The 57,235-nt window shown below is 71.2% G+C and carries 49 protein-coding genes and 3 tRNA genes (2 of these 52 cut by a window edge); 24 read left to right on the top strand and 28 right to left on the bottom strand.

The features are described 5' to 3' along the window. The 5 genes from K377_RS20105 to K377_RS20085 all read left to right on the top strand — a co-directional run. Positions 1-851, top strand: the 3' portion of a protein-coding gene (locus tag K377_RS20105) for a 2-aminoethylphosphonate ABC transporter substrate-binding protein (protein WP_111664799.1). Its footprint begins 211 nt before the window's first position; the window shows 851 of its 1,062 coding nt (coding positions 212-1,062); the start codon falls outside the window, past its left edge; it ends in the stop codon at positions 849-851. Between the two features lie 131 nt (positions 852-982). Continuing rightward, entirely contained in the window at positions 983-2,467 is a 1,485-nt protein-coding gene (locus K377_RS20100; protein WP_111664798.1) for an alkaline phosphatase family protein, read from the top strand. Positions 2,468-2,550: 83 nt separating this feature from the next. Further along, positions 2,551-3,330 (top strand): HAD-IIA family hydrolase, encoded by a 780-nt coding sequence (locus tag K377_RS20095; protein WP_111664797.1) that lies wholly within the window; start codon positions 2,551-2,553, stop codon positions 3,328-3,330. Between the two features lie 93 nt (positions 3,331-3,423). Further along, the gene (locus K377_RS20090) at positions 3,424-4,002 is read left to right on the top strand and encodes a hypothetical protein (protein ID WP_111664796.1); all 579 of its coding nucleotides are present in this window, start codon (positions 3,424-3,426) and stop codon (positions 4,000-4,002) included. 7 nt (positions 4,003-4,009) lie between these two features. Further along, positions 4,010-4,678: a class F sortase gene (locus tag K377_RS20085; RefSeq protein WP_111664795.1), complete on the top strand. Its 669-nt coding sequence runs from the start codon at positions 4,010-4,012 to the stop codon at positions 4,676-4,678. A gap of 277 nt (positions 4,679-4,955) precedes the next feature. Here the strand turns inward: K377_RS20085 and K377_RS20080 are convergent, their stop codons facing one another. Then, entirely contained in the window at positions 4,956-5,708 is a 753-nt protein-coding gene (locus K377_RS20080; RefSeq protein WP_111664794.1) for a GAF and ANTAR domain-containing protein, read from the bottom strand. 164 nt (positions 5,709-5,872) lie between these two features. Here K377_RS20080 and K377_RS20075 point away from each other — a divergent pair, with 164 nt between their 5' ends. Beyond that, positions 5,873-6,877 carry a glycoside hydrolase family 6 protein gene (locus tag K377_RS20075; RefSeq protein WP_111664793.1) on the top strand — a complete coding sequence of 335 codons (1,005 nt, stop codon included), beginning with the start codon at positions 5,873-5,875 and terminating at the stop codon, positions 6,875-6,877. A gap of 61 nt (positions 6,878-6,938) precedes the next feature. Here K377_RS20075 and K377_RS20070 read toward each other — a convergent pair whose 3' ends face one another. From K377_RS20070 to K377_RS20060, 3 genes are all read right to left on the bottom strand, one after another. Then, positions 6,939-8,879 carry a kelch motif-containing protein gene (locus tag K377_RS20070; RefSeq protein ID WP_111664792.1) on the bottom strand — a complete coding sequence of 647 codons (1,941 nt, stop codon included), beginning with the start codon at positions 8,877-8,879 and terminating at the stop codon, positions 6,939-6,941. Then, positions 8,876-10,816 (bottom strand): glycosyltransferase family 2 protein, encoded by a 1,941-nt coding sequence (locus K377_RS20065; protein ID WP_111664791.1) that lies wholly within the window; start codon positions 10,814-10,816, stop codon positions 8,876-8,878. The genes K377_RS20070 and K377_RS20065 overlap by 4 nt, the downstream gene beginning before the upstream one ends. Positions 10,817-11,203: 387 nt before the next feature. Next, positions 11,204-11,277 (bottom strand) — tRNA-Lys (locus K377_RS20060). A gap of 207 nt (positions 11,278-11,484) precedes the next feature. Between K377_RS20060 and K377_RS20055 the strand changes: the two genes are divergently transcribed. The 6 genes from K377_RS20055 to K377_RS20025 all read left to right on the top strand — a co-directional run bounded on the left by K377_RS20055 (position 11,485) and on the right by K377_RS20025 (position 17,221). After that, positions 11,485-12,789, top strand: a complete 1,305-nt coding sequence (locus K377_RS20055; protein ID WP_111664790.1) for a peptidoglycan-binding protein — start codon at positions 11,485-11,487, stop codon at positions 12,787-12,789. A 155-nt stretch (positions 12,790-12,944) separates the two neighbouring features. After that, the gene (locus tag K377_RS20045) at positions 12,945-14,066 is read left to right on the top strand and encodes an SPFH domain-containing protein (protein WP_111664789.1); all 1,122 of its coding nucleotides are present in this window, start codon (positions 12,945-12,947) and stop codon (positions 14,064-14,066) included. A gap of 132 nt (positions 14,067-14,198) precedes the next feature. Then, entirely contained in the window at positions 14,199-14,798 is a 600-nt protein-coding gene (locus tag K377_RS20040; RefSeq protein WP_111664788.1) for a lytic polysaccharide monooxygenase, read from the top strand. 116 nt (positions 14,799-14,914) lie between these two features. After that, on the top strand, positions 14,915-15,397 hold the full coding sequence (locus tag K377_RS20035; RefSeq protein ID WP_181512606.1) for a DUF3592 domain-containing protein: 483 nt from the start codon (positions 14,915-14,917) through the stop codon (positions 15,395-15,397). Positions 15,398-15,423: 26 nt separating this feature from the next. Continuing rightward, on the top strand, positions 15,424-17,094 hold the full coding sequence (locus tag K377_RS20030; RefSeq protein WP_111664787.1) for an AMP-binding protein: 1,671 nt from the start codon (positions 15,424-15,426) through the stop codon (positions 17,092-17,094). Positions 17,095-17,147: 53 nt separating this feature from the next. After that, positions 17,148-17,221, top strand: a tRNA-Lys gene (locus K377_RS20025). A 167-nt stretch (positions 17,222-17,388) separates the two neighbouring features. Here the strand turns inward: K377_RS20025 and K377_RS20020 are convergent. The 5 genes from K377_RS20020 to ehuB all read right to left on the bottom strand — a co-directional run bounded on the left by K377_RS20020 (position 17,389) and on the right by ehuB (position 21,450). Beyond that, positions 17,389-18,159: an IclR family transcriptional regulator gene (locus K377_RS20020; protein ID WP_161195065.1), complete on the bottom strand. Its 771-nt coding sequence runs from the start codon at positions 18,157-18,159 to the stop codon at positions 17,389-17,391. 172 nt (positions 18,160-18,331) lie between these two features. Continuing rightward, positions 18,332-19,147, bottom strand: a complete 816-nt coding sequence (ehuA, locus tag K377_RS20015; RefSeq protein WP_111664785.1) for an ectoine/hydroxyectoine ABC transporter ATP-binding protein EhuA — start codon at positions 19,145-19,147, stop codon at positions 18,332-18,334. After that, positions 19,137-19,754, bottom strand: coding sequence for an ectoine/hydroxyectoine ABC transporter permease subunit EhuD (gene ehuD, locus K377_RS20010; RefSeq protein ID WP_111664885.1), 618 nt, complete (start codon positions 19,752-19,754; stop codon positions 19,137-19,139). Before ehuD ends, ehuA begins: the two co-directional genes overlap by 11 nt. A gap of 47 nt (positions 19,755-19,801) precedes the next feature. Beyond that, positions 19,802-20,545, bottom strand: coding sequence for an ectoine/hydroxyectoine ABC transporter permease subunit EhuC (ehuC, locus tag K377_RS20005; RefSeq protein WP_111664784.1), 744 nt, complete (start codon positions 20,543-20,545; stop codon positions 19,802-19,804). After that, on the bottom strand, positions 20,542-21,450 hold the full coding sequence (gene ehuB / locus K377_RS20000; protein ID WP_111664783.1) for an ectoine/hydroxyectoine ABC transporter substrate-binding protein EhuB: 909 nt from the start codon (positions 21,448-21,450) through the stop codon (positions 20,542-20,544). The genes ehuC and ehuB overlap by 4 nt, the downstream gene beginning before the upstream one ends. Before the next feature lie 100 nt (positions 21,451-21,550). Between ehuB and K377_RS19995 the strand changes: the two genes are divergently transcribed. After that, complete coding sequence (locus K377_RS19995) at positions 21,551-22,102, top strand: DUF3830 family protein (protein WP_375605936.1); 552 nt, start codon at positions 21,551-21,553, stop codon at positions 22,100-22,102. A 28-nt stretch (positions 22,103-22,130) separates the two neighbouring features. Here the strand turns inward: K377_RS19995 and K377_RS19990 are convergent, their stop codons facing one another. Beyond that, positions 22,131-23,528 carry an amidase gene (locus K377_RS19990; protein ID WP_111664782.1) on the bottom strand — a complete coding sequence of 466 codons (1,398 nt, stop codon included), beginning with the start codon at positions 23,526-23,528 and terminating at the stop codon, positions 22,131-22,133. A gap of 43 nt (positions 23,529-23,571) precedes the next feature. Next, entirely contained in the window at positions 23,572-24,546 is a 975-nt protein-coding gene (locus K377_RS19985) for a D-2-hydroxyacid dehydrogenase (RefSeq protein ID WP_111664781.1), read from the bottom strand. A 273-nt stretch (positions 24,547-24,819) separates the two neighbouring features. On the opposite strand from K377_RS19985, the gene K377_RS19980 reads away from it, so the two are divergent. From K377_RS19980 to K377_RS19970, 3 genes are all read left to right on the top strand, one after another. Beyond that, a complete protein-coding gene (locus K377_RS19980) occupies positions 24,820-25,635 on the top strand; it encodes an aspartate/glutamate racemase family protein (RefSeq protein WP_111664780.1) in 816 nt (271 codons plus the stop codon). A 3-nt stretch (positions 25,636-25,638) separates the two neighbouring features. After that, positions 25,639-26,370 (top strand): decarboxylase, encoded by a 732-nt coding sequence (locus K377_RS19975; RefSeq protein ID WP_111664779.1) that lies wholly within the window; start codon positions 25,639-25,641, stop codon positions 26,368-26,370. Positions 26,371-26,608: 238 nt separating this feature from the next. Continuing rightward, positions 26,609-27,706, top strand: coding sequence for an LLM class flavin-dependent oxidoreductase (locus K377_RS19970; RefSeq protein ID WP_111664778.1), 1,098 nt, complete (start codon positions 26,609-26,611; stop codon positions 27,704-27,706). Between the two features lie 10 nt (positions 27,707-27,716). Here K377_RS19970 and K377_RS19965 read toward each other — a convergent pair whose 3' ends face one another. After that, a complete protein-coding gene (locus K377_RS19965) occupies positions 27,717-29,534 on the bottom strand; it encodes a bifunctional diguanylate cyclase/phosphodiesterase (RefSeq protein WP_258395086.1) in 1,818 nt (605 codons plus the stop codon). 335 nt (positions 29,535-29,869) lie between these two features. On the opposite strand from K377_RS19965, the gene K377_RS19960 reads away from it, so the two are divergent. Beyond that, positions 29,870-31,129 (top strand): M6 family metalloprotease domain-containing protein, encoded by a 1,260-nt coding sequence (locus tag K377_RS19960; protein ID WP_202455185.1) that lies wholly within the window; start codon positions 29,870-29,872, stop codon positions 31,127-31,129. A gap of 372 nt (positions 31,130-31,501) precedes the next feature. Here K377_RS19960 and K377_RS19955 read toward each other — a convergent pair. The 7 genes from K377_RS19955 to K377_RS19925 form a co-directional block, all read right to left on the bottom strand. After that, positions 31,502-31,575: transfer RNA gene (locus K377_RS19955), tRNA-Lys, on the bottom strand. Next, positions 31,566-32,189, bottom strand: a complete 624-nt coding sequence (locus K377_RS19950; protein WP_111664775.1) for a bifunctional DNA primase/polymerase — start codon at positions 32,187-32,189, stop codon at positions 31,566-31,568. The genes K377_RS19955 and K377_RS19950 overlap by 10 nt, the downstream gene beginning before the upstream one ends. A 121-nt stretch (positions 32,190-32,310) precedes the next feature. Beyond that, positions 32,311-32,661: a hypothetical protein gene (locus tag K377_RS19945; RefSeq protein WP_111664774.1), complete on the bottom strand. Its 351-nt coding sequence runs from the start codon at positions 32,659-32,661 to the stop codon at positions 32,311-32,313. 129 nt (positions 32,662-32,790) lie between these two features. Beyond that, a complete protein-coding gene (locus tag K377_RS19940) occupies positions 32,791-34,161 on the bottom strand; it encodes an AAA domain-containing protein (protein ID WP_111664773.1) in 1,371 nt (456 codons plus the stop codon). Further along, positions 34,158-35,738 carry a hypothetical protein gene (locus K377_RS19935; protein ID WP_111664772.1) on the bottom strand — a complete coding sequence of 527 codons (1,581 nt, stop codon included), beginning with the start codon at positions 35,736-35,738 and terminating at the stop codon, positions 34,158-34,160. Before K377_RS19935 ends, K377_RS19940 begins: the two co-directional genes overlap by 4 nt. Positions 35,739-35,799: 61 nt before the next feature. Then, positions 35,800-36,969 carry a hypothetical protein gene (locus K377_RS19930; RefSeq protein WP_375605935.1) on the bottom strand — a complete coding sequence of 390 codons (1,170 nt, stop codon included), beginning with the start codon at positions 36,967-36,969 and terminating at the stop codon, positions 35,800-35,802. Beyond that, the gene (locus tag K377_RS19925; RefSeq protein WP_111664771.1) at positions 36,884-37,834 is read right to left on the bottom strand and encodes a phosphatase PAP2 family protein; all 951 of its coding nucleotides are present in this window, start codon (positions 37,832-37,834) and stop codon (positions 36,884-36,886) included. Before K377_RS19925 ends, K377_RS19930 begins: the two co-directional genes overlap by 86 nt. 269 nt (positions 37,835-38,103) lie before the next feature. On the opposite strand from K377_RS19925, the gene K377_RS19920 reads away from it, so the two are divergent. Beyond that, entirely contained in the window at positions 38,104-38,697 is a 594-nt protein-coding gene (locus tag K377_RS19920) for a histidine phosphatase family protein (protein ID WP_111664770.1), read from the top strand. Positions 38,698-38,943: 246 nt separating this feature from the next. Here the strand turns inward: K377_RS19920 and K377_RS19915 are convergent, their stop codons facing one another. Continuing rightward, entirely contained in the window at positions 38,944-40,314 is a 1,371-nt protein-coding gene (locus tag K377_RS19915; protein WP_111664769.1) for a tetratricopeptide repeat protein, read from the bottom strand. Positions 40,315-40,615: 301 nt separating this feature from the next. Between K377_RS19915 and K377_RS19910 the strand changes: the two genes are divergently transcribed. After that, positions 40,616-41,044, top strand: a complete 429-nt coding sequence (locus K377_RS19910) for a hypothetical protein (protein WP_111664768.1) — start codon at positions 40,616-40,618, stop codon at positions 41,042-41,044. Positions 41,045-41,077: 33 nt separating this feature from the next. Next, positions 41,078-41,968: a spermidine synthase gene (locus K377_RS19905; RefSeq protein ID WP_111664767.1), complete on the top strand. Its 891-nt coding sequence runs from the start codon at positions 41,078-41,080 to the stop codon at positions 41,966-41,968. 7 nt (positions 41,969-41,975) lie between these two features. Here K377_RS19905 and K377_RS19900 read toward each other — a convergent pair whose 3' ends face one another. Then, entirely contained in the window at positions 41,976-42,518 is a 543-nt protein-coding gene (locus K377_RS19900; RefSeq protein WP_181512609.1) for a hypothetical protein, read from the bottom strand. A 174-nt stretch (positions 42,519-42,692) separates the two neighbouring features. Here K377_RS19900 and K377_RS19895 point away from each other — a divergent pair, with 174 nt between their 5' ends. The 3 genes from K377_RS19895 to K377_RS19885 all read left to right on the top strand — a co-directional run bounded on the left by K377_RS19895 (position 42,693) and on the right by K377_RS19885 (position 46,389). Beyond that, complete coding sequence (locus K377_RS19895; RefSeq protein WP_111664766.1) at positions 42,693-43,397, top strand: response regulator transcription factor; 705 nt, start codon at positions 42,693-42,695, stop codon at positions 43,395-43,397. Further along, complete coding sequence (locus tag K377_RS19890) at positions 43,394-44,794, top strand: HAMP domain-containing sensor histidine kinase (RefSeq protein WP_111664765.1); 1,401 nt, start codon at positions 43,394-43,396, stop codon at positions 44,792-44,794. Before K377_RS19895 ends, K377_RS19890 begins: the two co-directional genes overlap by 4 nt. A gap of 110 nt (positions 44,795-44,904) precedes the next feature. Then, positions 44,905-46,389, top strand: coding sequence for a cellulose binding domain-containing protein (locus K377_RS19885; protein ID WP_111664764.1), 1,485 nt, complete (start codon positions 44,905-44,907; stop codon positions 46,387-46,389). A 94-nt stretch (positions 46,390-46,483) separates the two neighbouring features. On the opposite strand, the gene K377_RS19880 is transcribed toward K377_RS19885, so the two are convergent. The 7 genes from K377_RS19880 to K377_RS19850 form a co-directional block, all read right to left on the bottom strand. Beyond that, positions 46,484-48,133 (bottom strand): bifunctional aspartate transaminase/aspartate 4-decarboxylase, encoded by a 1,650-nt coding sequence (locus tag K377_RS19880; protein ID WP_111664763.1) that lies wholly within the window; start codon positions 48,131-48,133, stop codon positions 46,484-46,486. A 50-nt stretch (positions 48,134-48,183) separates the two neighbouring features. Further along, positions 48,184-49,887, bottom strand: coding sequence for an aspartate-alanine antiporter (gene aspT / locus K377_RS19875; protein ID WP_111664762.1), 1,704 nt, complete (start codon positions 49,885-49,887; stop codon positions 48,184-48,186). A 10-nt stretch (positions 49,888-49,897) separates the two neighbouring features. After that, entirely contained in the window at positions 49,898-51,574 is a 1,677-nt protein-coding gene (gene aspT / locus K377_RS19870) for an aspartate-alanine antiporter (protein ID WP_111664761.1), read from the bottom strand. A 125-nt stretch (positions 51,575-51,699) separates the two neighbouring features. Further along, complete coding sequence (locus tag K377_RS19865) at positions 51,700-53,151, bottom strand: GH1 family beta-glucosidase (RefSeq protein ID WP_111664760.1); 1,452 nt, start codon at positions 53,149-53,151, stop codon at positions 51,700-51,702. A 256-nt stretch (positions 53,152-53,407) separates the two neighbouring features. Next, positions 53,408-54,319: a carbohydrate ABC transporter permease gene (locus K377_RS19860; protein WP_181512605.1), complete on the bottom strand. Its 912-nt coding sequence runs from the start codon at positions 54,317-54,319 to the stop codon at positions 53,408-53,410. Between the two features lie 3 nt (positions 54,320-54,322). After that, positions 54,323-55,324 carry a carbohydrate ABC transporter permease gene (locus K377_RS19855; RefSeq protein ID WP_111664759.1) on the bottom strand — a complete coding sequence of 334 codons (1,002 nt, stop codon included), beginning with the start codon at positions 55,322-55,324 and terminating at the stop codon, positions 54,323-54,325. Between the two features lie 114 nt (positions 55,325-55,438). Then, on the bottom strand, positions 55,439-56,791 hold the full coding sequence (locus K377_RS19850) for an ABC transporter substrate-binding protein (protein ID WP_111664758.1): 1,353 nt from the start codon (positions 56,789-56,791) through the stop codon (positions 55,439-55,441). A 256-nt stretch (positions 56,792-57,047) separates the two neighbouring features. On the opposite strand from K377_RS19850, the gene K377_RS19845 reads away from it, so the two are divergent. Further along, on the top strand, positions 57,048-57,235 hold the 5' portion of the coding sequence (locus tag K377_RS19845) for a LacI family DNA-binding transcriptional regulator (RefSeq protein ID WP_111664757.1). It continues 868 nt past the right edge of the window; the window shows 188 of its 1,056 coding nt (coding positions 1-188); it begins with the start codon at positions 57,048-57,050; its stop codon lies beyond the right edge, outside the window.

Raw genomic sequence — 57,235 nt, 5'->3', positions numbered from 1 at the left:
ACGTCGAGGGCGGCTCCGGCGAGGTCGTCCAGCGCGCCGTGCGCGAGAAGACGAACACGCAGGCCGACGTCCTCGTCACCCTGCCGCCGTTCATCCAGCAGGCCGGCGGCAAGGGCCTGCTCGCCAAGTACGCGCCCGAGGGCTCGGACCAGGTCGACGGCGCGGACAAGGGCGCCGACGGCACCTGGACCTCCGTCGTGAACAACTACTTCGGCTTCATCTACAACAAGAAGGAGCTGAAGTCGGCGCCCACCACGTGGGACGAGCTGCTCGACGGGAAGTTCAAGAACAAGCTCCAGTACTCCACGCCGGGTGTCGCGGGCGACGGCACCGCGGTCGTCGTCAAGGCGATGCACGACTTCGGCGGCAAGCAGCAGGCCATGGACTACCTGAAGAAGCTCCAGGCCAACAACGTCGGCCCGTCCGCCTCCACCGGCAAGCTGGCCCCGAAGGTCGACAAGGGCGAACTCCTCGTCGCCAACGGCGATGTGCAGATGAACTACGCCCAGTCCAAGGACGCGCCGAACCTCGGCATCTGGTTCCCCAAGGCGGACGGCGGCAAGCCGACCTCCTTCGCCCTGCCCTACGCGGCCGGCCTCGTGAAGAACGCCCCGCACACCGCCAACGGCAAGAAGCTCCTGGACTTCATGCTCGCCGCGAAGCAGCAGCAGGAGGTCAGTTCCATCGGCGGCGGCTTCTCCGCCCGCGCCGACGTCAAGGCCACCGACGAGAACGCCATCGCCCTCGCCAAGATCATGGACGGCGTGGAGATCTTCGAGCCGGACTGGAACGACATCGACAAGAACCTGACGGCGTACGTGGACGACTGGAAGTCCGCGACCGGCAGCTGAGCTCATCACGGGGTGACGAATGTCCCTGGGCATTCGCGTCCGTGTCACCAAAAGATAACGGGTCTGGTCCAACACTCCTGTGGAATCAGGGGTGTTGGACCAAGCCATGCCGCCACGTCCCGGAGGACCGCATGTCGCTCACCCGCCGCTCCCTGCTCATCGGCACCGCCACCGCGGCCGCCGCCCTGACCCTGCCCGCCACGGCCTTCGGCGCCGCCAAGACGCCCAAGGTCCTGGTCATCGGCCTCGACGGCACCCTTCTGAGCAGAATCAAGGACGCCGACGCGCCCCGCCTGAAGGCCCTCATGGCGGCCGGCCTCACCGCCCCCAGCTCGATCTACGCCAACCCGCTGGCCCCGACCCTGTCCGGGCCCGGCTGGTCCACGCTGATCACCGGCGTGTGGCCCGACAAGCACAACGTGAAGGACAACAACTTCACCGGTCAGAAGTTCGCCCAGTACCCGGACTTCCTCACCCGCATCGAGACCGCGAAGCCCGCCCTGTCCACGTACGCCGTCTCCTCCTGGGCGCCGCTGACCGACACCGTCTTCTCCTCGAAGGTCGACACCCGCGTCTCCACGCCCAGCGCCGAGTACGACACCGGCACCACCAGCCGCGCCGTCGCCCAGCTGAAGAGCGCCAACCCCGACGCGGTCTTCCTCCAGCTCGACAACGTCGACCACGCGGGCCACAGCTACGGCGCCGCCAGCCAGCAGTACCTGGACGCCATCCACGGCGTCGACGGCCAGGTCGGCCAGATCGTCGACGCCGTGAAGTCCCGTGCCACGTACGCCAGTGAGGACTGGCTGATCATGGTCACCGCCGACCACGGGCACACCGACGCGGGCGGCCACGGCGGCTCCACCTGGCCCGAGCGGCAGACCTTCATGATCGCCGTCGGCGGCACGGTCACCGCCGGGTCCACCCGGTACGACGTGAAGATGCCCGACATCGCGGCCAGCGCCCTCGCCCACCTCGGCGTCGCGCTCGACCCGGCCTGGGGCCTGGACGGCCGCCCGATCCAGCAGCCGAGCCCCGACGACTTCGACAGCCTGCGCGCCAAGCTCACCGGGCCGGTCGACGAGAGCGGCATCGGCACCGGCGTCGTCGGCTTCACCCACACCCCGCCGAGCGGCTGGTCCGTCGACAACTCCACGATGGGCACCGGCGGCGTCACCGAGTGGCGCGGCTGGACCTTCACCACCGACGAGTTCTGGACCAAGGCCGAGCGCGACCAGCAGCGCGAGTCCAACGTCCGGGCCCGCAACGTCTTCGCGGTCGCCGACGGCGACGAGTGGTCCGACAAGACCGTCTCGGGCTCCTTCGACTCCACCCTGATCAGCCCCGCCTACCCGGTCACCGGCGGGCGCGCGGCCACGCTCACGTACACGACCTTCTACCGTCAGGAGTCCCCGCAGAAGGGCGAGGTCCTGGTCTCCTACGGCGGCGCGGCGCCGGTCTCCGTGAAGACGTACACCGCCGACGTCTCCTCCCGCACCGAGACCGTCGCCCTCCAGGTGCCGGCCGGGGCGACCACCGCGCAGGTCCGCTTCCGGTACACCGGCGGCAACAACTGGTTCTGGACCGTGGACGGGGTCAAGATCAGCCAATCCTGATTAGGCTGGGGGCGTCGGCACAGTGTCGTCCCGGCGCCCCGTTCAGCACAGTCGTTTCACCGCGGACCGCAGGAGTGCACCCCATGGCAGAGCGCAAGCCCATCGATTCATGGCTCACCGACATGGACGGGGTGCTCATCCACGAAGGGGTGCCGATCCCCGGCGCCGACTCCTTCATCAAGAAGCTCCGCGACTCCGGCAAGCCCTTCCTGGTGCTGACCAACAACTCGATCTACACCGCCCGCGACCTCCAGGCCCGGCTGACCCGCATGGGCCTGGAGGTCCCGGTCGGCAACATCTGGACGTCCGCGCTCGCCACCGCCAAGTTCCTTGAGTCCCAGCGCCCCGGCGGCACCGCGTACGTGATCGGCGAGGCCGGCCTGACCACGGCCCTGCACGACATCGGCTACGTCCTCACCGACCACGCCCCCGACTACGTGGTCCTCGGCGAGACCCGCACGTACTCCTTCGAGGCCATGACCAAGGCGGTCCGGCTGATTAACGACGGGGCCCGCTTCATCTGCACCAACCCCGACGAGACGGGCCCCTCCACCGAGGGCCCGCTGCCCGCCACCGGCGCCGTCGCCGCCCTCATCACCAAGGCCACCGGCAAGCAGCCCTACTTCGCGGGCAAGCCGAACCCGCTGATGATGCGCACCGGGCTCAACGCGATCGGCGCGCACTCCGAGACCAGCGCCATGATCGGCGACCGGATGGACACCGACGTGCTGGCCGGCCTGGAGGCGGGCATGCAGACCTTCCTCGTACGGACCGGGCTGACCAGCGACGCCGACATCGCGAAGTACCCGTTCACGCCGTCGCACGTCGTCGACTCCATCGCGGACCTCGTCGACCTGGTCTGACCGTCCGATCCCGCCGGACCTCCGTCGCACGGCGGCTCCCGGGATGCGGAATGCCGCCGGGCGCGTGAACCTGCCAGTAACAGGAGGTTCACGATGCGTACAGGTCTGCTCGCTCTCCGTGCCGCAGGCGCGGCCGCCGCTCTCGTGGCGCTGCCGGTCTCCGCGGCCCCGGCCCACGCGGAGGGCGGCGGATCCGTCACCGTCACCCCCTACGGCGTGCCGCCGGGCACCGAGGTCGATCTGCGGGTCTCCGGCTGCGACGGCAGGACCGGCACGGCCACCTCGGCGGCCTTCGTGGGGCCCGCGCGGCTCGGGCCCTCGGCCGACCAGCCGACCCTGTTCGGCGAGGCCCGGGTGAAGTCGGCCGCGGCCCCCGGCACCTACGAGATCCTCGTGGTCTGCCCCGGCCGCGACATCCTCTCCGAGATCAAGGGCAGCGTCCGGGTCCTGCCGGGCGGCCACACACCGCCGCCGAGCCCGACAGCGCCCGTGCACGCCGGGGGCGGCGGCACCGCGGCCCACCCGGCCGCCGCCGCGGACACCGGCCGGGCCGCCGTGGCCACCGAGGGCCCCGGCACCCGGCACGCCGTCATCGGGCTCGTCCTCGCCGCGGTCGCCGCCGTCGCCGTGGCCTTCCGCAGCGTCCGGCGCCGCCGGTCCGCACGGCAGTGAGCCCACGGTGAGCAAGCATCCCGGCGCGGGACGGCTGATCACGGGCATCGCCTGGGCGGTGCTCCTGCTCGGCCTGTGGCTGTGGGGGCGCGGCGCCACCGACGTGTCCCTGTCCGGGCCCGCGACCGGCGACGCCGCCGCCGTCGGGCGCCCCTTCGGGGCCGAGCTGCCCGCCGCGCACAAGCCGGTCAAGGGCGCGAAGCCGCAGCGCGTCGACGTCGCCGCGCTGCGCATCCAGGCGCCCGTCGTGGCCCGCGGCCTCGACGGCGGCGGAGCCGTCGACCCGCCGCCCTACGACCAGGCGGGCGTCGTCGGCTGGTACGGCGGGGGCGCCCGTCCGGGGGAGCGGGGCACGTCCCTCTTCGTCGGCCACGTCGACACCGAGACCAGGCCGGCCGTCTTCTACCACCTCAGCGAGGCGAAGCCCGGCGACACCGTGAAGGTGGTGCGCGACGACGGCTCCATCGCCTCCTTCACCGTCGACGAGGTCGAGGTCTACGACCGCAAGCATTTCGACCCCGCCAGGGCCTACGGCCCGCACGACCCGTCCCGCGCCGAACTGCGCCTGATCACCTGCGGCGGCACCTTCGACAAGGCGTCCCGCACCTACACGGCGAACGTCGTCGTCTCCGCGTATCTGTCGGGCGTCGAGCAGCCCGCGCGTCGGGCCGGCTGACGCACCTGGCCGGCCGGCGGCCCGCTCCCCCCGGAGCCGCCGGCCGGACTGGTCCTCGACCGCGCGCGCAGCGGGCTGCGGGAGTAACCCGGCGCCGGCGCAGGAGGCTCGAAGGAGAAATCTTCCCCTGGGCGGGGAACCTTCCCGGTCCTGAAGGCCGAGGTCTGGGGCCACTGGCACCGACTCTAGGACGGATGGGGCGCACAGGATAGAGGGCGTTTGACGCCAAGTACGAGGATGGTGGCGCTGCGTGGTCGGCGCAGGTGAGAGCCGCTTCTCAGGCAGGTCCGGACCTGTCGGCGCGCAACTGGGTGTCGGTCAGGACGCGGTGCACGACCGCGCGCGCCACCTGGTCGAGCGGGCGCCGGTTCCTGCGCGCGTACTGGCGCAACGTGTCGAACGCGCCGTCCGGAGTCGTGCCCCAGCGCTCCGCGAGCATCCCCTTTGCCTGTTCGATCCGCACACGGCTGGCAAGCGCTTCTCGCAGCTGCCCCGACAACTGCCTGTACTGGGCGTAGGCGCGATGGTTGAGCAGCCCCACGGTGGTTGCGTCGGCAAGGGACTGTGCGATCGCCAACCCGCCCTCCGCGGACGGCGGATGCGGGGTGTAGACGCTGAGCGCGCCGAGCAGCGTCTCGTGCCGGCGCAGCGGCACCGCGTACGCCGCCGCGATCCCGAACCGGCGAGCGGCCGCGGTGAACTCGGGCCAGTGGGCGACGGCCTCCCGCGACGCCAGGTGCACGGCCCGCGCCGCCCGCCCGGACGCCAGGCTGTCGTGCACCGGGCCGGCCTCCTGCTCCCACTCCAGCAGCTCCCGTACGGACTCCGGCTGTTGGGCGCCGTGCACGACCGGGCCGGGCCGGCCGTTCGCCTCCAGCAGCGTCACGCCCGCGCCGCGCGCGCCCAGGAACTCCATGCAGCGGTCGGCCAGGCGGCTCAGGTGCAGGGCGGGGTCGAAGTCACCGATGAGGGTGTCGGCGAACTCCACCAGTGTTGCGGCGAGCCGCAGTTCACGGGACTCCTGCGACATGTGTACCACCTCTTCCGCCCCGCTGGGACAGGCCCCCGACGGCGGGGCGCCTACCCCGCTCCGGCGTGCTGTAACAGCTCTTGGACAAGCACCGTCCGGCCTCGTGACCGCGCGAGGGCGTATGTCACGATTGAGGGCCAGACAGTGCACCCAAGGGGGAGTGGATGTACCGGAAACTGAGGGCCGGAGCGGTCGTCGTGGGGGCGGCGCTGCTCGTGTCCGCGTGTTCCTCCGGAGGCGACAAGAAGGGCGACGACAGCTCGGCCCGTCCGGTCGGGCAGCAGCCGAAGAGCGCCGATCCGTTCTGGGTCAATCCCGACAGCAAGGCCGCCGAGGCCGTGGCCGCCCTGGAGAAGGACGGCAAGGACGACGAAGCGGCGGCGGTCCGCAAGATCGCCGAGCAGCCGAGCGGCGAGTGGATCCTCCCGGAGAACGCCGAGTCGCAGGCGCGTGGCTACACGGAGGCCGCCCAGAAGGCCGACCGGGACGCGCTGCTCGTCATCTACAACATCCCGCACCGCGACTGCGGCAACTACTCGCAGGGCGGCGCCGCGGACGGCGACGCGTACCGGGCGTTCATCGACCAGGTCGCCGCAGGCATCGGCGACCGGCCCGCGACGGTGATCCTGGAGCCGGACGCGGTGCAGCACATGGTGGACAACTGCACGCCGGGCCAGTTCCACGAGGAGCGCTACGACCTGCTCAAGGGCGCGGTCGCGAAGCTCAAGACGCTGAAGGACACCAAGGTCTACCTGGACGCGGGGAATGCGGGCTGGGGCAAGCCCGACCAGATCTTCCAGCCGCTCCAGCGCTCCGGCGTCGACCAGGCCGACGGCTTCTCGGTGAACGTGTCGAACTTCTACTCCACGGAGGACTCCATCCGCTACGGCAAGGAGCTCTCGGCGAAGGTCGGCGGCAAGCCGTTCGTCGTGGACACCAGCCGCAACGGCAACGGGCCGTACACGAGCGGCGATCCGGACGAGCGCTGGTGCAATCCGCCCGGCCGGGCCCTCGGCGAGACCCCGACCACGAAGACCGACGACCCGCTGGTGAAGGCGTACCTGTGGGTGAAGCGGCCGGGCGAGTCCGACGGCACCTGCAAGGGCGGGCCCAAGGCCGGCGCCTGGTGGGGCGCGTACGCGGTGAAGCTGGCCAACGCCGGTTCGTGACCGGACGGACGAAGGGCGCGGGGATCAACTCCCCGCGCCCTTCGGGCTGTTGTCGGCCGACCTACGGCACGTGCACCCACTGCGCCTTGCTGGGCGTGCCCTGATCGTCCGTCACGAACAGCATGTACCAGCCCGATTCGACCAGTGAGCGGCTCTTGGGCACCGTCACCGTGATCGAGTCGCCGGACTTCTTCAGGTCCAGCGCGACCGACGTCTGGTCGACGTCCGTGACGTGCGTGGACGCGCTCGGCCTGATCAGCCGCGCCGTCTTGACGGCCGAGGCGTGGGCCGTGCCGTACGTGGCCGATCCGCCGCGCCTGATGGTCTGCTGACCGCTCTCCAGGGTCGGCCTGGAGTCCCGGTACAGATACGGCGGCGTGTACATCTCCAGGCGCTGCTCGAACACGCCGGGCTTGGTGTCGGCCTTGTCCGCGTAGAGCGAGTCCGAGCCGAAGAACAGCACCCGGCCGTCGGGCAGCAGCAGCGACCCCGAGTGGTAATTGCGGCCCACGGCCGGGTCGGCGACCCGCTTGAAGGAGTTGGCCTTCGTGTCGTAGATCCGGGCCTGGAGGATGTTGGAGTCACCGCGGCCGCGGTAGTCCTGCGAACCGCCCGAGACGAGGATCGAGTCGTCGGGCAGCACCGACGCCTGCGGGTAGCGGGTGCCCTTCTCCAGCGTCGGGCCGTCGGTGAACTCCGGCTTTTTCTTGGTGAGATCGACGATCCGGGTCTTGTTGCTGGACAGCTTGGACTCGCCGACCCCGCCGCCGCCGATCACCATGTACTTCTGGCTCTGCGCGGGCGGCAGCTCGACCGTGTTCGACGTCTCCATCATGTTCGCGTCGGACAGACCGGGGATCTTCTGGAACTTGTTGTCCGTCAGGTCCCAGACGCCGGGCTTGCGGCCGACGTTGTCGGGGCCGTAGCCCGCGTTCGACCCCGAGTAGAAGATCTTGCCGTTCTCCATCTGGAACAGCGCGGGGTAGGTGGGGAACTGGCGGACGTCCTTCGTCAGGTACGTCCACTTCTTCGTCTTCGGGTCGTACACCTCGTTCTTGCCGGGCACCAGCTGCCCGATCTCGTCGAGGCCGGAGACGGAGAGCACCCTGCCGTCCGAGAGCGTGGTCAGCGTGGGGTACCAGCGCGCCTCGTTCATCGGGTCGACCTTGATGTACTTCTCGGCGACCGGGTCGAACTCGTAGGAGTCGCGGATCCCCTGGAAGTCCTTCTTGTCGAGCGCGAGCTTCTGCGCGATGCCGTACACGTTGCGCGCGTCGGCGCCCGAGAGGCCCTGCACCCGGTAGTTGTCCTGGGTACCGGTCTCGTACTGGGTGCCGGAGCGCTGCGCCTCGACGTAGACCCGGCCGAGCCCGGGGTCGTTGCGCTGGAACGCGCCGGTCGCCGGGTCGAAGACCTTCTTGGCGCGCGGCACGACGATGTTGTCCTTGGCGACGAACGTCTTGCCGTTCTCCTTGCCGGTGAACTTCGTGCCGGCCTTGATGGTCTTCGGCTCGTCCGGGTCCTCGTTGTGCACGATCATCAGGCCGCCGGCCTTGGTGACGTCGCCCTTGAGCTTCTCGTAGCGCTTGGTGCCGCCCGCGATCAGCAGATTGCCGTTCGCCAGCTGGGTGTGGCCCGTGCAGAACAGGTCGGTCGGCGTGTCGATCTTCTTGATCGTGTTCTTCACCGGGTCGTAGAGCCGGGTGTCGAACTTCTTCGCGTCGAAGTTCTTCTGGTTGTTGCCCGACCCGGCGATCAGCAGGATCTTGCCGGTGTGCAGCAGCGCCGCGTGGATCGTGTTGAGGCGCAGGTCCTTGGGGAAGTCGATGACGTCCCAGTGCCCGTTCTCGGCCTTGTACTCCGGTCTGTTGATCTTGTACTCGTGGTACTTGGCCGATCCGAAGCGATACAGCCAGGGGCCGTTCATCCCGGCGAGCGCCGCCACCACCACCGTGCCGATGGCTATGCGCCGGGCACGGCGGCGGCTCGCACCGTCTTTCACTTGTTACGTCCCCCCAAGGAGATCTGCATGGTCTCGTCGTTGCCCCCGTCCGCGACCCAGGCGGGCTTCTGCTGCGGCACGCCGTGCGGTGGCGCGGCGTGGCGGGGGACGTACGACTGATCGGCCGGCTCGCCCGCGGGCGGCTTCGGCTTCTTCTTGTCCTGGCGCAGCATGTACCGCCAGGCGAACATCGGCAGCGCGGTGATCAGCAGCGCGAAGCAGGCCCAGGTGATCATCGCCGGGTGGGCGTGGCCGAGGACGAAGCCGGCCGTGATCGAGGCGCCGAAGATGACGATGAAGTACCAGTGGTAGCGGAAGGTGCCGAACCACCGGTCGGGGCTGGCCGAGTCGCCCTTCGGGGTCACGACGAACTTGCTCTTGCGGCGCAGCAGCGAGTCGACGAGCGCCTTCGCGTACAGCGGCGCCGACAGCGCGGACATGACCATACCGGCCACACCGCCGGAGCCCTCGGGCTCGTGCGGCGAGACGTTGTGCCGGCGGTTCCAGATGTAGAGGCCGATCTGGAGCGCGGAGGCGTTGCCGTACAGCATCAGCCAGACCGTCGGGTCGATGTTCACACCCGAGGCGCCGAGACCCAGGAACAGGGCACAACTCAGCGCCGCCAGAATCCAGTTCATGGCGGCCATCGGGTAGAAGATGATCATCATCGTGTAGTTGAAGAGCTTGCTCGGCGGGAGCGTGAAGAAGCCCTTCCAGTACTGCTTGAGGATCGTCTCGTACGTACCGCGCGACCAGCGCATCTGCTGGGTGAAGAAGTCCGTCCAGGCGCTGGGGCCCTCACCGACGGCCAGCACGTCGGGCGTGTACACCGAGCGCCACTTCCTGCCCGTCGCCGGGTTCTTGTGGCGGTGGATCTCGAAGCCGGTCGCCATGTCCTCGGTGATCGAGTCGTACAGGCCGCCGATCTGCTTCAGCGCGCTGATGCGCACGGCGTTCGACGTGCCGACGAACATCGGCGAGCCGTAGCGGTTGCCCGCGCGCTGGATCAGGGCGTGGAAGAGGAACTGCTGCGACTCGGCGGCCTTGGTGACGAAGTTGTCGTAGTTGCCGTACACCTGCGGGCCGATGACGAACCCGACGTTCGGATCGCGGAAGAAGCCGAGCATCCGCTCCAGGTAGTTGGGCATCGGCACGTGGTCGGTGTCGACCGAGGCGAAGAAGTCGTAGGCGTCGCCGTGCGCGTCCAGCCAGGCGTTGTAGTTGCCGTGCTTGGTCTTCGCGCGGTGCGGGCCCTTCGCCTGGTTCCACTTCGCGACGCCCTTGCGGGAGAAGTGGTGCACGCCGAGCCGCGCGCAGACCTCCTTGACCTCCGGGTCGTCGCCCTCGTCGAGGAGCCAGATGTGCAGAAGGCCCCGGTGGCGCAGCTTGACCGCCGCCTCCAGGGTCTTCGTCACCATCTCGATCGGCTCCTTGCCGGGCACGAAGGACGTCAGGAACGCCACTCTCGTACCGGTCTCGGGCACCACCGGGATCGGGTCTCTCGCGACCAGCGTCGCGTGCGCGTTCGACAGCACGTTCATGCAGCGGAAGAGCTCGATCAGGCCGATCGCGACGAGCATGACGATGTCGAGCGCCGGCAGGAAGTCGTACTGCACGTAGTCGCGCTCGGTCCAGTGCTCGGGCTGGAGCAGCCAGAACAGCAGGACGAGCGAGAGCAGCGGGGCCGCGCCCAGCATGAGCGCCGCGCGGATCCGGTGCGGCTCCTGCGAGAGCAGGGAGCGGTACTGCACCGTGTACGGCTTGCCCGGGTCGGGCTGGGTGAGGGGTCCGGCGAGTCTGCTGTAGTGCTCGTAGTCGTAGCGCGGCAGGCTCTTCTTTATGCGCTTGAAGCCGCCGGTGCGGTGCGGTGGCACCCGCAGCTGGGTCGTCTCGGACGGGTCGAACTGCCCGCGGGCACCCGTCGGCGTCGACGTCATGTTGAGTCATCCCCCCGCACGCGAGTCACCGCGTGGTCGTCGGTCGTCCGCCCGCGGACCGGTCCCCCTCGACCATCCCGGGCGTCTCAGTGGCTGGCCACCGTCCCACCCTCTCTAAGACTGGAACGACGACCTTCCGGTTGCATGATGCCCTCTTCGGCATCGCCGGGTGAACGGGACCCCCGTTCTCCGACGGCAACTGCTCTGCACCGTAAGTCCATTTGGCGCCAATGGCTCCATGACAGGGTGCTGTGCCCCACCTGCTGATCACAAGGGTGATTCGAAGCGAAACACGGTGTTTACCGGCCTTGCGCCGGGTTTGCCGATCACTCTCCGCACGGCAATGACGAAGGCCCCTCACACAGGTGAGAGGCCTTCGTACTGCTGTGCGCCATCAGGGACTCGAACCCCGGACACGCGGATTAAGAGTCCGCTGCTCTAACCAACTGAGCTAATGGCGCCCGCTGACCTGCATAACTTTACCCGAACTCCCGGGGTGCTCCCGACCGCCGTTGGCCAGTCGACGCGCCGAGGGGAAGGGTGATTTATGGCGATTTCCATCTTTCGGACCGTCAACATGCGGTTTGTCCGCACAGTTGAGACGCTGCCTGCGTGCGACGGCGAGGCTCGTCAGTTCATTGGCGGCTCTGGAGTGTGAGGGGAATCGCATGGAGGCTCCGGTATTCGAGGACTACGACCCGGCGGGCGGCTGCGGCTGCCCCGGGTGCGTCCGGTGGCGGCGCACCGCACCGCCGCAGGGACGGACCAGACTCGGCGCGCGGCACGCCCTGGCCGTCGCCGCGGCGGCCGGCACCGTCATCGGCGGTGTCCAGCTCACCCCGGCCGCCGCGGCCGGGCAGCACGAGGCGAGACCGGGTGAGCCCGCGCCGGGCGACGACGACGTCACCCCGCAGGGCGGCACCAGCGCGCTGCACGGAGCGCCGGGCCAGGCCGCGAACTCGGTGAACCTGGCGCAGGAGACCGCGCTGCGCGCCACGACCCGGGCGGCGATCATCAACCGCGCCAAGACCTGGGTGGCGGCCAAGGTCCCGTACAGCATGGACAAGTACTACAAGGACGGTTACCGCCAGGACTGCTCGGGCTTCGTCTCCATGGCGTGGGACCTGCCGGGCAACGAGTGGACGGGCAGCCTCGCGGCGTTCGGCACCCGGATCACCAAGGCGCAGCTGCAGCCCGGCGACATCCTGCTCTTCCACAATCCGTCCGACCCGGAGAAGGGCTCGCACGTCACGATCTTCGGCGGGTGGACGGACTACACCCGCAGCTACTACATCGCCTACGAGCAGACCCGCCCCGGCACCAGGAAGCAGTCCACCCCGTACGCGTACTGGAGCAATTCCAGCAAGTACCTCGCCTACCGCTACAAGGGCGTGCAGGCGGGTTCCACCTCCGGCGGGGGCACCTCGACGACGAAGTTCCCGGGCGCCGGGTCCTTCGGGCCCGGGGCGAACAACGCCTACGTCACCCAGCTCGGGCGGCTGCTCGTGGAGCGGGGCGGCAAGCGGTTCTACAGCCAGGGCCCCGGCCCGCGCTGGAGCGACGCCGACCGCAGGGCGACCCAGGCGTTCCAGAAGGCCCAGGGCTGGAGCGGGGCCGACGCCGACGGGATTCCCGGGCCGACGACCTGGTCGTACCTGGTGACCGGCAAGGGCAAGGACATCCCGGCCGCGAGCAAGGGCGCCTCGGGCGCCAAGGGCTCCGCCGCCGCGAAGGCCCCGGCCTTCCCCGGCCGGTCGGTGTTCCGGCCGGGCGCGAGCAGCGCCGCCGTGACGAAGCTCGGCGAACAGCTCGTGAAGAAAGGATTCGGCAAGTACTACACGAAGGGCCCGACCCCTCGCTGGGGCGAGGCCGACCGCCGCGCCGTCGAGGCGTTCCAGCGCGCGCAGGGCTGGCGGGGCGCGGCGGCGGACGGTTATCCGGGGCCGGAGACGTGGAGGCGGCTCTTCTCATGACGGCTACGGGGATCGAGGCGGGGTCCGAGACGACGGCCGGGGCGCAAGCGGCGGCCGGGGCCGGGACGACGACCGGGACCGAGGCGGCGGACGTCCGTGGCCGGCAGCGCCCGGGTGTGCGTGCCGAGGCAGAGCGAGAGAGTGATGAGGAAGCGATGACCGAAACCACCGAGACCGGGGAGCGGCCGCGTGGTGCGCGGCTCATCCAGAACGAGGCGACCACCGAGATCCCGGTCCACCTCCTGTTCCGAGACGACCCGGACCCGGTGGCCGTGCCGCTGCGCCCCGCGGTGGTCGGCACCGGCGCGGTCAAGGGCGGCCCCGGCAGGACCACGGCCCCGCGCCGGATGCCGCCGCGCGCCCCCGCCCGCCCGGCGCCCACCGTCGACCCGGACCTTCAGGAGCGCGGCGGGCGGGCGCTGCCCGGCGCGCTCGGGGTGCTCGGCGGGCTGGCCGGCGCGGCCGGTGCGGTGGCCTCGCTCGGCTGGGCCGGGGCGCTGCCGCAGATCGTCACGGAGATCGCCGGTCTTTCCCGGTACGAGGGGACCGGGTTCGGGCCCGAGCAGTGGGCGGCGGCCGCCGGTTCCGGCGCGCTCGCGCTGTTCGGCTTCGGCGGGCTCGCGCGCGGCCGCGCCGGGCGGGCCTGGGTGCTCACCCTGTTCGGCCGGTACCGCGGCACGGTCCGCAAGTCCGGGCTGCTCTGGGTGAACCCGCTGCTGCTGCGCCGCCGCACCGACGTGCGCCTGCGGCACTGGCGCAGCGAGCCGATGCCCGCGGTCGACGCCAACGGCGTGGCGCTGCGCGTCGTCGTCCTCGTGGTGTGGCGGATCAAGGACACGGCCCGCGCCGCGTTCGGGGTCGAGGACCACGAGACGTACTTGCGCGAGTGCGTGGAGGCGGACATGGCGCGGGTGCTGTCCCAGCTGCCCGCCGACGCCTTCCACGAGGACGCGCCGACCCTGCGCAACGCCGAGGCCGTCGGCGACCTGCTCACCCGCAAGCTGGCCGCGGACGCCGAGCCGGTCGGCATCGAGGTCTTCTCCGCGCAGCCCACCCGGATCGAGTACGCGCCCGAGGTGGCGGCCGCGATGCAGCGCCGCCGGATCGCCGCGCTCGACGCGCAGCACCGGGACAGCGTGCTCACCTCGGTCGTGGACTCGGTGGAGGACGCGGTGACCCGGCTGACCACCCGGGGCCTGGTGGAGCTGGACGACTACGAGCGCAAGGCGCTGGTGAAGGACCTGACGGTCGCCTTCTACACCGGCCGGGGGGAGTGACGCGGGGATTCCGGAGTCTGCGATTGGTATGGACATGTTCAACTCCCGGCAATACATTGGGAGTTGGTCTAGACCTGGAACATCGCTGTGCGCACGGCTTCCGGAAGTCCCCACACCCCCAGGAGCGGCAGCATGCGTAACAAAAAGATCTACGCGGCCTTGCTCGGCCTCACCACCGCCGGGGCGTTCGCCCTGTCGGCGGGCGGCGCGAGCAGCCACGGCTACACCGACCTGCCCATCAGCAGACAGAAACTCTGTGCCAACGGCACCGTCGCCAACTGCGGCAACATCCAGTGGGAGCCGCAGAGCGTCGAGGGCCCCAAGGGCTTCCCGGCCGCGGGTCCCGCCGACGGTCAGATCTGCTCGGCGAACCACGGCGAGTTCGGCCAGCTCAACGCGGCCAAGCAGCCCAACGGCTCGGCCTGGCCGACCACCAAGGTGACGGGCGGTCAGAGCTACACGTTCCGCTGGCAGTTCACCGCGCGGCACTCCACCACGGACTTCCGCTACTACGTCACCAAGAACGGCTGGAACGACAGCCAGCCGCTGACCCGCGCCGCCCTGGACACCACCCCGTTCCTCACGGTGCCCTACAGCGGCCAGCCCCCGGCGACCCTCTCGCACTCCGGCACCCTGCCCTCCGGCAAGTCCGGCCACCACGTGATCCTCGCGGTGTGGACGATCGCGGACACGGCGAACGCCTTCTACGCGTGCTCGGACGTCACGTTCTGAGCGGGGAAGTTCTGAGCTTCCCTTGAGCGGCACCGGCCCTGCGCCCGGGTAGCTTCCCCGTACGCCGACGAGTCTTCGCCGGCGTACGGGGGAGTGGCCGACCACGGGGGTGGGGCATGGAGTTCTTCTTCGTCGGGATCGCGACGATGGTGGCGGCGCTGGTGGTGGCGACCGGCGTCGCGCTGCTGCGCCGCGGCCTGCGGATCCGGCGGGCGTGGCACGGCGGGCGTACGTCCGAGGCGCGCTGCCTGCGCGTGCTCACCAATACGACCGGCGGCGACTCGCCGACCACCTACCGGAGCCGGGTGTACGAGTTCACCACGCGCGAGGGCCGCACGGTCCGCATCACCGGGAACGGCGGGCCCGACACGGTCCTGGAGGGCGACACCGTCATGGTGCGCTACGCGGCCGACGCGCCCGAGCACGCGACGGCCGAGCCCTACCGGCCCGTGGCGCTCGCGGTGGGCATGGGGTGCATCGGTCTGTTCATGGCGGCCGCGCTCGCCGTGTGCGTCACCGTCATGGTCATCGCGCTCACCGCCGGATCGCCGGACGAGCCGGAGGTCCCGGACGACTTCCCCACGGGTCTCCACTTCTGACGGTACGTCAATTATGGTGCGCGGCCATGGGATCCGACACGCGCACCTTCGCGGAACTGGTCCAGGCCCGATGGGGCGACCACCGGCCCGGTCTCGCGTACGAGGACCAGACGCTCAGCCACCACCAGGTCACCGCGGGCGCCGCCGCCCGCGCGGCGCTCCTCGGCGACCTGCTGCCGGCCGCCGCCGAGCCGCACGTCGGCGTGCTGCTCGACAACACCCCGGAGTTCCCGCAGTGGCTGGCCGCCGCCGCGCTGTCCGGGGCCGCCGTCGCCGGGCTCAACCCCACCCGCCGCGGCGCCGAGCTCGCCCGCGACATCACGCACACCGAAGTCCGGGTCCTGGTCACCGACCGCGCCCACCTCCCCCTGCTCGACGGGCTCGGCCTGCCCGGCGTCCGCGTCCTGGTCACCGACACCGGCGCCTACCAGGAACTGCTCACCCCGTACGAGGGCGCCGAACCGGAGATCGCCGCGCGCGTCGGCCCCGGCTCACGCATGCTCCTCTACTTCACCTCCGGCTCGACCGGCGCCCCGAAGGCCGCCCTGTGCAGCCAGGGCCGGCTCGCCGCCGCGGGCCGCTCCCTGGTCGACACCTTCCGGGTCCGCCCCGACGATGTGCACTACATCTGCATGCCGCTCTTCCACGGCAACGCGGTCATCGCCGACTGGGCCCCGGCCGTCGCGGCGGGCGCGGGCGTGGCGCTGCGCCGGCGTTTCTCGGCGTCTGGGTTCCTGACCGACGTACGACGGTTCGGCGCGACCTACTTCACGTACGTGGGCCGGGCCGTCCAGTACCTCCTGGCCACCGACGAACGGGCCGACGACAAGGACAACCCGCTGCGCGTCGGGTTCGGGACCGAGGCGGGCGCGGTGGACGCGGCCCGCTTCGAGGCGCGGTTCGGCGTGCGGCTCGTCGAGGGGTACGGGTCGTCCGAGGGCGGCGCCGCCGTGCAGCGCACCGCCGACACCCCGCCGGGCGCGATCGGCCGCGCCGCGCCCCACGACGACCTCGTCGTCCTCGACCCCGGGACGAAACGGGAGTGCCCGCCCGCCGCCTTCGACTCGGGCGGGCGGCTGGTCAACGGCGCCGAGGCCATCGGTGAGCTGGTCAACCGGGGGCGCTCGCCCTTCGAGGGGTACTGGCGCAACGACAGCGCGTACGCGGAGCGGGTGCGCGAGCACGGCTGGTACTGGACCGGCGACCTCTTCTACCGGGACGCCGAGGGGTTCCTGTACTTCGCGGGGCGCGGTGACGACAAGATCCGCGTCGACAGCGAGAACCTCGCCCCCGCCATGATCGAGAACATCCTCGCCCGCTGGCCGGACGCGGCGGCCGTCGCCGTGTACGGGGTGCCCGATCCGGTCGCCGGGGACCAGGTGATGGCGACGGTGGCGCCCCGCGAGGGGGTGGTGTTCGACCCTCTCGCCTTCGGGGAGTTTCTGCTCGGGCAGGGGGATCTCGGTACGAAGATGGCGCCCCGTTTCGTGCGCGTGGTGGACCGGATGCCGGTCACCGCGACCAACAAGGTGCGGCGCGGGGAGTTGCGGCGGGAGGGGTTCTGGGGCGGTGCCGGTGAGCTGTGGTGGCGGCCGCCTGGGGCTGCCGCGTACCGGGTTCTCTCTCCGGGGGAGCGGGACGGTCTCGCCGCGGCCTTCCGTGACCGGGGCCGGGCTCACCTGCTCGACCCGCGCTGACCTCGTGGTCGGGACCACCCCCGCGGACCAGGTAGTATTTACCTCGTCAACCGGCGCCATTAGCTCAGTTGGTTAGAGCAGCGGACTCTTAATCCGCGTGTCCGGGGTTCGAGTCCCTGATGGCGCACCTAAGTCGAAGGCCTCCCGTTCGCGGGGGGCCTTCGTCGTTGTCGGCTGACGGCCGGTGGGGCTTCTCGCGCAGTTCGCCGCGCCCCTGAAGCGAGCTGCGCTCGCTCAGGGGCGCGGGGAACTGCGCGGCCAGCCACGACGAGAGCCGCACCCGGCCCCCGGCGATCAGATCGCCAGGGACAGCAGGACCGGGGCCGCGCTCTGGTTGAGGCGGTCGGCCGCGTGGTGGAGGCGGTGGGCGTGTTCCACCGGGAGGGAGAGGGCGAGGCAGCCCACGGAGGCGCCGGCCGTGATCGGGACGGCGGCACAGACCGTGCCGACCGCGTACTCCTGGAGGTCGAGGACCGGGACGGTCGCCGGCTGGGCCGCGAGCTTGGACAGCAGCACCTTCTCGTTCGTGATCGTGCGAGAAGTGAGGCGGGCCATCTTGTGCCGGGAGAGATGATCCCGTCGGCCGTTGACGTCCAGCTGCCCGAGCAGACTCTTGCCCACGGCACTGGCATGCGCCGAGACCCGGAAATCCACCCACTCGTTCACCGGCGGAGCCTCGGGCCCGGACGCGACCTGCGTGATCCGGACCTCGCCGTCGATGTACCGGCTGATGTAGACGGCGGCCCCCACGGTGTCCCGCAGCTCGTCCAGTGTGAACTGGAGCTTGGCGGCGAGCGCGGCCTCGTGCCCGTCGGCCGCGCCGAGCTGATCGAGCGTGGCCCCGGCGAGATACGCGCCGTCGGCGGCCTGCTGGACATACCCCTCGCGCCGCAGCATGCGCAGCATCTGCGTCAGCTGGTCCGCGGGCAGACCGGTGACGCGCGCCAATTCCGTGTCGGTGATGCCGACGCCCCGGCGGGCGACGGCGTCCAGCACGCGCAAAGCGTGCTGCACCGACTGGTGCGGCTGGTACGACGACGCGTCCTTGTCGTGCTTCAGCGCCACGGGATCCCCCTGCATGGAACGGTTCCGGACAGCTGGCTTCGTCCACGATAGCCGCCAACACACCCAGAAGGGGCGGTGGTTGGGGAGATTGGTGGCGCGTTCCGTACCCTCTCAGCAGGAACGCGCCACCCTGGCATATGCCAAAGTCATGCCACGACCGGTGCGCGGCTGGTCACAGGACCGCGCTCAGGAACTCCCGGGTGCGCTCGTGCTCGGGGTCGCTGAAAATCTTCTCCGGCGATCCGGACTCGATCACCCGGCCCGCGTCGAACATCAGGACCTGGTCGGAGATGTCCCGGGCGAAGTTCATCTCGTGGGTCACGCAGAGCATGGTGATGTCGGTCGTGTGCGCGATGTCGCGCAGGACGTCGAGGACGCCCGCGACCAGCTCGGGGTCGAGCGCGGACGTCACCTCGTCGAGCAGCAGCACCTGAGGACGCATCGCGAGCGCCCGCGCGATGGCCACCCGCTGCTGCTGGCCGCCGGAGAGCTGCGAGGGGTATGCGTCGCAGCGGTCGCCGAGCCCCACCATGTCGAGCAGCTCGCGGGCCCGCTGCTCGGCCTCGTCCTTGGGCAGGCCGAGCACGGTGACCGGCGCCTCCATGACGTTGCGCAGCACCTTCATGTTCGGGAAGAGGTTGAACTGCTGGAAGACCATCCCGATGTTCTTGCGGACCTCGCGGATGTGCTTCTCGCCGGCCGGGACCAGCTTGCCGTTCTTCTGCTCGTGGGTCAGGTACTCGCCGCCCACCGTGATCGTGCCCTCGTCGGGCTTGAGCAGCGTCATCAGCAGCCGCAGGATCGTCGTCTTGCCGGAGCCCGACGGGCCGATCAGCGTCACGTGCTTGCCGGAGGCGACCGAGAAGTCCAGCTCGTCCAGGACGGTGTTGGCCCCGAACCGCTTCACGACCTTGTCGAAGCGGATCAGCTCGCTGCCGTCCACCGCGGGATTGGGCTGCTCGTTGGACAGGTTCGTGTCAGTGGACAAGGCGGCGCTCCAGGGATCGGAGAAGAAGGGAGGCGAGGTAGGAGATGACGATGAAGGCCACACCGACGACGGTGAGCGCCTCGGTGTACTGGAACGTCTGCGCCGCCTGGAGGCGGGAGCGCTGGAGCAGTTCCAGGACGCCGATGCCCGCGAGCAGCGGGGTGTCCTTCAGCATCGCCACCACGTAGTTGCCGAGCGCGGGCACGACGCGGCGGATCGCCTGCGGCAGGATCACCGCGGTCCACGTCTTGCGGTACGGCAGGCTCAGCGCGCGGGCCGCCTCCCACTGGCCGACCGGCACGGCCTCGATGCCCGCGCGGTAGACCTGCGCGGTGTACGTCGAGTAGTGCAGGCCGATCGCGACGACACCGGTCGTCAGCGCGGAGAACTGGATGCCGGCCTCGGGCAGCACGAAGTACAGGAAGAACAGCTGGACCAGGAGCGGGGTGTTGCGGATGAACTCCGTGATCAGCCCGACGGGCCAGCGGACGAAGCGCGTGGGTGCCCGGAAGGCGAGGGCCCAGAGCAGGCCGACGCTGAAGGAGATCAGCGAGCCGTACAGCAGGACCTGAAGGGTGACGAGCACGCCGTCCCAGAAATGCGGCATGAAGTCGCTGACGGCGGACCAGTCCCAGCTGGTCGCGGCGGTGGTGATCACGGGGCACCTCCTCCGCCCACGGGAAGCTGAGCGGTCTCGTTCTGCTGGCGGAGGCTGAGCTTGCGCATGACTCCGGCTCCTGAGGCGGGCTTCTGCCCGAGTCCTGCCTTGGTCTTCTTCTCCAGCGCGCGCATCCCGCGCGTCAGCACGAACGCGATCACGAAGTAGATGACGAGCGTGATCGTGTAGATCTCCGCGCTCTCCGTCGTCGCGAGCCGCACCAGGTACGCGGCGAACGACACGTCACCGATACCGAGCAGCGACACCAGCGCGGTGCCCTTCAGCAGCTCGATCAGCAGGTTCGAGAACGGCGGGATCATCTCCGGCACGGCCTGCGGCAGCAGGATCAGCCGCATGCGCTGCCACGGGGTGAAGCTCAGCGCGACCCCCGCCTCGCGCTGCGCGGGCGCCACCGCGTTCAGGGCGCCGCGGACGATCTCCGCGCCGTACGCGCCGTAGGACAGGCCGAGCGCGAGCACGGCCGCCCACATCGGTACGAGGGACCAGCCCGCGAGCTGCGGCAGGACGAAGAAGATCCAGAACATCAGGACCAGGGCGGAGGTGCCCCGGAAGATCTCGGTGTACAGACCGGCGACGAACCGTACGATCCACAGCCGGTGGGTGCGCGCGGCGCCGACGCCGAACGCGACCACGGTCGCGAGGGCCGCGCTGAAGACGGTCAGCTGGATCGTGACCCAGATGCCCGGAAGTACCCAGTGTTCCCACAGTCCGGAGGTCATCGGCACAGCTCCTCGGCGGTCAGCGTCGTCATCTCCGCCTTGGTGAAGCCGAACGGCCGGAGAATCCGGAACAGTTCGCCGCTCTTCTTCATCTTGTGGATCTCGACGTTGAAGGCGTCGCGCAGCTTGGTGTCCGCGCGCCGGAAGGTGAAGCCGCCGCCGTCGACGTGCTTCTTGCCGTCCACCAGCGGCGCGAACGGGTCGGTGGCCTCCGCCTTGCGGCTCTTCTTGGTGACCTCGCGCGTGGTCAGCGCGGTCCCGGCGAAGACGTCGATGCGGCCGGCCTCCACGGCGTTCAGCCCGGCGACCTGATCCTGGAGGATCACGATCTCGGACTCCTTGTAACCGGCGTCCACCGCGTACTGGATCTCCGCGTAGCCGGTGCCGGTGCCGAACTTGGCCTTGGACTTCACGACGTCGGCGTAGGAGTGCAGGTTCTTCGGATTGCCCTTCGCGACGATGAACGAGTCCAGCATCTGGTACTCGGGATCCGCGAAGATGACCTGCTGGCAGCGTTCCTTGTTGATGTACATCCCGGCGGACACGACGTCGAACTGCTGCGTGTTCAGGCCGGGGATGAGCGAGGCGAAGTCGGTCGCGACCGGCTGGACTTTGGCGACACCCAGCCGTTTGAAGATCACTTTGGCCAGTTCCACCGCCTCGCCGGTGAACTTCCCGCTGTCGTCGATGTATCCGTACGGCACCTCTCCCGCGATGCCGAGTCGCACGGTTCCCTGTGACTGCAACCGGGCGAGCGTGTCACCGCTCGGCACCCGACTGCAGCCCGCAGCGCCGAGAGCACCGGCCGCGCCGAGCGCTCCGACGCCGGCGAGCAGTGATCGTCTGCGGACACCCTGTCTTCCGAACGGTTTCCCGTTCGTACGTATCTCAGTTGGTGGAGCCATGGGCGCGCGGCTACCCGAACGGAACCAATCCATGCCGATCAATTCACGCCCCTGGTGCGGCTGATGCGGTCTTGACCGCGAGGGGTGACCGAGGCCGACCATGGAACGCATGGCTGACTCCACGACTGAATCCGGCACCCGTTTCATCGAAGTCTCCCTGGCCAAAAGGGGAGTTGCCTGCACGGCCAGGCTCCTCGACGACCGCGCTCCGCTGACCTGCGCGGCCGTCTGGGACGCGCTGCCGCTCGTCTCCGACGTCTACCACGCCAAATACGCGCGCAACGAGATCTATGCCCTGTTCCCGGCATTCGCGGAACAGGAGCCACCGCTGGAGAATCCGACGGTGACGCCCATTCCCGGCGACCTCTGCTATTTCTCCTTCAACGGGACGCAGTTGGGCTCCCAGTCCTACGGCTACGGCTCCGGCGCGGGCCTGAGCGCCGGTTCCCCGGTGATCGACCTGGCCCTGTTCTACGAGCGCAACAACCTGCTCATGAACGGGGACGTGGGGTGGGTGCCCGGGATCGTGTGGGGGCAGGTGGTGGAGGGGCTGGACGAGATGGCCGCGGCCTGCCAGGACCTTTGGCGGAGCGGGGCCGTGGGGGAGACGCTGGGGTTCCGCCGGGCAACATCAAGCCCCTCCGGCGATTGAGGAGCGGGGTCCGGGGCGGAGCCCCGGGCTACGGCGCGCTGACACCCGCGACCCCGGCCTCGTACAACGCATGCGCCACCCGGAGAACCAGCCCGTCCTGGTGACGGGCGCCGACCACCTGAAGCCCGACCGGCAGACCGTCCCCGTCCACCCCGACGGGAACGGTCGCGGCCGGCTGCTGCGTGAGATTGAACGGGTACGTGAACGGAGTCCACCCCGTCCACCGCCGCAGCCCCGACCCCCGCGGCACCTCCACCCCGGCCTCGAACGCCGTGACCGGCAGCGACGGCGTCACCAGCACGTCGTACGCCGAGTGGAAGACACCCATGCGCCGCCCCAGCTCCATCCGCACATCCACCGCGGCGAGATAGTCGAGCGCGCTCATCCGCGCCCCCTGCGCGCAGATGTCCCGCAGCCCCGGATCGAGCAGCTCGCGCTGGGCGGCCGAAAGGCGCTGCGTGACCCGGGCCGCCCCGCTGAACCACAGGGTGTGGAAGGCCCCGACCGGATCGGTGAAGTCCGGGTCGGCCTCCTCCACGTACGCGCCGAGCCCGGCGAGCCGCTCGACGGCCGAGCGCACCGCGGCCGCGACCGGCGCCCGCACCGCGACCTGCCCGCCCAGCGACGGCGAGAACGCCACCCGCAGCCCGCGCACCCCGCCCTGGATCCCCTCGCGGAAGCTGCCGCCCGCCGGGCCGAGCCCCGACCAGTCGCGCGGATCGGGGCCGGAGATCACGTCCATCAGCAGCGCCGCGTCGGCCGCGGTGCGCGTCATCGGCCCCACGTGCGCGAGCGTGCCGAACGCCGACGCCGGATACAGCGGCACCCGCCCGTACGTCGGCTTGAGCCCGAAGATGCCGCAGAAGGCGGCCGGGATGCGCACCGAGCCGCCGCCGTCCGTGCCGAGCGACAGCGGCCCCGCGCCGACCGCGACCGCCGCCGCGCTGCCGCCGCTGGAGCCGCCGGCGGTCCGCGTGGTGTCGTACGGGTTGCGGGTCACGCCCGACAGCGGCGAGTCGGTGACGCCCTTCCAGCCGAACTCGGGCGTGGTGGTCTTGCCGACGAACACGGCGCCGTGCTCCCGCAGCCGGGCGACCGACGGCGCGTCCTCCGTCCAACTCCCCTCCGCCCGAACCGTCTTCGACCCCCTGAACGTCGGCGCCCCGCGCTGCAACAGGATGTCCTTGACCGTCACCGGGACCCCGTCGACGAGCCCCTGCGGCTCGCCGCGCCGCCACCGCCCGGCGCTCTCCGCCGCCGCCGCGAGCGCCCCTTCGGCGTCGACGCGCACGAACGCGTTCAGGGCGGGCTCGGTCTCCTCGATCCGGGCCAGCACGGCCCGGGTGGCGTCGACGGGGCTGAACTCGCCCTTGCGGTAGCCGTCCAGCAGATCCTGCGCGGTCAGTCCGGTGAGCTCGGCCGTCATCCGTCCTCCAGTGCCAGGGGTCCGGTCGGTGCGTCAGTGGTGATCAGCTGCCGGGGACATACCCACGTTTCTTGTCGACTACATTCATCAGCGGCCGCCCGTTCTCCCACCGGCCGAACAACTCCACGAACTGGCGGCCCAGTTCGTCCCGCCAGCCGACTGTGTCGCCGCTCATGTGCGGGGACACGATCAGCCCGGGAGCGGTCCACAGCGGGCTGTCGTCGGGCAGCGGTTCGTGCTCGAAGACATCGAGCGCGGCGCCCGCGATCCACCGCTTGCGCAGGGCGTCCACCAGGTCGGACTCCACGACCAGCGGCCCGCGCCCCACGTTGATGAACCGCGCCGACGGCTGCATCAGGTCGAACCGGCGGGCGTCGAACATGCCGCGTGTCTCGTCCGTCAGCGGCGCCGCGCACACCGCCCAGTCGGCGCGGGCGAGCAGCCGGTCCAGGTCGGCCGGGCCGTGCACCCCGGCCCGGGCCCGCCGGCCGACCAGCGCCGTGGTGATGCCGAGCGCCTTGAGCTGCTTCACGATCGCCTGCCCGATGGGGCCGGTGCCGACGACACAGGCACGCGTCCCGCCGATCCGCTGCGTCTCGCGGTGCCGCCACTGCCGGTTCGCCTGGAAGCCGACCGTGGCGGGCAGGTCCTTGCCCATCGCGAGGACGAGCGCGGCGACGTACTCGGCGATCGGCTGGTCGAAGACACCCCGGGCGTTCGTCAGCACGGAGTCGGAGGACACGAGTTCGGGGAACATCAGCCGGTCCACGCCCGCGCTCGCCGTGTGCACCCAGGCCGGCCGCGCACCACGACCCGGCCACGCCTCCCGCACCGCGTCCGACAGGAAATCCCAGACCAACAGCACATCGGCGTACGGGAGTTGATCACGCAGCTCGGCGGCGTCCGCGGCGTGCAGCACCCGGGCGCGGCCGGTCAGCGCGCCGAGCCGGGGCGGCGGCGCGGGCGGGCCCGCGTCGAGGACGAGGACCGTGGGGCGACGCGCGTCGGGGCCGGACATCGAGGGGAAATCGTTTCGCAACGAAGCTCCGCTTTCCTGGGGATGGACAAGTCGGGAACATCGGGATCATGAACTGTGGGCGGTGTGCGCCGTCTCACGGCATCCCAACTGACATGCGCGGATTGACCACGCTGGCACCTGAACCTACCTTCGTCAACAGCGGTACCCCGTACGCGGGTTCCCGCCCTCGTCGCTGTCCCGACGTCCCGGCCCATCGCCGGCTCAAGCATCGCATCGGCACTCATCACGTCAGCTGAACCTGGGGCATGCTCTATGGACGTCTCATTCCTGGGGGGACCGCAGCCGCAGCGCGGCGTCGGCGTCGTCGCACCGTTCGACTTCGCTCTCGACCGTGAACTGTGGCGCTGGGTACCCGACGACATCTCCCTCCACCTCACCCGTACGCCGTTCGTGCCCGTCGAGGTCAGCCTCGACCTGGCCCGCCTGGTCAGCGAGCACGAGACGCTCGGCGAGGCGGTCCGGGCGCTCGGCGCCGCCGAACCGCAGGTCCTCGCCTACGCCTGCACCTCGGGCAGTTTCGTCGGCGGCATCGCCGGGGAACGCGCGATGTGCGAGGCGATGCGCAGGGCCGGGGAGCTTCCGTCCGTGACCACATCGGGGGCGCTGCTCGACGCCCTCGCCGACCTCGGCGCGCGCCGCATCGCGCTCGTCACCCCGTACACCCGCTCCGTCACCGAGTCCCTTGAGGAGTACCTGGCGGAGGCGGGCATCACCGTGGTGGGCCGGGCCTATCTCGGGCTGACCCGGCACATCTGGAAGGTCCCCTACCGGGACGTCGCCGACATGGCCCGCGCGGCCGTCGGCACCTGCGCCGACGCGCTCTTCATCAGCTGTACGAACCTGCCCACCTACGACGTCATCCCGCAGCTGGAGGCCGAGCTGCGGATGCCGGTGATCTCAGCCAATCAGGTCACGATGTGGGCAGCCCTCGCCCGACTGGGTACGCGAGCAGTGGGCCCCTACCAGGCGCTGCTCGACCCTGCGGCACGCCGGCAGTGGCCCGTGCCAGGACGTCAGGCAGAACAGCGTCTTCCGGAACTTCCGGAGGGCCAGGAAGGGTGGGCTTAGAGCATGACAGCGCTCGGATTTCTCTACCCCGGACACTCCGCGGAGGACGACTATCCGCGGATCGAGATGCTGATCGACAGCGACGTACGGCTGGCCGTCGTGCACACCGACATCGGCGAGGACGCGCACCGCGTCGACGCGCTGCTGCGCATGGGCGCGCCCGAGCGCCTGGCGGCCGGAGTCGAGGAACTGCGTCTGTCCGGTGCCGAGGCGGTGGTCTGGGCCTGCACCTCCGGCAGCTTCGTCTTCGGCTGGGACGGCGCCCACGACCAGGTCCGCGGGCTCGCGCAGGCCGCGGGGCTGCCCGCGTCCAGCACGTCCTTCGCCTTCGCGCACGCGCTGGGGGAGCTCGGGGTGCGGCGGGTGGCGGTCGCCGCGACCTATCCGTCGGACGTCGCGGACCATTTCGCCACGTTCCTCAAGGCGGCCGGTGCCGAGGTGCTCTCCGTGCGCGGCAGCGGCATCATCACCGCCGCCGAGGTGGGCACCTGGGGGTGGGACGAGGTCCTCGCCATGGCGCGGGCCGGGGACCATCCCGACGCCGAGGTGGTCCTTCTCCCGGACACGGCGCTGCACACCGCCGCGCACATCTCCGACCTGGAACGGGAACTCGGCAAACCGGTCCTCACCGCCAACCAGGTCACGGTCTGGGAGGCCCTCCGCCTGGTCGACCGCCGCGTGAACGCTCCCGCTCTGGGTGCGCTGTTCACGAAGGAGCCGGTGATTCAGGCGTAGTCGTTCGGGTGCGGCCCGGTGGCCTCTTCTCGCGCAGTTCCCCGCGCCCCTGAGATGCGCACTTCGTGCGGCATCTCATCAGCACCCCTGAGCGAGCGCAGCTCGCTTCAGGGGCGCGGGGAACTGCGCGACCAGCCCCCACCGGCCGTCAGGTGGCGAACGAGGGGGGAATAAAGCGGAGTGCGCCTCCGTTAAGCCCGAGGTCCAGCCCAGATGTAGAGCTACGCAGGAGGACCCCGTGCCGGCCACCCAAGACGAGATCCGCGGCGCAGCCCACGGCACCGCCCCCACCCCCCTCTCGGTCCTGGACCTGGTCACCGTAGGAGCAGGCCGCACCGCGTCCCAGGCCCTCGCCACCGGCGTCGACATCGCCCGCCTCGCCGAACGCCGCGGCTACCACCGCTACTGGGTCGCCGAGCACCACTCGATGCCCGGCGTCGCGTCCAGCAGCCCGGCCGTGATCCTGTCCCACCTGGCGGCCCACACGGACCGCATCCGCCTCGGCTCCGGCGGCGTCATGCTCCCCAACCACGCCCCCCTGGTCATCGCGGAGCAGTTCGGCACCCTGGAAGCCCTCGCCCCGCACCGCGTCGACCTCGGCCTCGGCCGCGCCCCCGGCACCGACGGCGCCACGGCGGCCGCCCTGCGCCGCAGCGACCGCCTGAACGAGGGCGCCGACGACTTCCCCCAGCAGCTCGCCGAGCTGATCCGCTTCCTCGACGACGACTTCCCGGACGGCCACCCGTACTCCCGGATCCACGCGGTCCCTGGCCCGGTCCAGGCCACGTCACCCGGCGGCGTCCAGGACCCGCACCGCCCGCCGATCTGGCTGCTCGGCTCCAGCGGCTTCAGCGCCCGCCTGGCCGCCGGCCTGGGCCTGCCGTTCGCCTTCGCGCACCACTTCTCCGCGCAGAACACCATCCCGGCGCTCGACCTGTACCGCGAGTCGTTCCGCCCCTCCTCGGTGCTCTCCGAGCCCTACGCCCTGATCGGCGTCTCGGCGCTCGCGACCGACGACGACGGCACGGAGGCCCGCCGCCAGGTGCTGGCCGCCGCGCTCAACATGGTCCGGCTGCGCACCGGCCGCCCCGGCCTGGTCCCGACGCCGGAGGAGGCGGAGGCGTACCAGTTCAACGAGATGGAGCGGGACTTCGTCGACTCCTGGAACTCCAACGTCATCCACGGCACCGCCGACGAGGTCCGCTCCGGCCTCGACGACCTCCAGAAGCGCACCGGCGCGGACGAGCTGATGCTCACCGCCAACGCCCACACCGGTGAGGTCCGGCTGCGCAGCTACGAACTCATCGCGGACGCCTACGGGATGCCGCAGGGCTGACCGGGCGGGTTCAGGAGACGGGCGCGAGCAGCCGGGAGATACGGTCCGGCGCCACCGGCCGGGAGTACAGCCACCCCTGGCCGGTGTCGCAGCCGATCCGGCGCAGCCGCTCGGCCTGCTCGGCCGTCTCCACGCACTCCGCGGTCACGGTGAGCCCGAGCCGGTGCGCCAGCTGCACCATCGCCTCCACGATCATCGCGTCCGCCGGATCGGAGGGCGCCGCCCCGTCCTCGTACTGGAAACCGCGCACGAACGACCCGTCCAGCTTCAGCACGGACACCGGGAGGCGGCTCAGGTAGGCCAGGTTCGAGTACCCGGTCCCGAAGTCGTCGATGGCGATGCGGACGCCCATGTCGCTGAGGGCCTGGAGCGCCTGGAGCGGCCGTCCGGCCGAGCCCATGACGGCGGACTCGGTCAGCTCCAGCTGCAGCAGTTCGGGCGCGAGCCCGGTCTCCGCGAGGATCCGCGCGACGTCGGCCACCAGATCCGAGTCCCACACCTGCCGCACCGCGACGTTCACACTGACGAAGACGGGCGGCCCGGCCGGGTTCTCCAGCTGCCAGCGCCGCGTCTGCGCGCACGCCGTGCGCAGCACCCACAGCCCCAACTGCACGATGGAGCCGTCCTCTTCGGCGAGCCCGATGAACCGATTCGGCGTCAGCAGCCCGAACTGCGGGTGCCGCCAGCGCACCAGCGCCTCGACCCCGCGCAGCGCCCCGTCCTCCAACTGCACGAGCGGCTGGTAGTCCAGGACGAACTCGCCCCGCTCGACGGCGGGCCGCAGCCCCGACGACAGGGCCTGCCGGGTCATGCGGTGTGCGTTGCGCTCCGGGTCGAAGAGGGTCCAGCGGGCCTTGCCGTCGGCCTTCGCCCAGTACAACGTGGTGTCGGCGGCCTGCATCAGACCGGTGGTCGTCGTCCCGATGGCCTGCCGCTCGACGACGCCGACCGACGCGGAGACCGACAGCCGCTGCCCGGTCAGGTCGAACGGCTCCCGCAGCGCGTCCAGCACGGACTGCGCCAGATCGGTCGCCTGCTCGGTGCCGGTCGACTCCTCCACGAGCAGCGCGAACTCGTCGCCGCCGAGCCGGGCCACGAGCGGGGCGCCGGTGGTGTGCCGGGCCCGCTCCGCGCAGTGCGCGAGCCGCTGGGCGACGGCGGCCAGCAGCCGGTCGCCGACATGGTGGCCGAGGGTGTCGTTGACCGCCTTGAACCCGTCGAGGTCGAGGTAGCACAGGCCCACCCGGCCGGTCGTGCCCGTCTCGTCGTACGCGCCGGCCTCCAGGGCGGCGGTGAGCCGCTCGAAGAACAGGGCGCGGTTGGGCAGTTGCGTCACCGGGTCGTGCATCTGGAGATGGCGCAGCCGGGACCGCAGCTCGCGGTGGGCGCTGAGATCGTGCAGCGAGACGAGGACGACCTCGGTGCCCGGCACCGGCGCCAGCGTGACCCGGGTCCACATCGAGTGGCCGACGGGGTGCTTGAGGCGGCGGGTGCGCGAGAGGCGGGCCTGCCGGCCGTGCAGCACGTCCTCGTACGCGTCCCGGGTGCGCGGGTCGGAGGAGAGGTCGAGCAGTTCGGCGGCGAGGCGCCCGATGACCGGCTGGTCGCTGTCCCCGCCCAGCAGGGCGAGCGCCGCGTGGTTGGCCCCGACGATCAGCCCGGCGCGGTCGACGACCGCCATGGGGAGGGGCGCGGCGAGGAACGCGGACCGGTAGGCGGCATCCGGGGAATCCCGCCGCGGCCGGCCACTCTCCGTGAGGGAAGCGGGGCGCCGGAGCGGTGCGGATGCCTCGGTCGCCGTCGTGGGCCCATCGGGCTGTGCGCTCACCGTTCGCTCCCGCAGTGCGTCGTCTGGTTGCGTGTTCTGGTGCGGCCGGGTCCCGGCAGGAAAGTGTGCCGATCATAGAGGCAGGTCGGACGGCCTATCCAGCCTGTTCCGCGCACCGACGCGGTCCCGGTGGGGGCACCGGGGGACCGGCAGATCGTTTCTGCTCGGGCCGGGCCGGGCTTCTTCCGAGCGGCGACCACCCTGGATCATCTGTGACGTTCGGTGACCGCCGGGGTGTCGGCCGCTCACTCGTCCGGGCCAGATAAACAGGGCGAAGTGTGACAACTGCACACAGTCTGGGTGGGGTGTCCCGCATTCCCCGTCCGGAGGTCGACTTGCCGCGTCCGCAGCCACCCGGGGGAGTGGACAAGCGCCGTCTGCGTGCCACCGCCGCCGCGCTGACCGCTCTCACCGCCCTGGCCGCCATCGGCCTGGTCGCGGGTCCCGCCGCGGCCGCGCCGCCCTACGCGGGGCCGTGCGCCCTGGAGCGCACCGCCGCCCACCACTCCGAGGGCCTGGACTCGTGGAACTCCACGTATCCGCGCCCCGTCAAACCTCTCAACGCGGTCATGGTCTTCCTCTCCTTCCCCGACTGGGAACCGGCGACCACCCCGCGACAGCTGGCGGCCGACTACTTCCCGGCGACCAGCGACTTCTTCGAACGCGCCTCGTACGGCAGGTTCCGGCTCGTTGCGCACCCGCAGCGGACGTGGATCGAGATGCCGCACGCCTCGACCTCGTACGCCATAAAGCGCGACTGGAGCGCGGCGCACCGCAGCGCCTATCTCCGCGACGCCCTCGCGGCGGCGGATCCGGCGACCGACTTCAGCAAGTACGACGTCGTGTACTTCGTCGCCGACCCGGACGCGCCCGGTGTCGACTCGGACGCGACTAAGGTCGTGAACTTCGACCGGCCGATGCGCGCGGACGGCACCGACATCCGCCGGATCGTCACCGTCTTCGAGCACCACCCGCCGGACCGCAACGTCCTCGCGCACGAGACCGGCCACGTCTTCGACCTGCCCGATCTCTACCACCGGCCGACCGACGGCGAGGGGGACTGGGACACGTACGTCGGCGACTGGGACGTCATGGGCAGCCAGTTCGGGCTCGCTCCCGACTTCTTCGGCTGGCACAAGTGGAAGCTGGGCTGGCTTCCGTCGAGCCAGGTGACGTGCGTGACGCACCCCGGGGACACCCGGCTGACCCTGGAGCCGCTGAGTACCGCTCCGCGGGCGGCGGGGGCTCCGTTCGGCACCGGTGACGGTACGAAGCTCGCCGTCGTCCGGACCGGGCCGTCCAGCGCCATCGCCCTGGAGGCGCGGGGCGCGGGCGGCAACGACGACGCGACCTGCTCCCAGGGGGTCCTCGTCTACCGCGTCCGCAGCGACTCCGCCTCCGGCGCCGGGCCGGTCCAGGTCCTCGACTCCCACCCGTCCACGGAGGCCTGCTACGGCGACTCGGTCTACCCGCCTCTGGCGGACGCCCCGATCCAGGAGGGCGAAAGCTTCTCGGTCCCCGGGGAGAAGCTCCGCATTGAGGTGGGCGACCGGACGTCCTCGGGGTCATGGACGGTGAAGGTGACGACGGGCTAGTCGGGAGGGCGCGCCTCTCGTCGTGGCTGGTCGCGCAGTTCCCCGCGCCCCTGGGTTGTCGGTCACGCGCGCCCCGGTGGCCGCTTCTCGCGCAGTTCCCCGCGCCCCTGAGGCAGGCGCTTCGCGCCGCCTCCCCTTGAGGCTGCGCTCCGCGCGCCTCCCGATAGGGCAGCGGTGGCGCGCCTCTCTGATGAGATGGCGCACGAAGTGCGCATCTCAGGGGCGCGGGGAACTGCGCGACCAGCCACGACGAGAGGCGCGCGTGACGGACTGGTTTTAGGGGCGCGGGGAACTGCGCGAGAAGCCCCACCGGGGCGCGCCCGAATGGCAACGACGAAGGCCCCCCGCACTGCGGGGGGCCTTCGCTTCAGGTGCGCCATCAGGGACTCGAACCCCGGACACGCGGATTAAGAGTCCGCTGCTCTAACCAACTGAGCTAATGGCGCCGGCTGACGTCGTAGACATTAGCACTGAGATCGGCGGCAGGAAAAATCGATACCTGCACCGAGGAATGGGCGGCGGCCCGGGCGGCCCGGACACATGCCCAGAGCAGCACCTCGGCCCCCGGCAGCCAGGGATGACGGGTGTCCGGAGCGACCACCCAGCGCGACGGCTGAGCGGGCTCGGCCGGCACCGACGGCGCGGGCACGGTCACCGCGTCCCCACTGCCGTGACAGAGCAGCGGCGGCACCGCGGGCCCCCACTCCTCCCAGCGCAACAGCGACGGCAGCCGCTGCGCGGTCCCCGGCGCGGCGAACAGGAGCATGCGCCCCCGGTGCGCGGCGACCGGCCCGGACCCGGGCCCCTCGTCCCAGAGCCGGTCTAACATCCGCCGCCCGAAGATCGAGGGCACGTTCACCACGTCGAACACGGAACCGCAGGGCAGCACCACCGGAGCGGTCGGCCGGGACTCCCAGTGGGCGAGCGCGGAGCGCGGATACGTTCCTGCCGAGGCGAGCCAGGCCGCGCCCTCGGGCGTCACGCCCGAGACGTCGAAGCGGTCGTGGGCCGCGGTCGGGGTAGTGGGGGCGGGGGCGGCGGGGGGATACGTGGCGCTCATGTTTTCTACATCTACAGGGGGTGAGGGTGCAGCTCCAAAGGGTTGCGGGAAATCAGGACAGGAGGGGGCGGGGTGGAGTATCTTGCCCCTCTGGCATATGCCAAAAGATCGTGACCGGTGCTCAGGCCGTCGGCTCGGCGGTGCCGCGCAGCAGGTCACGGCCGAACTCGACCATCTTCTTGGCGTAGTCCTCGGTCCACTCCGCGCGCTCCGCGATGTCCGCCGCCGTCAGCCGGTCGAACCGGCGCGGGTCGGCGAGCTGGGCCGCCGCGATGGCCTGGAACTCGACGGAGCGGTCGGCCGCCGCGCGGAACGCATGGGTCAGTTCCGTGGCGCGGGAGAGCAGTTCACGAGGGTCCTCCACGGACTCCAGGTCGAAGAAGTGCTCCGGGTCGGCGGCGGTCTCCGCGGGCTCGAAGATCAGCGGCGCCGGCCGCAGTCGCGGCCGGCGCTGCCGCTCGGGCTCCGCCATGGTGTTCCTCCTCGTGCTGGGTGTACGGCCCGTTTTCGTCCCCCGGACCACTTCCCATTCTCCGCCCTCCCGCAAGGGCGCAGTCGGCGTGGTTCCCACGCGCCCCCGGGAGGCGCGGACGAACGACCCTCACCCCCAAGCGACCCGATGCTCCGACAACCGGCTCAACACGGAGTGATTCGCTTCCCAGCCGTCCGGGAACTTCACCGTCACCCCCAACTGCACCGGCTCCGCCGAAGGATGCGCGTCGAGGAGATCCGCGACCCCCTCCCGGCACACCACGACGCACGCGTGCCGATGCCGCGAGGCGAGCACGCACAACCGCCCGGTCTCCAGGTGGAACGCCGTCGCGTCGGGCCGCCCCGACAGCGGATGCAGCACCACGGTGACGTCGAACTCCCGCCCCTGAAGCCGGTTCGCCGTGTCCACGGTGACCCCGTGCACCCCGAGCCCGCCCAGCGCGGAGCGCACGGCGGCGGCCTGGTCGCGGTGGGCGGTGCCGACGCAGATCCGGTCCGCCGTCAGCGGGGCGGCGTCCGGCCCGCGCTCGGAGGTGGTCACCCCGTCGCGGTCGAGGAGGCGCCGCACCACGAGCGCCACGGCCCGCACCGCCTCCGGATCCGTACGCGGCGTGTGCGCGGCGGGCAGTTCGAGCAGCCCCCAGCCCGCCCGCGCCGCCTCGTCGATGACCCGGTCGACGCCCGAACCGTCCGACGCGCCACGGAACTCCAGCGTGCGATCGCCCTCCCGGGTGCCGCTGCGGAACGGCGTGTACGGATAGAACGCGGCCGACACCAGCGGCGCCGCCGACGCCGGAAGCCGCCAGGAGACCGGGAGTTCGTGCTGCGGCAGCTCGGGATTGTGGGCCAGCAGCGTGGACACCGCCGACGCCGACGGGTCGTAGGACAGCCCCGCCCACTGCTCCGCGCCGACCGTCGAGAACGGGTCGAGCTGCCCCGGGTCGCCCACGAACAGCGCCCGCTCGAACAGACCGGCCACGGCCAGCAGCGCGTCCCCGCGCATCTGGTACGCCTCGTCGACGATCGCGTGCCGCCACGGGCCCCCGGCGTCCTCGACCTTCACGTGCGCCCACTTCGCCGCCGTCGAGATGACGACGGGCAGCTGCGCCAGATCACCGGCCTTGGTCGACAGGCGGACCGTCGGCAGATCGTCGAGCGCCTTGTCGTACGCGTCCGGGTCGCTGCTGTGCAGCCGCCCGACGGGCAGGCCGGGGCGCTTCTCGTGCAGGCGCAGGACGAGATCGTCGACCTGCGCGTTCGTCTGCGCGACGATCATCAACGGGCGTCCCGCGTCCGCCAGTTCGAGTGCCGCGCGCACGACGAGCGTCGACTTGCCCGCGCCGGGCGGGGAGTCCACGACGACGCCGCGGGCCTCGCTGTGCAGGGTGTCGTGCAGGATCGCGGCGGTCGCGCGGGCGGCCTCGGCGCCCGGGTCGAAGACGTCGTCGGCGGGCGGCGGAGCACTGGTGGTCGTCGTCACAGGATGTCCTCCGTCGTCACGCGGTCCGGCGCCTCGGCCCCGGCGCCCGGCGGGCCGCCGTGGGTCCACGGGGTCTCCTCCGGCTCGGGCAGCTTCGGGCCGCCGCGCTGCTCGTGCTCGAACAGCGTCCAGCACACCCGCTCGCCCTTGTCCGGCACGGAACCCGGGTCCGGCTCCTTGCCGCGCCCCATCTTGTCCAGCAGCCGAAGGACGACCGTGTCCTCACTCTCGTACTCCACGAATTCGGCGGTCTGCGCCTTGCCGTCCAGGGAGCGGTACACCTTCACGCGCTCCCCGAGATGCGGGCGGTCCTCCGTGCGTACGGTGATCAGCGGGCGCGGGCGCTTCTTCTCGTTGTACGCCGGTACGACCTCGGTCACCTCGCCGGCCAGCGCCTCCCCGGCGAGCCGCCGGCCCGCCATGACGAGCGGGTCGTCGAGCGCTTCCTGGGCGTCCAGGCGGGCCTGCTCGCGCTCGCGCGTGGCCAGCTTGTTCGCCGCCGTCACCGCGTCGTCGCGGCGCGGCTGCGGGGGCTCGCCCGCCGCGACCCGGTCGCGGTGGCCGGTGAACGACCAGCGGTCCCGGGTCCAGCGCTCCGTCGCGCGCGGGCCCTCGGGCAGCGTGCACAGGGCGTCGAGCCCCCGCCACACCGCGTCCCAGGTGGGCCGGGTGCGGGACTCGACCAGGGCGTGGATCTCCCGCTCGGCCGCGGTCAGTTCGGCCAGCCGACCGTCGGCCTCCACCGCGTCCTCGGCGGCCGCCAGACGCGTACGGGCCTTGTCGTAGCGCTCGATGGCGGGCGCGAGCAACTTGTTGTCGAAGGCCGGGTCGGTGGCGGGGCCGGCCGGCGGGCACAGCAGCTGGCCGTGCGCGTCCCGGCCGCGCTCGGCACGGAACGCGGCCTCGGCGCCCGAGGTGCCCTCCGGAGCGTCCACCCACGCGAGCAGCGCGCCGAGGTGCTGGTCCTCCAGGCTGGACTGGCCCGTCGCCCAGTGCCGGGAGAGCAGGTCCGTCATGGCCAGCAGCAGCGCCGAGCCCGGGACCCGCGCGCGTTCGCCGAAGTGCGTCAGCCAGCGGCCGAGCAGCGGGACGTGCGGGGGAGCGGGGTAGGGCGTCTCCGGGTCCTGCTCGGCGGTGCGCCTGAAGCGCATCGAGCGGCCCAGCAGCCGGACGAACTCGATGCCCGCACGGCTCGGCACGATCAACTGCGGCGCGTCCGCGCACAGTTCCGCCTCGACCTTGATCCGCTTGTTCGTCGCCGGGTCGGTCTCGGAGCGCTCGGTCAGCTCGACGTCGGCGGCGTACCCGTCGATGTACGGCAGGACCGACTCGGCGAGCTGCGTCAGGAACGCGAAGCGCAGATCACGGTCACGGGGCTGCGCCACGACAAGGAGCCGCGGCGAGGTCCGCTCGGTGCCGACGAGGGCGCCGAGCGGGGCGCCCGTCTCGCCCGCCGTGGTGAGCGGGACCAGGACCAGGGGCCGCTGGGAGAGATGGCGGTGGCGGACCGTGGCGGTGGGCTGGGCGCGGCCGGTGCTGGTCGCCTCCAGCCGGGCCAGGTGGTTGATCAGGCTCACGCGGTGCGCTCCTCGCGGCGACGGCAGTGGCGGCGGTGGTGGGCGGTGGCCGGGGACGGGCTCAGCACCGGGCGCCCCCGAGGGCTTCCGCGCGCAGGGCCGCCGCGCGCCGCAGGGCCGCCACCGTCGGGTCGTCGGGGTCGCCCGCCTCGCCGTGGGCCGCGGCGAGCACCGCGTCCACCGTCGTCAGGCCGCCCAGCTCGGCGCGGAGCGGACGGCCCAGGCTCGTCACCGCCCCCGCCGCGCGGGAGCGGTCCCGGCAGTGGAAGGCCAGCTCGCACGCGGCCAGGCACTCCGGTGCGTACGCCGCGGGCACCGACTCGACGGCCGCCGCCAGCTCCTCCGGCCGCTCCGGGTCGAAGACGGTGCCGGGCGGCAGGGCCGCCGCGATGTCCTCGATCCGGGTCAGGCGCGTCAACTGCCGCCGGGTCACCGAGCACTGCTTGCGCACGTCGACCGCGGACGCCGCCGCCAGGTTCGTGAAGTCCTTCGGGCAGACGAGGACGATCCGGTCCCGGACCCGCGCGCCGGGGGTGCGCTCCGCGATCTGCTCCAGCGCCAGGACGTACACCGCGGACTGCCGGGCCGCCGCGCCGACCTTCGCCGCGTCGGCCGCGCCGTCGATCATCGGGAAGGACTTGATCTCGACGACCGTCCAGCTGCCGTCGGGGTGCACGACCACCGCGTCCGGCTCCAGGAACGCCGGGCTGCCCGCCACGTCCAGGGCCACCATCGGATGGTCCAGGAACGTCCACGTACCGGACTCGGCGGCCGACTCGGTGGCCTCGCGCAGCGCCAGCGCGGTGCGCGCGGTGCGGCCCTCGGGCCCGATCGCCGACAGGTCCGGCGTCCGTACGAGCTCGGGGGCCGGCTCGGCCGTATCGGCGGAGCCCACCCGGGCGTGCACCAGCCGCAGCAGCTCGGCGCCGCCGTCGGCCTTCACTCTCGCCTCGAACGCGTTCCCCCGCGTCAACGCGAACTGGGACTGGCCGAACGTGGCCGGCGCGCCCAGCGCGTCCGCGATCCGGCCCTTGTCGACGCCCGCGCCGTCCAGGAGCGCGCGGCGACTGCACCCCGGGTTCGCCGCGAGGGCGGCCAGGGCGCGGGCGTCCAGCGGGCGCGGCGGGGTGTCGGGGCCGCGCAGCTCAGCGAGCCGGTGCCGCAGCCCCGTCGCCGGTGTCGCGGGGCTGCGATCGGCTTGCGGCCTTGCGCTGTCGGGGAATTCGCTCACCCGGCGAAGTCTGGCATTCCTCACTGACAATCGAGGACCGAGTGGCGGAAGGGGCGGGCACCGGGGCGCCGCGCGAGCCGGTGACCAGACCGGTGGCCCACTCCTTGATCTGCGCCGCGAGCCGCTGCACGGGCTTGGTGAGCAGCAGGCCGACGCCCATCACCGCGGCTCCGGCGAGCGCGTCGAAGAAGTAGTGGTTGGCGGTGCCCATCACGACGATCGTGGTGATCAGCGGGTAGGCGACGCCCGCGGCCTTCGCCCAGCGGGTGCCGCCGTGGCGCCACAGCATGAATCCGCACCACAGCGCCCACCCGACGTGCAGGCTGGGCATGGCCGCGTACTGGTTGGTCATCCCGCCCATGCCCTTGGGCGCGCTGGCCGCGCCGCCCCACCAGCCGTACGAGCTGTACTGGGCCATCGTGTCGACGAAGCCGTAGGAGGCGGAGAGCAGCCGGGGCGGGCAGGTCGGCAGCAGCGTGAAGCCGACGAGGCCGATCATCGTCGAGGTCATCAGCCAGGTGCGGGCCGCGCGGTAGAGGTGCGTGCGGCGGCGGAAGAGCCAGATCAGCACGGCCGGGGTGACCACGTAGTGCAGCGAGGCGTACCAGAAGTCGGCGGGGACGCCGATCCAGGCCTCACGCGTGAACAGGCGGTTCAGCGGGTGCTCGAGATTGAGGCGGACGGCCTTCTCGGCTCTGAGGATCGACACGCCGTGGTCGACGGCGGTCTGCACATCCCCCCTGGCCAGCAGTCGGCCCGCGGTGTACGCGCTGTAGACGAGCAGGATCAGGGGAAGCTCGGTCCACCATCGAAGCCGTACGCCCGGTATCGCCTCCGTGCGTGGTGCGTGGTCGGTCTGCGACATGCGGGCCGCTCCCCCTCTTCCTCGTCCGGCGGCCTCTGGCCACGTGCCCACCCTAAGGCGTATGTGGGGGTCTGCGTGGGCGACCCCTGACCCTCGTAGACGCCGAGATCAAGCGGTGGGTTGCCCGGCGGGCCGTCCTTCGTTCCGGTTGCGCGATGATGGAAGTGGCGACACTCCCGTTGCCTCCTGTTCATCCTGTTCCCTCCCGTCCTTCCCCGGCGCGCCCTTCACACTCCTCGCGCCCTTCCTGACGAAAGGTTCATTCCGCTATGGCACCGCGCATCCTGTTGGCCCGGCACGGACAGACCGAGTGGTCGCTGTCCGGACGGCACACCGGCAGGACGGACATTCCGCTCCTGGAAGAGGGCCGTCGCGGGGCGAAGCTGCTCGGTGAGCGGTTGCACCGGGCTCCGTTCGACGGGCTCGACGGGGTCGAGGTGCGGACGTCTCCGCTGGTGCGGGCCAGTGAGACCTGTGAGCTCGCCGGGTTCGGGGAGCGGGCAGCCGCGTGGGACGCGCTGATGGAGTGGGACTACGGGGCGTACGAGGGGCTCACGCCGGCGCAGATCCAGGAGATGCGGCCCGGGTGGTTCATCTGGCGGGACGGGGTTCCCGACGGGGAGAGTCTCTCCGAGGTGACGGCGCGGGCCGACGAGGTCGTCGCCTGGGCCCGGGACGCCGACCGCGACGTTCTCGTCTTCGCCCACGGGCACATCCTGCGCTCCATCGGCGCCCGCTGGCTCGGCCTCCCCCTGGACTTCGCCGCCCGCATCCGCCTGAACCCCACGTCCCTCTCGATCCTGAGCTGGGCCTACGGCGACCCGGCCATCGAATCCTGGAACGAAACGGGCCACCTGGGCTGATCCCTCGTCTGCGGCTCCGGTGGGGGCTGGTCGCGCAGTTCCCCGCGCCCCTGAGATGCGCACTTCGTGCGCCATCTCATCAACGGCAGAGGCGCGGCGGAGCCGCCGCCTCAAGGGGAAGGCGCGCGAAGCGCAGCCTTCAGGGGCGCGGGGAACTGCGCGAGAAGCGGCCACCGGGCCGCGGACGAAGTACGACCCACCAGGGGCGCGGGGAACCGCGCACCCGTACCCCGGGGACCCGCACCCTCAGCGGCGCGACTCCGCGTGGGCCGTCAAGAACGCCGAGACCCCCGAAGCCCGGCGATGCGGCAGCAGCACGCGGGCCGTCGTCGCCAGCATCCCCTCGATGCGGGACGACCGGACGTCCCGGAGCAAGGACAGCGCCCGGCCCCCCGCGGCAGCGGCCTCGTCGGGCTGCCCCGCGCGGGCCAGATCGTCCGCGAGCTCGGCGGTGTACAGCGCCATGTTCCGCGTGAAGTGCGGGTCCTGAAGCGCGACGGCGCGCCGCGCGTGCCGGGCCGCCCGGTCCCAGGACCCCAGCGCCGACCAGCACTGCGACTCCAGACCCTCCAGCTCGGCCTCACCGTAGAACGACATCCACTCCGGGTCGGCATCGGCCCCGCCCCGCGCGAACAGCGCCTGCGCCCGTGCCAGCGCCCGCTCGCAGGAGCGCTGGTCACCGAGCCCGGCCCAGCCCCCGGCCTCCCGCAGCGCGAGCAGCGACAGCAGCCGTGACGAGCCCAGCCGGGCGCCCACCCGCGAGGCGGCCTGCGCCGCCCGGACCGCCTCGCGCGGCCGCCCCGCGTCCCGGGCGAGGAACGCCGTGTTGCAGAACGCGTGCGCCTCCAGCCCCTCGTCCCCCGCCATCCGCGCCGTCGCGAGCGCCTCCGCGTAGTGCGAGCGGGCGTCGTCGAAGCGGCCCGAGTCGTGCGCCAGCCAGCCCACGGAGATGGCCAGTTCACCCGCGCCGGCCTGCAACCGGTCGGCGTCGTCGCGCCCGGCCGCGCCCGAGTCGAGCAGTTCGAAGGCGGTGCGCAGCGGGGCGGCGGCGCGCCGGTACAGGCCGTCGCCGCCGTGCCGGTCGTCGAGCAGCCGGATCCGCCGGATCGCCTCCTCGACGGCACCGACCCCCGCGCGTGCGGGATGCCGGTCCAGCGGGGCCTGCTGCGGGGCGGTGCCGAAGGGCGCCAGGGCGGCGACGGCCACGGTGGCCGTCGAGCCGGTCATGCCGGTCATGAACGCGCGACGTCGCACGTCGCTCTCCTCGTGGTGCTGGGGGTCGTGCAGGGGGCTGTGCTGGGCCGGAACGACGGGGCGCGCGCCCCGGCCCCGTACCGCGGAGCGGGGCGCGAACCCCAGGTCCGCGAGGGTCCGGCCGGGGAACATGTGCAGGAACACCCGCTCGTACGCGTAGTTGGGGCAGCGGATCTCGCCGGCCTCCACGCGTCCGATGTAGCGCGCGTCGCAGCTGACCCGCTCGCCGATCTCGCGCGCCGCCCGCCGTACCGCGGCCGCGAACTCGCCCGGCGAGCGCTGACCGCGCAGCTCCCGGAAGGCGAGATTCGGTCGTGGGGGCGAAGGCGCCGGGGCATCCGAGAGATGCGGAGACGACGTCATGAGCGGGTCCTCCCGTGCGAACCGTGCCGGACACCGAGGGAGCAGAGTGCCGAGGTGACGGGGGCGCGGTGGCGCGGTGGAACGGACACCTCGACGCGGCGTGCTTGGTCCTTGTTCCGGCGAGGCTTGAAGGTACCGTCTGCGACGGGTCCGACACGCAGGGTTTGGCTACAAAACGGATATCTCACCCACGATCCGCCATGAACTGCCATCCTTTGCGGCGGCGTGCCGCCGTAGCCGGTTGACGTTCCGGCGCGTTGAACCATGCGCGAAACCCCATCTGACACGAGGAGGGGCCGACGTGTTGGACGCGACACAGCCCACGACATCGACGGCGCAGCACTGTCCGACCGAGGACCACAGCGACCGGCCGCCCGGCGCCTGCGACCTGGTCACCGTCCCGTCCCGGCAGGGGCTCGAAGCGGTCGACATCCTGCGCCGCGGGTGCGCGGAACCGGTCGGTCCGGTGCTGCACGACGGCGGCGGCGCCACCCTCGGTTTCCTCGTCCCGCCCGGCACCGCCGACGGCTGGGACGTACCGGGCAGCGCCTGCACCCACACCGAGGGCCGCGGCGCCCGGCTCGTCCCGCCCGTCGAGGGCACCCGCTGGCTGCTGCCGCCGGACCCCGACGGCACCGGCGCCGCCGACCTGGTCACCGACCCGACGGTGCTGCGCGCCGCCCTCGACGAGGCGGCCCGCCTGATCGAGGCCGCCGACAACTGCCGCTGAGCCGCCACCGCGCCGCCCGCGGATAATGGGCGAATGGCGAGGTCACGCGGGAAGCAGCAGGCGCGCAGGAGCGAGGGCGGCGGCCGGGGTGCGCGCGAGCCCGTCGTGGCGGACGTCGACGGCGGGCTCGCCGAGCTGATACCCGACCGGGACCGCCCGGCCGGCTGGACGCTGTATCTGGACGGCGCCCCGCAGTCGCACGTCGACCTCGACGACCCCGCGCATCTGTCCTTCGAGTACCAGCGCCGCATCGGCCATGTGCTCGATCTCGCCGCGGACCCGGGCCGCCCGGTCCAGGCCGTGCACCTCGGCGGCGGTGCCTTCACTCTCGCCCGCTACGTCGCCGCGACCCGGCCGCGCTCCACCCAGCAGATCGTCGAGCGCGACGGCCCCCTCGTCCAACTGGTGCGCACCGCGCTGCCGTTGGACCCCGGCGCCCGCATCCGGGTGCGCACCGCCGACGCCCGTGAGGCGCTCGCCAAGCTGCCCGACGCCTGGGCCGACGTGCTGGTGGCCGACGTCTTCAGCGGGGCCCGCACCCCGGCCCACCTCACCAGCACCGAGTTCCTGACCGAGGTGCGACGCGTGCTGCGGCCCGGCGGGACGTACGTGGGGAACCTCGCCGACGGCCCGCCGCTCGCCCATCTGCGCGGCCAGATCGCGACCGCCGCCGCCGTCTTCCCCGAACTGGCCCTGATCGCCGACCCGACGGTGCTGCGCGGCAAGCGGTTCGGCAACGCGGTGCTGGCCGCGTCGGCGCTGCCGCTTCCGGTGGCCGAGCTGACCCGCCGCGCGGCGAGCGACCCGCATCCCGGGCGGGTGGAGCACGGCCGCGGGCTGCTCGACTTCACCGGGGGAGCGGTGCCGGTGGCGGATGCCTCGGCGAAGGCGTCCCCGGCGCCGCCGCCCTCCGTGTTCCGCTGACGGGCACTCAGTAGTCGGCGACCTCGACCGACGGCTTGTGGTCGTGCCAGGTGCAGAACACCGACACCTTGTCCGTCCCCGACGTGAACTCGACCCGGATCCACGTCGTCTGCTTCCACACCTGCACCGACCAGCCGGCGCCAGGCGTCGCGGAGACGAGCGTCGCCGAGCTGTCGCCGAGATCGAAGACGGCCCGCCCGCCCTTCGTCGCGTAACTCTTCACGGTGCCGGACGAGGACGTGCCGGGCGACGACGCGGGCGGCGGTGCGGCCGTCGTCGTACGGCGGGGCGACGCGGACTTCGACGACGCGGACGGTGAGGGCCGCGCGGACACGGAGGCCGACGCGGACGAGGCCGACGGCGACGGCTCGGGCCGGTGCGTGGACGAGGCGAGCGGCGAGGCGGGCCCGTCCGGGCCGGCCACCGGCAGCGCCTTCGGCGGGTCGTACGCCGTGCCCGCCATCACCGTGTGCACGCCCCACCACGACAGCGTCACCGCGGCGCCGGTCGCGAGCAGCCACGCCACGGCGTGCACCAGACCGCGCCGCACCGGGTTCCCGGCCGGCGCCGAGGGTGCGGCCGGCGGTGCGGACGGGGAAGTCGGTGGAGACGGCATCGATGGCATCGCGGGCCATACTGCACCACAGCCGCCACCGCTGTCCCGCGCGGTCCACCCTCACCCGGAAGAGGCTGCCCGTCGACCGAATGGCGTACGGTGCCGCCCATGGCAAGTGTGCTCGTGGTCGAGGACGACCAGTTCGTGCGCTCCGCTCTCATCCGGCACCTGACCGACGCCGCACACACCGTGCGCAGCGTCGGCACGGCCCTGGAAGCGCTGCGCGAGGTCGCCCATCTCCGGTTCGACGTGGTGATCCTCGACCTAGGTCTGCCCGATCTGGACGGGGCCGAGGCGCTGAAGATGCTGCGCGGGATCACCGACGTACCCGTGATCATCGCCACGGCGCGGGACGACGAGGCGGAGATCGTCCGGCTGCTCAACGACGGCGCCGACGACTACCTCACCAAGCCCTTCTCGCCCGAGCACCTCTCCGCCCGGATGGCCGCCGTGCTGCGCCGCGCCCGGGGCAGTGCGGGCGCCGAGCCGCCGTCCCGGCTGATCCAGGTCGGCGGGCTCTCCATCGACCCGCTGCGCCGCCAGGCCGAACTCGACGGGGCGCCGCTCGACCTGACCCGCCGCGAGTTCGACCTGCTCGCCTTCCTCGCCGGACGCCCCGGTGTCGTCGTCGCGCGCAAGGAACTCCTCGCCGAGGTGTGGCAGCAGAGCTACGGCGACGACCAGACCATCGACGTCCATCTGTCGTGGCTGCGCAGGAAGTTGGGGGAGACGGCCGCCCGGCCGCGCTATCTGCACACCCTGCGCGGTGTCGGCGTGAAGCTGGAGCCGCCGCGCCCGGAGCCCACGCCATGAGGTGGGCCCTGGTCAAGGTCTGTCTGGCCGTCACCACCATGGTCGTCGTGGCGTTCGCGATCCCGCTCGGGCTCGTCATCAAGGAGATGGCACGCGACCGGGCGTTCTCCAACGCGGAGCGGACCGCGACCGCCTTCGTCCCGACCCTCTCCATCACCACCGACCGCGACCAGCTCGCCCGCGCCCTCGCCAGCGCGCAGACCGGCGACGGCGACCGGGTGTCCGTGTACGTCCCCGCGGGCGACGGCAGCCCCGCGATACGGCTCGGCGAACAGCGGCTCGCCGAGGACCGGCTCACCGGGGTGCAGCGGGCGACCGTGCACGACGTGCCCGGCGGCTCGGTGTGGCTCCAGCCGATCGCGGTCAGCGCCGTGAAGACCGCGGTCGTCGAGGTGTACGTGCCCGAGGACGAGGTCACCAACGGCGTCACCACCGCCTGGGTGGTCCTCGCGGGCGTCGGCATCGCCCTGATCATCGGGTCCGTGGCCGTCGCCGACCGGCTCGGGGTGCGCATGGTGCAGCCCGCGCAGCGGCTCGTCGGCGCCGCGCACGACCTGGGCGAGGGCAAGCTCGGCGCGCGGGTGCCCGAGGACGGGCCGACCGAACTGCGGCTCGCCGCCGTCGCGTTCAACTCCATGGCCGACCAGGTCGTGCAGCTCCTCGCCAACGAGCGCGAGCTGGCCGCCGACCTCTCGCACCGGCTGCGCACCCCGCTCACCGTGCTCCGGCTCAACGCCGCCTCGCTCGGCGCCGGGCCCGCCGCCGACCAGACCCGCGTCGCCGTAGAGCAACTGGAGCGCGAGGTCGACACCATCATCCGTACGGCGCGGGACGCCAAGCCGCAGACCGCCGCGGCCGGGCCCGGCGCGGGCTGCGACGCCGCCGAGGTGATCCGGGAGCGGATGGACTTCTGGTCCGCGCTCGCCGAGGACGAGGGCCGCAAGGTCCGGGTCGCCGGTGTCGAGCGGCCGGTCCGCATCCCGGTGGCCCGCGGCGAGCTGGCCGCCGCCCTCGACGCCCTGCTCGGCAACGTCTTCCGGCACACCCCCGAAGGCACCGCCTTCGCCGTCGACGTGCACAGCGGCGAGGACGCCGTGATCGTGCTGGTCTCCGACGCCGGTCCCGGCATCGTCGACCCGGCGGCGGCGATGGCCCGCGGCTCGGCCGACGGACGCGTCGGCTCCACCGGCCTCGGCCTCGACATCGTGCGCCGCCTCGCCGAGTCCACCGGCGGCGACGTCACGATCGGCTCGTCCGTGCTGGGCGGCACCGAGGTCCGGATCTGGGTGCAGCTCGACCGCAGGGGCCCCGCCGAGAGCCGCCGGGGACGCGGACATCGCGGCCGGGAACGTAAAGGCTTGGTCTCGACCTTTAATCGCTCCCGATCCCTTCCTTAAGCCAACCCTAAGATCCGCAACTGCCTTCCTTCTTGCCCGAATTGACGGGTTCCTGATCGCTAGCGTGCTGCTCACCCCCAACACCCCCGTATCGCTAAGGCAGGCATGTCATGAGCAGCACGCACCGGCGCAGGATCAGCGGCAGGAACAAGGTCATCGGCGGTCTGGTCGCCGCGGCCGTGGTCGGCGGCGGCGCGTTCCTCTTCACCTCCACCGCGTCGGCGGCCTCGGTCGGCGCCGCGTACACGAAGACCAGCAGCTGGTCGGGCGGCTACACCGGCCAGTACGTCATCACCAACGACACGGACGCGGCCAGGACGGACTGGACCCTGGAGTTCGACCTGCCGAAGGGCGCGAAGCTCAGCTCGCTGTGGAACGCCGAGTCGAAGACCGCCGGGCAGCACGTCACCGTCACCCCCGCCTCCTGGGACAAGCAGGGCATCGCGGCCGGCAAGTCCGTGACCATCGGCTTCGTCGTCGCCGGTGACGCGGACCCGACCGGCTGCGAGATCGACGGCACCGCGTGCTCCGTCGACGAGGGCGCGACCCCGGAGCCGAGCGGCCGCCCCACCGAGTCGGCGACCCCGTCCCCGACCGCCTCGGCGTCCGCCTCGCAGAGCGCCGAGCCCACCAAGTCGGCCACCACCTCCGCGAGCCCCTCGCAGTCGTCCGGCTCCGGCACGGGCTCCGGGTCCGCCGCGAGCGGCGCCGCCTTCGCCCCGTACGTCGACACCTCGCTCTACCCGAAGTTCGACCTGGTCGCCTCCTCCAAGGCCACCGGCGTCAAGGAGTACAACCTCGCCTTCATCACCTCCGGCGGCACCTGCGCCCCGAAGTGGGGCGGCGTCACCGACCTCGGCAGCGACGAAGTCGCCGCCCAGATAGGCGACCTGCGCTCGGCGGGCGGTGACGTCCGGGTCTCCTTCGGCGGCGCCTCCGGCACCGAGCTGGCGCAGGCCTGCTCCTCCGCCTCCGACCTGGCGGCGGCGTACCAGAAGGTCATCGACCAGTTCAAGCTCACCAAGGTCGACTTCGACGTCGAGGGCGGCGCGCTGCCGGACACGGCCGCGAACACCAAGCGGGCCCAGGCGATCGCGACGCTCCAGAAGAACAACTCCGGCCTGAACGTCTCCTTCACCCTGCCGGTGATGCCCGAGGGCCTGACCTCCGACGGCGTGAACTTCCTGAAGAACGCCAAGGAGAACGGCGTGAAGGCCGACCTCGTCAACATCATGGCGATGGACTACGGCGCCTCCTACAGCGGCGACATGGGCACCTACGCCGAGCAGGCCGCGACCGCCACGCAGGCACAGATCAAGTCGGCGCTCGGCCTGTCCGACACGGCCGCCTGGAACGCCGTCGGCATCACCCCGATGATCGGCGTCAACGACGTCTCGTCGGAGATCTTCAAGGTCGACGACGCCACGCAGCTCGTCTCCTTCGCCAAGGAGAAGGGCCTCGGCGGGCTGTCGATGTGGTCGGCCACCCGCGACAAGAGCTGCGACGGGGGCGCCTCGAACTCGGCGCAGCCGACCTGCTCCTCCATCGAGCAGAGCGCGAACGCGTTCCAGAAGGCGTTCGCGGCCTTCAACTAGCCACAGGGTTCAACTGACCACTGGAATACGGGGGTTGCAGCCCCGGCCGGCGCTCTGCGGAGTCCCCCACCCGGCCGGGGCTGAAGCAATGCCGTCAGCCCTGCGCGGCCCGCCACTCCTCCGCGTAACCGTCGAAGATCGCCCGCAGGTGGTGGCCGATCTTCAGATAGTCCAGGTCGTCGAGGTTGGCGAGCGAGACGCGCACCGACCACTCCGGGCCCTCGAACCCGCCGCCGTTCAGCAGCACCACGCCCGTCCGCTGGGCGAGGCGGAACAGCGGGTCGACGGGCTCGAACTCCTTCCTCAGGTAGGCCGCGAACTCCTCGCCGTGCTCCAGCTCGGCCTGCGCCATCAGGTCCAGCTCGATGTAGTAGCCGGCGCGGTGCGGGTCCTCGGCGACCTTCATCCGCGCGCCCTCCAGCAGGAGTTCGAGGCGCTGCTGGACGATCCCGCGGATCTTCTCCTTGTACGCCTGGCCCTCCTCCAGCATGTCGAAGAGCGAGAAGAGGCCGAGCATGACCTGCTGGGGGAGGGACAGGCCCGCCGTGTGGTTGAGCGCCACCTGACGGGAGTCGGCGACGAGCCGGTCGATGAACCTGATCTTCTCGGGCTCCAGGGTGAGCGACCCGTACCGCTTGTTCAGCCGCTCCTTCTCCGCCGCCGGGAGCCCCGCGATCAGCTCGTCGATCACGTTGTCGTCGTGCAGCCCGATGACACCGAGCCGCCAGCCCGTGCAGCCGTAGTGTTTCGAGTACGAGTACACGAGCAGCGTGTTGCGCGGCAGGTCAGCGGCGATGGAGCGGAAGCCCTCCACGAACGTGCCGTAGACGTCGTCGGTGACGATCAGCAGGTTCGGGTTCTTCGTCGCGACGATGTCCTTGATCTGGTTCGCGACGCGCTGACTCAGCGCCAGGGAGGGCGGGTTGGAGGGGTTGACCAGGCAGACCAGCTTGATCTCCGGGTCCTCCAGCTTGGCGACCTCCTCGGTCGGGTAGCGCCACTCGCGCACGCCGGCCTCGGCGAACATGCTGGCCTCGACGTAGGTCACGTCGAAGTCGTACGTGTCCAGCTCGGGGATCTCGATGTACGGCGTGAAGACCGGCACCATCAGGGCGATCTTGTCGCCCTTGTGCAGGATCCCGTTCTTCATGAGCGAGTCGAAGATGTAGCACATGGCGGCCGTGCCGCCCTCGGTCGCGAAGTACGAGATGTCACCGGCCGGCGGCTTCTTCGCGAACATCTCGTCGGCGATGTAGCCGCGCACGATCTCCTGCGTGTGGTGCAGGATCCGGTCCGGCACCGGGTAGTTGTCGCCGATCGAGCTGTCGGTCAGCTCGTGCACGAAGGCGTCCTTGTCGAACCCGAACCGCTGGATGCCCATCTGCACGCACTGGGCGAGCATCTCGATGCCCGGCAGATCGGGGTGGCGGCGCACGAACGTGTCGAAGCGCTCGTACGAACCCTTCTCCTCCGGCATCCCGCCGAGGTTGTCGGCCGTCCACACCCGGCGCGACTCCTCCAGGGCGAAGTAGCCGAGCGCGTAGAACGCCTCACGGGGACCGGTCGCGGTCCAGTTCGGGTTGCCGCGGCCCGCGTTGAGCATCTGGACGCTCGACTTGTCCTTCTGCCCGGGCTGGTCGGCCTGCGCCTCCTTGGCCAGGTCGATGAAGATGTTCTTCAGCTCGAAGGGGGAGAGCTGGGCGTAGCTCTTGATCTGCTCGCGGGTCAGGTTCGTCTTCGGCATGAGGTCTCTGCTTCCTTACGGTGCTCAGGGGCGGGACTCAGTGGCGGTGCTCAGTGGTGGAGGAGGACGATCACGGCGCCCCAGATGGTCAGCAGCACGTTCCCGACGGCGTACGGGATCGTGTAGCCGAGCGTCGGCACCTGGGATCTGGACGACTCGTTGATCGCGCCGATCGCCGCCGTGGTGGTCTGGCCGCCCGCAAGGACGCCCATCAGGATCGGGAAGCGGATCTTCTGGATGTAGTGGCCCACGAGGAAGCCGACGATCAGCGGGATCACGGTCGCCACCGCGCCGAAGATCAGCAGACCCCAGCCCGCCGTCGACAGGCCGGAGGTGAAGCTCGGGCCCGCGTTGATGCCGACGACCGCGACGAACAGGCACAGCCCGAGCGTGTCCATGAACCACTGGGCCCCGGGCGGCACATTGCCGTACGTCGGGTACTTGCCGCGGATCCAGCCGAAGATCAGGCCCATGATCAGCGCGCCGCCCGAGGTGGACAGCGAGATCGGGACGCCGCCCGCGGTCAGCGCCGGGATGCCGATGCAGCCGCCGAGGAAGATGCCGAGGCCGACCCAGATCATGTCCGTCGCGAAGGAGGTCGGGACCGGCTTGCCGATCGCGTGGCCCGCCGGGCCGACCAGCCGCTCGGGCCCGGTCAGGATCAGGGTGTCGCCGCGCTCGATCTTCGTGGAGAGGCGGTACGGGAAGTCGGCGCCGGAGCGGTAGAGCTTGTCGATGTAGACCCCGACCATGAACGGCTCCTTGCGCAGATCGGCGACGGTCTTGCCGAGCTGTGCCTTCTCCGACGCGACGACGTGCAGCGTCTCGGTCTGGTAGCCGAGCAGTTCGACGTCGTCGGTCTCGCCGCCGATGTGGGTCCGGGCGTCGTAGTCGACGAGCGAGCCGCGCAGCGCGCTGAGCGCCACGATGTCGCCCTCGCGCAGCACCGTCTGCTGGTCGTGGTCGAGGATCTGCCCGTCGCGCCGCACCCGCGTGATGTAGATGCGGTGGCCGAGCTGCTGTTGCTGCTGCTCGAAGTCGTCGATCGTGCGGCCGACGATGTCCGGGCGCTGGATCGTGTAGGCCCGCAGCACGACCTCGTAGTAGCCCTCGTTGAGGTCGGGGTTGTCCTCCGGCGCGTCCAGCTCCTTGGCCAGCGCCGCCGACTCGGCCGCCAGGTCCTTGCGGTACAGCTTCGGCAGGACGTTGGCCAGCAGCATCGCGCACAGGATGGTGCCGAGCGGGTACGTCACCGCGTAGCCGATGGCGACGAGGTTGCTCTCGCTCTTGACCTGCGCCGAGGACAGGCCCGGCAGGTTGCCGATGGCGTCCTGTGCGACACCGATCACCGCGGACTGGGTGAGGGCCCCGCCGAGCAGACCGGCGCTGAGCCCGGGACCGTAGCCGAGCAGGGCCGCGAAGCCCCAGCAGACCAGCAGGCCGGTGACGCAGACGACGATGGCGTTGACGACCTGCGGCAGGCCGTCCTTCTTCAGGCCGCGGAAGAACTGCGGGCCGACCTTGTAGCCGAGGGCGAAGAGGAACATCGTGAAGAACAGGTTCTTCACGGTCCCGTCGATGGTGACCTTGAACTGGGCACCGAGCAGCAGCCCCGCCACCAGACAGCCGGTGACGGCGCCGAGCGCGATCGCCTTGTAGCGGATCTTCCCGAAGAGGAAGCCGATCGCGACGGTGATGAAGACCAGCAGTTCGGGGTGGGGCTGGAAGATGTTCCGGTTGAGGAAGTCGATCACTGCTTGCCTCTCAGTGGCCGAGTACGCCGACGAGCAGGGGGCCCGTCAGGGGGAGCAGGAAGTTGGAGAGGGCGTAGGTGATCGTGTAGCCGAGCAGCGGCACCGACGACTGCGCCACCTGGGTGACGGCGGTGATCGCGGGTGTCGAGCACTGCTGTCCGGCGATGGCGCCGATCAGCAGCGGCTTCTCGATCTTCAGCAGCCGGCGGCCGACGATCAGCGAGATCGTGGCGGGGATCAGCACCATCGCGATCCCGGCGAACGGCAGCAGCGCCCCGTACTCCTTCAGCAGCGGCCAGGCCTGCGGCCCGGACACCAGGCCCGTACAGGCGATGAAGACGGCCAGCCCCATGTCCTTGATCGTGGACGCGGCCTGCGGCGGGAACGCGCCGAAGGTCTGCGACCGCGAGCGGAACCAGCCGAAGAGCAGTCCGGAGACCAGACAGCCGCCGCCCGTGCCGAGCGACAGCGGGACGTCGCCGAACTTGACCACGATCTGCCCGAGCAGCGAACCGGCCGCGATGCCGAGGCCCAGATAGATGAAGTCGGTGGCGTCGTTCTTGACCACCGAGCCGATCTTGGCGACCAGCTTGTTCAGGCCCGAGCGGGCGCCGACCAGAGTGAGCACGTCACCGCGGTGCAGCACCGTGTCGCCGTTGGCCGGGATGTCGGTGTCGCCGCGGGTCACGTCGGTGACGTAGACGCCGTCCTGGAGGAACTCGGGATGGGAGCGCTGGAGCTCGTCGACCGTCTTGCCCTCCAGCGCCTTGTCGGTGATGGAGACCTCGCGGCTGGCGAGCGGCGAGTCGAGTCCGGGCACGCCCGGCGTCTCGGGGCCGAGCAGCCGGCCGGCCTCGATCACGTTGGCCCGACGGCCGACCAGGAGGACCAGGTCCGAAAGGGTGAGTTCGAGGTCCGGCGTGACGGTGAGGATCTTGCTGCCGCGCTTGACGTTCTCGATCGTGACCCGCTCGTCGAGGTGCTGCTGGAGGTCGCCGACCGTACGGCCGTCGGCGGTCGTCACCAGATAGGTGCGGCCCACCATGCCCGGCAGCGCCGGACGCTCGTCCGCCTCCAGACTGCCGCTGCTGCGGGTCTTCTCCCACAGCTCGCGGGCGGCGTCGCGCAGGTTGATGCGCATCAGCATCGGCATGATCTGGCTCGTGTAGAGCACGATCGTGATCAGGCCGAAGAGGTAGCAGACCGTGTACGCGGTGGCGACGTTGCCCTGGTACTCGGTGATCTGCGAGGCGGTCAGATTGCTCAGCTTGCCGATGGACTCGGTCGCCGTACCGACGACCGCCGACTCGGTGGCCGCACCGGCCAGGATGCCGGAGGCGGTGCCGACGTCCAGGTCGAACCACTTGGCGAGGCCGAAGGCGATGCCGAGGACGCAGACCAGTTCGATGCCGCAGAGCACGAAGAAGCGCAGCGACTTCTTGTTGAGGTTCCGGAAGAACTGCGGCCCGGCCATGTAGCCGAGCGCGAAGATGAACAGCGCGAAGAACACCGTCTTCACGTCGTCGGAGACCTGCGCCTTGGTCCAGGCGCCGAGCAGCAGCGAGACGATCAGCGTGCCGCAGATGCCGCCCAGCGTGAGCGGCCCCACGCGCAGCTTCCCGACGAGGTAGCCGAGCGCGAGGCTCGCGAACAGGACGAGTTCCGGGTGGTCCTTGAGAACGCCCATGGCGGCTCAGTGGCTCTCGTGGGCGGACATACGTGAGTTATCGGGCATAGCCGAAAAATAAGGGCCGGTACGCCGCTCCGCCACGCGAGTGGCGTTCGGCGCACCGGCCCTCCCCCGGCCTGTGGTCAGTCCTGCGCGGGCAGCCCGCCGGCCCGGGCGACCCGGGCGTACCAGGTGGCGCTGGACTTCGGGATGCGCTGCTGCGTCTCGTAGTCGACGTAGACCGCGCCGAACCGCTTGCTGTACCCGTAGGCCCATTCGAAGTTGTCGAGCAGGGACCAGAGGAAGTAGCCGCGGACGTCCGCGCCCCGGGCGATCGCGTCGTGCACGGCGCCGAGGTGGGCGTGCAGATAGCGGACCCGCTCGGGGTCGTGCACCGCTCCGTCCACGACGGCGTCGTCGTACGCGGCGCCGTTCTCCGTCACATAGAGGGGGACGCCGGGCGCCTGAGCGGTGTAGTCGAGGAGCAGGTCGCTCAGGCCGGTCGGGTCCACCGGCCAGCCCATCGCGGTCTTGTCCTCGTTCACGTGGTGGAACTCGACGTCCTCCGAGGCGGGCCAGGGGGAGTGGTCGCCGCCGCCGTGGCCGTCGAGCCGGGGGCCGGTCCGCTCGGCGCGCGGGGCCGAGACGATGGCGGGCGTGTAGTAGTTCAGGCCGATGAAGTCCAGCGGCTGGTGGATGATCTCCGTGTCCCCGTCCTGCACGAACGACCAGTCCGTGAGCCGCGCGGTGTCGGCGATCAGGTCCTCGGGGTAGGCGCCCTTCAGCAGCGGGCCGGTGAAGACCCGGTTGGCGAGTGCGTCGATCCGGCGCTTGGCGTCCAGGTCCGCGGGGTCGTCGGTGAGCGGCCTGACCACGCTCGGGTTGAGGCTGAGACCGATCTGGGCGCGGCCCGGCAGGACGCCGCGCAGCGCCGACGTGGCGAGCCCGTGCCCGAGGTTGAGGTGGTGCGCGGCGCGCAGGGCGGCGGCCGGGTCGGTGCGGCCCGGCGCGTGCACGCCCGAGCCGTACCCGAGGAAGGCGCTGCACCAGGGCTCGTTGAGGGTCACCCACTGCTCGACCCGGTCGCCGAGCGCCTCGCCGACGAGGGTGGCGTACTCCGCGAACCGGTGGGCGGTGTCCCGGACGGGCCAGCCGCCCGCGTTCTCCAGTTCCTGCGGCAGGTCCCAGTGGTACAGGGTGGCGACGGGCTTGATGCCGTGCGCGAGCAGCTCGTCGACCAGGCCCCGGTAGAAGTCGAGCCCGCGCTGCACGGCGGGCCCGCGCCCGGTCGGCTGCACCCGCGGCCAGGCCACGGAGAAGCGGTACGCCGTCAGGCCCAGGTCGGCCATCAGGCGGACGTCGTCGCGCCAGCGGTGGTAGTGGTCCACGGCGACATCGCCGGTGTCCCCGTTCAGCACCTTGCCCGGGGTGTGGCTGAAGGTGTCCCAGATCGACGGCGTGCGCCCGTCCTCCCGGACGGCGCCCTCGATCTGGTACGAGGCGGTGGCGGATCCCCACAGGAACCCGGCGGGGAAACGGGTGACCGCCGTGGGGGTGGCGGCGGTCGTGGTGCCGAGGTTGTTCGTGGTGGTCATAGGGACGCTCCCAACGCGTGTGTATGCAGGGGGAAGTGACGTGACGTCAGGGCGAGGGCCGTCGGCGACGCTGCCGAGGTCCCCGTCTCCGCTCCGGAAGGTCCGGGACGGAGACGGGGCGCGGACCCGGCGCCGGGCGGGGCGGAACGACGGTGCCGGGCCGGTCCGGGGCGGTGCATGCGCTCCCGGTCCGGGAAGCCCGGACCGTGGAAGCGCTCCCACGGGCGCCGGCCGCACGGATGCGGACGGCGGTGGTTCAGCTCTTCACCGCACCGGCCGTGATGCCGCCCACGATGTGCTTGCCGAGGAAGGCGAAGACCAGCAGCAGCGGGACCGTGGAGATCAGCGCGCCGGTCAGCACGACCGCGGTGTCCACGGTGTGGTTGCCCGCGCCCAGGTTCGCCAGCGAGACCTGGAGCGTCGGGGTGCCGGTGTCGGTGAGCACGATGAACGGCCAGAAGAAGTCGTTCCACGCCTGGACGAAGGTGAGCATCGCGAGCACCGCCATCGCGGGCCGGGCCACGGGAAAGACCACGTGCCAGATGACCCGCAGGCTGTTCGCCCCGTCCACCCGGGCCGCCTCGACCAGCTCGACCGGCAGCGCCTCGACGAGGTACTGCCGCATGAAGAACACCCCGAAGGCGGCGACCAGCGACGGCATGATGACCGCCTGGAGGGTGTCCGTCCACTGCAGGTCCGTGATGATCTGGTACAGCGGGATGACGGTGAGCTGCGGCGGCACCGTCATGGTGGCGACGACCAGCGCGAGCAGCAGGTTGCGGCCCTTGAAGTGCAGCTTGGCGAAGGCGAAGCCGGCCAGCGTCGCGAACAGCACCGTGCTGGCGCTGATCACGCTCGCCACCACGGTCGTGTTGATCAGGGCCACACCCATGTGGACCTGGTTCCACGCGACGTCCAGGTTCTCCAGCAGGTGCGAGCCGGGCAGCAGCGGCGCCGGGGCCTGCTGCACCCGGGTGCTGTCGTGCGAGGCCGCCACCACGTTCCAGTACAGCGGGAACAGCGAGACGAAGGCCGCCACGATCAGCAGGACGTACGCGAGCGGCCCGGCCTTGCGCTGGTCGCCCGCGCCGGGCGCGAAGCGGCTGCGGCGCGCCGCGGGTGCCACCGTGGGAGGCGCTGCGGGGGGCGCCGGGAGTTGGACGGTCATGGGTCAGCCTCCCAGCTTCGTGCGGTTGCGGCGGGCCGCGAGCGCCTGGAGGGCGCCGACGAGCAGCAGGATCAGCAGCATCACCCAGGCGATGGCCGAGGCCCGGCCCAGGGAGTTGTTGGTCCAGCCGGTCTGGTACATGAGCAGCGAGAGGGTCTGGTACTGACCGCCGCTGCCGCCGCCGATGCCGACACTGCCGCCGTACAGCATCGGCTCACCGAACAGCTGGGTGGCGCCGATGGTCGAGACGATGATGGTGAACAGGATCGTCGGACGGATCGAGGGGATGGTCACGGAGACGAACTGCCGCCAGCGCGACGCCCCGTCGAGGGCGGCCGCCTCGTAGAGGTCGTTCGGCACGGCCTGCATCGCGGCCAGGTAGATGAGCGCGTTGTAGCCGGTCCAGCGCCAGGTCACGATCGTCGAAATGGCGATCTGCGCGGGCCACTTGGACGACTCCCACTGCACCGGGCCGAGCCCGAAGACGTCGAGCAGCGAGTTGATCATGCCGTAGTCGGTGTTGAACAGCTGGGCGAAGACCAGCGTGGCCGCGGCGATCGACGTGGCGTACGGGGTGAGGACCGCGATCCGCAGGAAGGCGCGGCCGCGCAGCTTGGAGTTGAGCAGATGCGCGAGGCCGAGCGCCATCAGCAGCTGCGGAACGGTGGAGATCACACCGATGGTGAACGTGTTGGACAGCGCGCGCCAGAAGAACTCGCTGTCGAGCAGCCGGGTGTAGTTGTCGAAGCCGACCCACGACGCCTGGTCCTCCGCGCCGAGCTGCACGCTGTGCAGCGAGAGCCAGCCCGTGTAGATCAGCGGGAAGAGGCCGAAGGCCGCGAAGCAGAGGAAGAACGGAGCGATGAAGGCGTACGGAGACCCCTTGAGGTCCCAGCGGTAGAACCTGCTGCGCCAGGTCGACGGTGCGGGCCGCTGGACCGGTGCGGCGGAGGGAGGGGCGGACGGCGGGCTGCCGCCGGCGTCCGCCTTGACGGAGGTGGCCACGCGGGCTTTCCTTCCGGTTCGGTGGTGGTGCAGGGCTGGGGGATGCGGGCCGGGGTGCGGTCCCGGCGCCCGGATGGAGCGGGCGCCGGGACCGCGGCCGGCGGCCGTCCGTCCTTACTGCTCGATCTTGTCGTCGACCAGCTTCTTGACGTTCGCCCACGCCTTCTTGGGGTCCGTGCCGCGCTGCTCGATGTCGAGGATGCCGTTGTCGGTGAGGAAGGTCTTCACCTGGCCGTCGTTGGCACCGATCGGCGCGGGCTGGATGCCCTCCGCGATCTTCGAGTAGATCTGGCCGACCGGGGTGTCACCGTAGAAGTCGACCTTCGCGTTCTTCACGGTGTCGGAGGCCAGGCCGTCCTTGGTGGACGGGATGTTGCCCAGCGCCGTGAAGACCTTCTCCTGCTGCGCCGCGCTGGTCAGCCACGCGGCCAGCTCGGTGGCCTCCTTGACGTGCTTGCCGGAGGCCGGGACACCGAGGAAGGAACCGCCCCAGTTGCCGTTCTGCGGGGGAAGGGCGACGTCCCACTTGCCCTTGTTGCTGTCGCCCGCCTGGCTCTGGATCTGGCCGAGCATCCAGCTCGGGCAGGCCACGGTCGCGAACTTGGAGTTCTTGAACCCGGCGGCCCAGGTGCCCTTCTCGTCGAACTGGCGCAGCTTGGCGGTGTAGCCGTCCTGCGCGGCCTTGACGGCCAGGTCCCAGGCGGTCTTGATGCCGGGGCTCGTGTCGTAGATCAGCTTGCCGCTGTCGTCGGAGAACTGCTGCGGCTGGCTGGAGAGCACCGCGTTGAACAGACCGCCCGCGGAGTCGGTGAAGACGGTGCCCTTCGGGGCCTTCTTCTTGTAGTCGGCCGCGACGTCGAGGAACTTCGACCAGTCGCCCTGCCACAGCTTCGCGACGTCCTCGCGGTCCGTGGGCAGGCCGGCCTCCTTGAAGAGGGCCTTGTTGTAACAGACGGCCATCGGGCCGATGTCGGTGCCGAAGCCGATCGTCTTGCCGTCGGCCGTCGTGGCCTGCTTGGTCTTGAAGTCGAGGAATTCGGAGACATGGGCCTTGTCGGCCTTGCCCAGGTCCTCCCACTTGCTCGCCATGGTCGGGCCCGTGGCCTCGGCGATGTAACCGACCTCGATGGCCTGCACGTCGGCGAGACCGCTGTTGCGGGACATCCGCAGCTTGAGGGTGTCCCAGTACTTCTGGCCGTCGGTGGTGTGGTCCTCGACGATCTTGATGTTCGGGTGCGACTTCTCGTACGCGGCGTAGAGCTTGGCGCTGCCCTTGCCGTTGTCGAAGCCGAACGTGCCGAACGTGCCCACGTGCAGCGTGATCTTGCCGCCCGCGGAGCCCGAGTCCGAGTCGGAGTCGTCGCTGGCGCTGCATCCCGTGGCGAGGAGTGCGGCGGCGGCGACGCCTGCGGCGGTGGCCAGTGCGGTGCGGCGGGTACGGCCGCGGGAGTTGCCCGAAGTGCGCATTGCGTCCTCCAAGTGCTTCGGTTGCTCTGACGTGCTGTGCCCCGGCCAACTGCCTTGGTGGGCCCGTTTTTTACTGCTGCGGCTCGGGCGGGGAGTGTGCAGGGTATGTAAGAACCAGATACGGTGGGAGCGCTCCCATCCGTGATGAGTTGAAGATTCGCGCTTCGGGCGGTGGGTGTCAAGACATGTGACGGCGACAAGTCGCCGCGGTTATAGGGCTGTTAGATTCCGCCTGAGACTCGGGGAGGTAGAAGCCATGGTGGCTCACGGCACTCACGGCAGGCGTCCGACGCTGGAGGAGGTCGCGGCCCGGGCCGGCGTCGGCCGCGGCACCGTCTCCCGGGTGATCAACGGTTCCCCCCGGGTCAGCGATGCCACGCGCGCCTCCGTCGAGGAGGCCATCGCCGAGCTCGGCTACGTCCCGAACACGGCGGCCCGCGCCCT

It is taken from the genome of Streptomyces sp. PsTaAH-137 (genome assembly GCF_003259365.1).
Taxonomy (GTDB): domain Bacteria; phylum Actinomycetota; class Actinomycetes; order Streptomycetales; family Streptomycetaceae; genus Streptomyces.
This window is presented reverse-complemented; position numbering and strand designations above follow the sequence as displayed.

Excerpts from the sequence above, each read along its gene's own strand:
- K377_RS19880 (WP_111664763.1), bottom strand. The coding sequence starts at position 48,133 with ATGCCGAAGACGAACCTGACCCGCGAGCAGATCAAGAGCTACGCCCAG.
- K377_RS20090 (WP_111664796.1), top strand. The coding sequence starts at position 3,424 with ATGCGTACAGGTCTGCTCGCTCTCCGTGCCGCAGGCGCGGCCGCCGCT.
- K377_RS19890 (WP_111664765.1), top strand. The coding sequence starts at position 43,394 with ATGAGGTGGGCCCTGGTCAAGGTCTGTCTGGCCGTCACCACCATGGTC.
- ehuD (WP_111664885.1), bottom strand. The coding sequence starts at position 19,754 with ATGCCGCATTTCTGGGACGGCGTGCTCGTCACCCTTCAGGTCCTGCTG.
- ehuB (WP_111664783.1), bottom strand. The coding sequence starts at position 21,450 with ATGGCTCCACCAACTGAGATACGTACGAACGGGAAACCGTTCGGAAGA.
- ehuC (WP_111664784.1), bottom strand. The coding sequence starts at position 20,545 with ATGACCTCCGGACTGTGGGAACACTGGGTACTTCCGGGCATCTGGGTC.
- K377_RS19905 (WP_111664767.1), top strand. The coding sequence starts at position 41,078 with ATGGCGAGGTCACGCGGGAAGCAGCAGGCGCGCAGGAGCGAGGGCGGC.
- K377_RS19975 (WP_111664779.1), top strand. The coding sequence starts at position 25,639 with ATGACAGCGCTCGGATTTCTCTACCCCGGACACTCCGCGGAGGACGAC.
- K377_RS20065 (WP_111664791.1), bottom strand. The coding sequence starts at position 10,816 with ATGACGTCGACGCCGACGGGTGCCCGCGGGCAGTTCGACCCGTCCGAG.
- K377_RS19885 (WP_111664764.1), top strand. The coding sequence starts at position 44,905 with ATGAGCAGCACGCACCGGCGCAGGATCAGCGGCAGGAACAAGGTCATC.
- K377_RS19985 (WP_111664781.1), bottom strand. The coding sequence starts at position 24,546 with ATGTCCGGCCCCGACGCGCGTCGCCCCACGGTCCTCGTCCTCGACGCG.
- K377_RS20055 (WP_111664790.1), top strand. The coding sequence starts at position 11,485 with ATGGAGGCTCCGGTATTCGAGGACTACGACCCGGCGGGCGGCTGCGGC.
- K377_RS20030 (WP_111664787.1), top strand. The coding sequence starts at position 15,424 with ATGGGATCCGACACGCGCACCTTCGCGGAACTGGTCCAGGCCCGATGG.
- K377_RS20045 (WP_111664789.1), top strand. The coding sequence starts at position 12,945 with ATGACCGAAACCACCGAGACCGGGGAGCGGCCGCGTGGTGCGCGGCTC.
- K377_RS20035 (WP_181512606.1), top strand. The coding sequence starts at position 14,915 with ATGGAGTTCTTCTTCGTCGGGATCGCGACGATGGTGGCGGCGCTGGTG.
- K377_RS20100 (WP_111664798.1), top strand. The coding sequence starts at position 983 with ATGTCGCTCACCCGCCGCTCCCTGCTCATCGGCACCGCCACCGCGGCC.
- K377_RS19925 (WP_111664771.1), bottom strand. The coding sequence starts at position 37,834 with ATGTCGCAGACCGACCACGCACCACGCACGGAGGCGATACCGGGCGTA.
- K377_RS19995 (WP_375605936.1), top strand. The coding sequence starts at position 21,551 with ATGGAACGCATGGCTGACTCCACGACTGAATCCGGCACCCGTTTCATC.
- K377_RS19860 (WP_181512605.1), bottom strand. The coding sequence starts at position 54,319 with ATGACCGTCCAACTCCCGGCGCCCCCCGCAGCGCCTCCCACGGTGGCA.
- K377_RS19980 (WP_111664780.1), top strand. The coding sequence starts at position 24,820 with ATGGACGTCTCATTCCTGGGGGGACCGCAGCCGCAGCGCGGCGTCGGC.
- K377_RS20095 (WP_111664797.1), top strand. The coding sequence starts at position 2,551 with ATGGCAGAGCGCAAGCCCATCGATTCATGGCTCACCGACATGGACGGG.
- K377_RS19850 (WP_111664758.1), bottom strand. The coding sequence starts at position 56,791 with ATGCGCACTTCGGGCAACTCCCGCGGCCGTACCCGCCGCACCGCACTG.
- K377_RS19945 (WP_111664774.1), bottom strand. The coding sequence starts at position 32,661 with ATGGCGGAGCCCGAGCGGCAGCGCCGGCCGCGACTGCGGCCGGCGCCG.
- K377_RS19865 (WP_111664760.1), bottom strand. The coding sequence starts at position 53,151 with ATGACCACCACGAACAACCTCGGCACCACGACCGCCGCCACCCCCACG.
- K377_RS19915 (WP_111664769.1), bottom strand. The coding sequence starts at position 40,314 with ATGACGTCGTCTCCGCATCTCTCGGATGCCCCGGCGCCTTCGCCCCCA.
- K377_RS19990 (WP_111664782.1), bottom strand. The coding sequence starts at position 23,528 with ATGACGGCCGAGCTCACCGGACTGACCGCGCAGGATCTGCTGGACGGC.
- aspT (WP_111664761.1), bottom strand. The coding sequence starts at position 51,574 with ATGGGCGTTCTCAAGGACCACCCGGAACTCGTCCTGTTCGCGAGCCTC.
- K377_RS19920 (WP_111664770.1), top strand. The coding sequence starts at position 38,104 with ATGGCACCGCGCATCCTGTTGGCCCGGCACGGACAGACCGAGTGGTCG.
- K377_RS20075 (WP_111664793.1), top strand. The coding sequence starts at position 5,873 with ATGTACCGGAAACTGAGGGCCGGAGCGGTCGTCGTGGGGGCGGCGCTG.
- K377_RS20080 (WP_111664794.1), bottom strand. The coding sequence starts at position 5,708 with ATGTCGCAGGAGTCCCGTGAACTGCGGCTCGCCGCAACACTGGTGGAG.
- K377_RS20040 (WP_111664788.1), top strand. The coding sequence starts at position 14,199 with ATGCGTAACAAAAAGATCTACGCGGCCTTGCTCGGCCTCACCACCGCC.
- K377_RS19950 (WP_111664775.1), bottom strand. The coding sequence starts at position 32,189 with ATGAGCGCCACGTATCCCCCCGCCGCCCCCGCCCCCACTACCCCGACC.
- K377_RS19895 (WP_111664766.1), top strand. The coding sequence starts at position 42,693 with ATGGCAAGTGTGCTCGTGGTCGAGGACGACCAGTTCGTGCGCTCCGCT.